Genomic DNA, 57,671 nt, shown 5'->3' with positions numbered 1-57,671 from the left:
TAATTCCAATTATCAAATAAATGATGAGCGATCGCTGCCTGCGGTACAGCTGGGTTTAGTTCTAAACCAATGACTTCTACATAACAACGAGGATTTATTGCCCAAATTGTCTGTAAAGCTGCTGCGGTGTTGTATCCTAGACCATAGCAAACATCTAATAGCCTAACAATCGGTTTTTCCGCAGCTTGAGCCAATTGTGTTGGTTCGACAAATTTAAAATAACTTTCCTGTTTAGCACCAAAATGACTGTGAAATGACTCGCCAAATTCTTGTGAGAAAAAAGTCAAAGAACCATCGGCTGTTAATTGTGGTATAAAATCTTCAAGTTCTGGCATGGAATTTTTCTACTAATTTATTAGCGAATAAATGTAATTGCAAATTTAAGTTTGTATGACAGAGACTCAAGTTTTTGTGACACCAACATGGCTGTTTGAGCATCTGAACGATCCGCAAGTAGTGATTGTAGATTGTCGCTTTTCTCTAGCCGATCCACAACTAGGACAAAAACAATATCACACTAGTCATATCCCAGGGTCATATTATCTAGATTTAAATCAAGACCTTTCCAGCCCTGTAGGTAAACATGGTGGCAGACATCCTTTGCCTGACATTAACCATCTAGCTCAGAAATTATCAGCAATTGGAGTCAATTCTCCCGCAACTTTGGTTGTCGCCTATGATGATTCCCGCTTGGCCTTTGCATCTCGTTTGTGGTGGTTACTGCGTTATTTAGGACATAAGCGAGTTGTAGTGATGAATGGTAGCTTTAGCACATGGCAACAAGCCGGCTATCCGGTTACAGATGTTCTACCACAACCCCAAGTTGGTAATTTTATTCCTCAAATTAACAGCGAACTTGTAGTAGATATTGAAGCGGTAAAAAGTCGTAAAGATTTACCACAAGTAGCGTTAGTAGATTCTCGAGAAAGCGATCGCTATCGAGGTGAGCGCGAATCAATTGATAAAATAGCTGGTCATATTCCCGGCGCAGTTAACTATCCTTGGTCAGAAGTCACAGATTCATCCGGGAATTTGCTTTCTCCACAAGCACAGCGTCAAAGATGGGAAAATATCGCCACAGCCGAAGAAATCTTGGTTTATTGTGGTTCTGGCGTAACGGCTTGTGTGAATTTACTTTCTTTAGAATTAGCTGACATTCATACAGGTAAACTTTATGTTGGTAGCTGGAGTGATTGGATTAGTTATCTTTGACCAAGCCCGGTTAGGGCGGGGTATGGGGTGTAGGGGAAAATAGCGCATCGAACAACCACCTTTGTTACAAGCCCCGCATGAGTCAAGACGATTGCAGCATCTTGGCCATCCTCGCCGTCTTCACACTCATAGGACTTACGCAAAATATCTCTCAAACTCTCATTTCTCCGTGAACTCTGCGCCTCTGTGGTTCGATTTTCCGTAGCTTGTGCGTAAGTCCTGACTCAGCTACACCCTATCCCCTACACCCTGTTGCTGACTTAAAACTGAGCTTCCTTAAAAGCGAACAGGGAACAGTTTGATACCCCCCGACTTTTAAGTAGGAGATTTGGAGTAGGAAGCGTTGAATTCGTGCTGGTAATCTCGTGGCAAATTACCTCATATTCGTCCTTAATTTTCCCCCTGTTCCCAAGCGGGACAACTAAGGACGAATAACCAATTGCAGAATGCTAAAATTCTCCTAATTTTAAATTGTAATAAACAGTCAAAAACCAACCATCAAAATCAATATTTCTGTCAGTAGAGTCACCAAAACTGATTCCACTCTGTAAATTTAAATTACTAGCCTCAGAAGTACGGTAAATAATTTGCCCAAACACTCGATGATATTGATCGTCTCTTTTTCTTTCGGTAAAATCTGACAAATTCAATTGATAATTGATGCCAACTTGCAGAGGTTCTTGGAAAGCATAATTTAACGAAACCCAGAAGGAATTGACTAGACGACTACGGCTACTTGGTTCCGAAAAGTTAGCACTAAATTCGTAAAAGCTATCCAAGGATAACTTAGCATTAAGCGGGTCTCTTCGTCCTAATGACAGCCGCAATGAGTTTTCATGTAAAAAGCGATCGCCTGCGGCAAAGCGAACGCTATTCCTAGCATAAAAATATTGTTGGTTACTCCAAGACAGTTCTCCATACATTCTTGGTGATAATTGTTGATAAATACCAACATTAAAACTAACTTTGTTATAGTTATATTTTGATTGGTCTATATAACGAATCAAATTGCCATCAATAGAACCATTGATATATGTTTTAGATGTCAAGGGAAAATATTCCGAAGCTAGTCTTAACCCATAAAACATTAAGCCATCTTCTCTAGGAAAAAATTCAGATGAAAAAATATTACTTGTATGAAAATAGCCTATACTCGCTTGTAACGAACCTATAGGTTGAGGCTGTCTAATAGGTGAAATTTCTCTTTGTGGTAAAGCTCTTGGCCGTACCCGCAATTCTAGTTCGGGAGAACCATTTATCTCAGGTTTTGACTGTGTTTGTGGCACAGTTATAGGCCGCACTTGTAACTCTAATTCTGGAAGTTGATTATCAGAATTTGGTTTTGGCTGTTGTAATAATTGTCTGAGTCTTTCTAGCCTTTGCAATCTATCAGTTGCAGTTTTATTGATCAATTCTTCGATGATCATCGGCGAAGATTGCGGAAAATCTCTTGGTTCTACTTCTACCTGTGGTAATTCATTGGGTGGTTCAGTATCATTGGGATTTTGAGGTAATGGTTCATTAGTAGGAGTAGTTGTGGAAGGTGGATTAGCTTGAGCAGTTAGTGTTTTTGTTTGTGACAACTTGTTTACAATTGCCACATCTTGTCCATCAGCGCGATTTAATTGAATACCCCAAGCCGCATCTCCTCCGATCAAACATTTATTTACTCCACTCAAAATTAAAAAAATTGCAGACAAACAATTTTTCCAGCCTTTGGATTGCATCAACATTTATGCTTGGTATACAAAAATATCATCTTCATTTTTATGATTCACAACGAAGATGGTATATTTTTTTGAAATAAATTAGGTAGTTTTAATATTATCTTATAAAATTTATTAATGCTTATAAAAAAAATAAATTTATTAAAATATCTAATAAAAATTACTTAAATTCAAGTGTTAAAATTAACCAACTAAAAAGTATAATATTTCAGCATCTATGGTTCTTGATCTGAATATTCAATAAGTTACTATCCCAGCCTTCATGCTATGTACTTAAAACATTTGTCCTGTGTGTTTGTTAGTTTATGGGGAGTGATAGCCATATCTTCAAATCAGGTAAGTGCTGCTACTCCCTTAACTCGCGCTGAGATTCAAAATCTACAAAATTTAGTACAACTGCTACCAAAAAACAATAAAAAACGTCCAGCACGCAAATTAGATCCGATGATTCCTGGTGATGGATTAGCTACTGGTAGATTATCTTTAGCAGATTTGCGTTTCAACGATGGTTCTTTGGCACGGGTTGGGGAAAGGGCATTATTTAAATTCCTGCCTAAAACTCGAAATTTCATGTTGTCCAACGGCACATTGTTGCTGCTGATTCCACCAGGAAAAGGGCAAACGCGTATACAAACACCAAGTGCTGCGGCGGCAATCAGAGGATCGGCCTTATTTGTCCGCTATGACCAGCAAACAGATACAACAGTTGTGGGCGCACTGACAAATAGTGGTATAGAAGTATTTAATCAAGAAGCATCTCAAAATCAAGTTTTAGCAGCAGGACAACTGATAGTCATTGTCAAAGGTAAATTTCAAGGCTTATATGATTTTGATTTGAGAAGTTTTTATGAAACTAGCGAATTAGTTAAAGGATTAAATTTAACTAAGAAAAATATTACACCTAATCCCGATCCAGCGATCGCTAGCGTTCAAGCCGAAATTGACGCAGCTTTAGCATTTCAGTTACCCATAGTTGGTCAAGGCGTAATTAAAAATCCATCTTTTTTAGAGTTATCCGCTAGTTCTCCAAGTTCATCCCAGCAAAGCATTGCCTCAGATAATCCTCCTGTAGAATCTTTGGTAGAAACAGGACAATTCCTTTTAAATAATGTTCAACAATCTACTCCTACAAATAGTGGAAGTAGCAGTAATATCCCTTCACAACCATCAACTCCTATATCACCAGTTATTAAACCGCCAGATAATACGCCCAAACCACCTGACAATACGCCCAAACCGCCAGATAATACGCCCAAACCACCGGATGATACACCCAAGCCACCTGATAATACGCCCAAGCCACCTGATAATACGCCCAAACCACCTGACAATACACCCAAGCCACCTGATGATACACCTAAACTACCCGATGATACACCCAAGCCACCTGATGATACACCTAAACCGCCTGATGATACGCCCAAGCCACCACCAGAATATCCAGCCCCATAGATTCTAAGAATTAAGTAAGGATTCAGAACACAGAACACAGAAGTCAGAATTAATCAGTGATAATTCTGACTTCTGACTGCTAACTCCTGAATTCTGCTATGAGTTTGCTTATAGTTCCAAACAACCAAGAAGTATATCAAGCTCATTTTTTTGCTTTCTACTAGCGGCTGGTTACATAACTATTCCAAATTGGCGTTGAATCACTTTGCAATACATATATCTTCACGGTTTTGCTTCCGGGACTAAATCTGCCAAAGCCCAAGCTATAGGCGATCGCTTTGCTAAAATTCAAACACAGCTAAAAATTCCTGACCTGAATGCAGGTAACTTTACCCAGTTAACAATTACGCGGCAAATCAATCAAGTCGCCGCAGAATTTATCAATCATTCTGCACCAGTCACCTTAATTGGCTCAAGTTTAGGTGGTTTAGTAGCTGCACATTTAGGACAGCAATACCCACAGGTGCAACGTTTAATTTTATTAGCACCAGCTTTTGGTTTTTTATCTCATTGGTTGCCAAAATTAGGAGATGACACAGTTAAGCGTTGGCAAAACGAAAAATATCTCACGGTATACCATTATGGAGAAGCGCGATCGCTACCACTAAGCTACGATTTTGTCATAGATGCACAGAAATACCAAGAAAATTTGTTGCAACGTCCGATTCCAACGCTGATTTTACACGGCATAGAAGATGATGTTATCCCAATTACTGCTAGCCGAGATTTTGCGAAAACGCGTCCTTTGGTAAAATTAATCACGCTTGAAAGCGATCATGCTTTAGCAAATGTCACCACCGAAATTTGGCAAGAAATTTGCCTCTTTTGTCAGTTACCGTAACGCGGTAAAATATGAAACTCTCCCATAATTAAATAATATAGTCAGCAAAATCAAAGGAATAAAGAACAGTCTTTCTCCAAATTCTGTGATATTTTCCTGGCTTAATCTTCATTTTGACTATTAACTATTGCTAACAATTATGCTTCCTTTTATCCGGTCAGATTTAGCCCAATTTACTGCATACAAACCCCACCCCAGCAGTAATACATCTGAACCAGTCGCTACCCAATTTGATCGGCTGGATACAAATGAAAGTCCCTATGACTTACCACCTGAATTAAAAGAAAAGCTAGCCTGGACATATCAGCAAGTTATTGAAAGCAATCGCTATCCTGATGGCGGACACCAGCAACTTAAAGAAACCATTGCTGAATACGTCAACGATTCAGCTAATTTATCTCAACCATTGTTTACTGCTGCTAATATTTCGGTTGGTAATGGTTCTGATGAACTAATTCGCTCTTTATTAATCGCCACCTGTCTGGGAGGAGAAGGTTCAATCTTAGTCGCTAATCCCACTTTTTCTATGTACGGGATTTTAGCTCAAACCTTGGGCATTCCAGTTGTAACTGTAGGTAGAGACAAAACAAATTTTGCCATTGACTTACAAGCTGCACAATCAGCCATAGCAAATACTCAAAACCCCCCAATCAGGGTAGTTTTTGTTGTTCATCCCAACTCGCCAACAGCAAATAAACTAACTGCTGCTGAGTTGACATGGCTAAGAAGTTTATCAGAACAGATTTTAGTAGTAATTGATGAAGCTTACTTTGAATTTAGCCAAGATACCTTAGTTGCTGAATTGGCACAACGCCCCAATTGGATTATCTTACGCACCTTTTCTAAAGCTTTTCGTTTAGCCGCTTTGCGCGTAGGTTATGCTGTTGCTCATCCAGAAGCGATCGCAATTTTAGAAAAAGTTCGCTTACCCTACAATCTGCCTAGCTTTTCCCTAGCAGCCGCTCAGATAGCTTTGCAAAATCGTCAACTTTTACTCAGCACAATTGAACTTACACTTAACGAACGAGATCAACTCATCACCGCTTTATCTCAACATCCAGCACTACAAATTACCCAAAGTGCGGCTAATTTTCTTTATTTACGCCTTCAACCAAATACCTTTGATTCTCCAGATACTATTTTAAAAATCTTACACCAAAAACTGACAAGTTCTGGCACACTTGTACGACTGCTCAAAGAAGGATTACGAATTACAGTTGGCACACCAGCAGAAAATCTTCGTACCTTGGAGCGACTAAAAGCTGCTATAGCCAGCCTGAAATCTTAACTATTAAACCTAGTAATTAAATCTACTATCTGCTTCGCCACCCAAACGGCGTACTATACTTACAGTTTGTGGTAGTACGCCTACTAACAAAGCAAAAGCTGTGTCAGGCAGATTAGCTACCACCTCTTGCGGAAAATACTGCTCAAACTGATCTAAAATTTTTTGTACACGTTGCTGTGCAATTGCGTTTTCAGTAATTTGCTTAATTAACCGAATCCATTGTCGCCTAATTAAATAAGCTTTTTGGCGCTCTTCATAGGATTCAGGAGTTAATAAAGATAAATTACCAATTGGTAAAGCTATTTGACAATCACTATCGTAATCTCCACCAACAGCAGCCCCAGGCCCAGCAAATTCTGCATGGTACTGCTTAAAAAGAATTAATCCATTTCGCTTTCGACTATTGACAACAAAAACCTTACCACTGTGCAGAAGTTTCAGGATATCCGAGCCGCACGATTGCTCAGTTCCATCTAGCATTGCAAAATGGTCAAGAAAACTAGTGTCTGAGTAATAAGTTGATACCATAGCAGTTTGATAGCGCAGTCGCTTTTCGCTATCCATGTTTTCTACAAATTTTGAATAATTTAGTATTTGTCTGCACTTCCAGCGGTAACTTTGGGTTGAATTAAATCAGATTATGGGAACTTTTTATTATTAATATTGTTTGTTAATTGATTTGTGCAAAAGAATTGTTCAGATACTAATTAGAAATTATGTGATCATATTTTATGAGATTTAGTTACTTTTGTCTGTAAACTCTGAAAGAAAAAATTAAAGTTTTTATAAAGATGAATAAAATGAATACAAAGTTATTATGAGGTCATTTTTTGTCATTCAACGTAATTTCACTGATGACTTGATCCTAAGCTATATTTTATATTTGAAAATTTTTGCATTTTAAATTTTAAATAAAGTAAATGTGAATTATCTTTCTTTAAAAACAAAATATATTTGAATATATTGATATCTTGGGCTACTTTTCTGCTTAAAATGTCTGTATATGGAAAAATATATCTCACAGATGAGCTAAACTCGAAGCTTCCTATCTACCTGGCAACATCTCCTCCACAATGCTTATGCCTATAGTTGCTACTGTGTTAGATAGTTAGATATTTTGATGTTTACCACACAATCAGTTGATAGAAATTGAAAATCTAGCTGAGTTGAGCATCCAAAAATTATATTCAACCTGTTTAATATTGTAAGTCAAGAACTATCTTTCAATCTGATTTGATTTTAGGACTGACTCTAAAAGGCAAAGACTAAGGAACAGAAAGGGGACTCAGTTTTTTTCAGAAATACCAGAGGAATTTTATCTTCAAGTTTACACTTAAACAATTAAGTGCTGATCAGAAATCAAAGTCAACTTGTCTAAAAAACTAATTATTTTTATAGTTATGAAATAATATTTCAATTTTCTGATAGTCGCAAAGTTGCTGGTAGCTTGTCAAAATAGCACAGACAAAGATTTAGCTGATTGACTCAACACTTAAGTGCTTGTGCAAGAATAGCTGACGAGGGCTTTTAATAAAAAATAAGTTCCAATTGTAATCTACCTTGTGCATTCGATAGCCTAATTTACAATAAAGCTGTCTTGCCTGATGATTATCTTCCAAAACATGGAGATATAAGTCTTGATAACCCCATTCCCGGCAGATATCTTCGCAACTAGTCAGTAATTTTGAAGCCACGCCATGCCGTCGATATTTATGAGCAACCGCTAAATTAGACAGATATGGAAAGCTTTTACCGCTTTGTTTCCAAGAATCATGGAAACGCAAACCCAATTCGACAGTTCCCACAACATTATTCACGCCAGGCGTAGAAGTATCAACTGCCACTAAACAAATATGATGCGGTGCAGACGATGACAAACGCTGCCGAAAATCTTCATAAATGCCCAAACGTAACAACGGAAAAGCCCAACCCCAAAAACCTGTTTGAGAGTGGAAGCTTTCAGCAATAATTTGAGAAATACCAGTCAAATCAGCAGGTGTCGCTGCACGAATATGAAATTGTTTGGCAGCTTGATTCGTGGCAGATGTGATTGGTTGTTGGTGATATGAGTCAAAAAACCAGGATGTCAAGGTGAGTTTAGTATTGATTGCATTTAACAAAAATCTTCTCAAATATCCTAAAACACCGTTTGCTACTGTCAATACAATTATTTTTATATACTTTAAGTTTCCAGAATCATTTAGGTGTTTTAGTCTCTATCTGTAAGTAAATAACACACTCAGCACCGTTTTGCAGAAGAAGTCATATCAATCGTCACAACTAACTATATTTGATAGATTGACATAGAAAGCTAACACAGATGGGGATAAGTTGACAGTAAAATTGAGTCCACAACAATGATATTAGCAGCTTGAGTAATCACGAGAACAAGTATATCAAAACACTTAACTAAGTATTTTCCCTATGGTTACTCAGCAAAATAACTTTTAGCTTGAGGTTGATCGGTTTGTAGTTAGCAAATGACCTGAGCTAAGTACATACGGAGTCTGCCAAAAACAAAAAAATGCAATTTTAACCATACTACTTGTACAAGTGATGGTTATGATTGCTAAATTGGAGAGAAATGATGGTCTAATAGTATACTTTGCTTTTAAAGCCCGTTGTTGTGACATGGCTCACTCCACTCAGACAAAGATAAATAAAATTTACTGGCAAATGTTAGTACAACGCTTACGAGGGGCAAACTTAATATGCAGCTTCAGCAGGTTTTTTCAACTCTTGGGGAATGCTGTGTATAGTATTGTAAAAACTTCACTGGAGGTGAGAAAGTACTTGGCAAGCATCAGCTATGTCACTAACGAACTAACTGTACAACTGATTGTGCTGTATCAGAGCAAGCAATCAACATTCCCAAAAATTGAGGCTAATTACTTTGAGTAACATCTCTTACACTCAGCAGTCATATAGCCAAACAGCCCCATTGGTGAAAATGCTCTGCTCTTACCTGACTCAGAAAACTTTCTCTTTGATCGGATTATTCTTTATCCAACTGCCGTTGCAGCAGGAAAGCGGTGCATGAAATCTCAAGTAAACAGTAAGCCTAAAATTTTGGTTGTTGACGACGAGCCAGACAACCTTGATTTGCTTTACCGCACCTTCTATCGAGATTACAAGGTGCTGAGGGCAACCTCTGGGCCTGCGGCGCTGGATCTGCTGGCACAAGAAGGAGAAATCGCAGTTATCATCTCCGATCAGCGAATGCCAATCATGAGTGGTACCGAATTTTTAAGTTTGACCGCCACTCAATATCCTGATATTATCCGGATCATTTTAACTGGCTACACTGATGTCGAAGATTTAGTAGAAGCAATTAACGCTGGTAAAGTATTTAAATATGTAACTAAACCCTGGGAAGCAGAGGAACTCAAAGCAGTTGTCCGTCAAGCTTTAGATACCCACAACGTTCTTAAAGCTCGTACCCGCGAACTCACTCGCACACTTCGCCAGGAATCGCTGCTGAATACTGTTACAAATACGATTCGCAGTGCTTTAGACTATCGGCAAATTCTCCAGGCAATTGTCGATACAGTTGGTCATATGTTGGAGGTGGATGTATGCTTATTACGTCCATTTCAAGATGGACAATTAAATAATGAAGGATTTATTTATCAAAAAGCTGTTGTTGCCAGTGATGAGAGTAATGACGTAGTTTTTCCCATACCAGCATCATCGCTCTTATCCCATACAGTCTGGGAAACCCATGAAGTTCAAGTAATTTATGATGTTGCTAGTGATGAACGAATTCAAGGGGATAATCCAGAATTAGAGCAGCGAATTGCCGCTTTTGTGACGGCAAATATTTGCTCTAGTTTGGTTGTGCCGTTGATCTGTCAACAAGAATTGTTGGCGGTGTTAGCATTACATCAGTGTTCTCAACCCCGCTTTTGGGCGACAGAAGAAGTACAACTAGTGTCGATGGTAGCTGATCAAGCAGCTTTAGCTTTGTCTCAAGCTTATGCTTATGAGCAAGTACGTGCTTTAGCTAAACGAGAAGCTTTAATTAATACAATTACTACGGCAATTCGCTCTAGCTTAGATCCACAAGATATTTTTGCTGCTATTACTCACAAATTAGGTCAAGCACTGCAAGTTGATGGCTGTGTACTGTCTTTATGGACAGAAGAAGATGAGTTTGTCCATTGTGTGGGTTTATATGATAGTTCTCAACATTCTGAGTCTGCACTCAAGCAAACAAAAAGTCATATATTAAATAATAATTCTCAACAATTATCTCAATCTCAAGCCCCTATCCAAGAAAACCCCCTTCTCCAAGAAATTTTGCGAACACAGGAACCTGTTTTAGTTTCTAAGTCCAATATTTCGACTTTGGAATTGCGGGGGTTTGATTTACCGGGGAAACAGCCAGCACGATCGCTGATGGTTGTACCTTTGTTGGCTGATGGTAAATGTATTGGTAGTATTACGCTGCGCGAAGGTTCCAAAGTTCGCCAGTGGTTATCATCTGATATTGAACTAGCTAAAGCAGTAGCAGCACAAGCAGCGATCGCAGTACAGCAATCCCGTTTGTACCAAAAAACCCGCGAACAAGCCGAACGCTTATTAGAACTAGATAAACAAAAAACTGAATTTTTCCAGAATATTTCTCACGAATTCCGTACTCCTATTACCTTAATTCAAGGGCCACTAGAATCAGCAGTGGCGACGGGTGAAGGTTTATCCTACGAACAAAGTGCGATCGCTTTACGCAATTCTCGCCGTTTGTTGCGCTTAGTCAACCAATTGCTAGATTTACAACGCCTAGATGCGGGACGAATGCAACCGAGTTTTCGTCCTTGTGATGTGTTGGAATTTGTCAGCCAAATTGTGGAGTCATTTCGTCCCTACTGTGAGAAAAAACGACTACATTTAGTTACTAACTTTAGTGAGTGTCCCAAAATTTATTTGGATATGGAAAAATTTGACAAGGTGGTTTACAACCTCCTGTCAAATGCTATGAAGTTTACACCAGAAGATGGCACAATTAGTGTCACCTTGGAAGCTCAAGGCGATCGCTGTATTCTCCAAGTCACAGATACTGGAATTGGCATTGTTCAAGAACAAATTCCCCTGTTATTTGAGCGTTTTCGCCAAGCTGAAGGTTCAGAAAACCGTTCTTATGAAGGTAGCGGACTTGGGTTAGCCTTAGTCAAAGAATTGGTAGAATTACATGGCGGTCAAGTAACTGTAGATTCAGTATACGGTCAAGGAACTACCTTTACTTTGGCTTTGGTGACAGGCAATGCTCACCTCCCAGTAAACCAAGTTTTAGAAACCCCTGCTGAACTAAACACTAGTCGCGCTAGTGTAGAATTAGCTGATTTAGAATTGATCGAAGCGGCTACAGACAAGCTTGAACATATGACAAGCAACTCATTACCCGTTTCTGAAGTTCACAACTCAGCAAATCACAACGGCAAAAGTTTACTTTCGGCAGAGTCGCCTAACTCGCAGACTTCTCATCACTCCATATTAGTCGTAGACGATAATCCAGATTTACGGACTTACGTATCAGATATTCTGCGCCGCAACGGCTATCAAGTTCATACAGCGCGTAATGGTTATGAAGGGTTTGGTGTCGCCCAAGAAATTTCCCCTAGCTTGATAGTTACTGATTTAATGATGCCTTTGGTGACTGGATTAGAGATGATTCGGATGATTCGCTCTGAACAAAAGCTCAAAGGAATTCCCATCATCCTACTTACAGCGAAAGTTGACGAAGAAACCCGCATCGAAAGTACAGAATATGGTGCAGATGCTTATTTAGCTAAACCATTTAACGACCGGGAACTTCTGGCAGAGGTGAGAAATCTTTTAGCCTTGAAGGAAAATGAACGACGGGTTTTGGAACTCAATACTTATTTGACAGAATCAGTTCTCAAACGCTTTTTACCAAATGTTTTGGTGCAGAAAGCCGCAACAGGTGATTTAACCCTGGATTTACGCCCAGAACCGCGCTTGATTACGGTTTTGTTTAGTGACATCGTGGGTTTTACTCAGTTAGCCAACACTTTAAGATCCCGACGAGTGGCAGAGTTGCTGAATGAGTATTTAGAGTGCATGACCAAGGTTGTGTTTGACAATGGCGGTACAGTTGATAAGTTTATGGGAGATGCCATCTTAGCTTTATATGGAGCGCCAGAAGAACTGACTCCGAACGAACAGGTGCGTCGCGCTGTGAATACAGCCAGAGGAATGCATCGCGCACTGTCGGATTTAAACCAGCGTTGGCGAGACCAAGGTATATTTGAAAACGATGGGCGTTCCGGCGTACAGTTCCGTTGCGGTATTCACCAAGGAACGGCAGTTGTGGGAATGTTTGGTAGTTCAGAACGGGCTGATTATACTGCGATCGGGCCGAGCGTGAATATTGCTGCTAGATTACAAGCTGCGGCTGTGCCTGGTACAATCCTGGTTTCTGCGGCTGTGGCAGATTATTTGCAAGATGAAGAAATTACAAAAGGCAGTCCGCTAAAACTCAAAGGCGTGGATGAAACAGTTTTAACTTTTGCGGTTTCGTCAGAAGTAGTGGTTAATCGCTAAGATCCAAAAAGAGTCTTAAGAATTGCTAAAGACTCTGAATAATATTTGGCTTTGCTGATATGACATCCCCTGTTGCAGAAAAAACTCATATTCCATCCAAAGCTTGGAGGCGACATACTGATCCTCCAAGTTTATGGATTTTTGTAGCAGTGAGTTCTGTTTCTCTGCATCTATTGGTGTTTTGGCTGATGCGATCTTCTAATGTATTTGGATTGTGGTTTCCCCAAGAAAGTCAATCTGTAGTTCCCATTGATTTAATTGAAATTGCTCCCTCAGTAAAATCTACAAGCGAACCAAAATTATCTCCAACAACAGCCGTACCAAAAGTAAAACAGTCTGAATCAGCAAATACAGCAACAAAACTACAAACCACACCCAAAAATCAAGATGCTGATACTACCAGCATCCTGAAGAAACAAGAAATTTTTGCTCAAGCACAAACCAAAGCAGTTGTCAAAAAAACAGCCCCACAACCTAAACCCACTGCAAGCACCCAACCAAAACCTAGTTTTACCCCTAAATTTACTCAGTCCACGCCGACACCAACAGCAACACCAAAAATACCAGTAGGTAATTTACCTTGGAATCGGCGCCAAGAAATTGTTTTAGGAAAAGGCAAGCCACTACCAAGTGGTATTCCTTCAGCACAATCCACGAATAACAGTTCGCCTGATTCAATCAAAAATGAACCTAAAAGTCCTGGAAGGATAGCCTCAAGTACACCTGCATCAAAAAACCCGAATACTTCAGCTAGCAATAACTCAAACTTGCCAAGGGAAAAGATTCCTCAAAATCCTACCAGCAAAGCTTCACCTACTCCAACAGAAAATAGTCCTCAACCACCAACTGATAATAATTCCAATACTTCTGAGCAAACTGGCTCAATAGCAACTATCATACCTTTATCTGCAATTGAAGCGCAAAAATACAGCCAAGATTTATCTGCTGTGTCAGCCCAATACCAGGGAAGCAAAACTAAGGAATTGGCATCATCTTTTATTCCTGGGGATGGTGGTATTGTCCCTGCAAAACTCATAGCTAGCTTAGTAATTGATGACAAGGGTAATTTTCAAAAGGCTGTAGTCATCCAAATAGAACCGAAGGAATTAAAAAGCGAAAAAATGAATTACGAGCAAGTAATCAATGATATGTTCAAAAATGAGCAGTTTACCGCCGCCTATAATCAAGATGGTAGCAAGCCAGAATTCAGCAATTTATTTGTCAGGATTGTTATTAACCCTAAAATTTAATTAGGTACTTGAATTTTATGAAAAATAGTGTTAAATTTGTATAATCAAATTTTTGCGGGCGTAGTTTAGTGGTAAAACTATAGCCTTCCAAGCTATTAATGCGGGTTCGATTCCCGCCGCCCGCTTAACATCAAAAACCCTTGTGAGTTAAGACTTACAAGGGTTTTTGTATTTACAGGATAGCTTGTTTATAGTATTTTTATACTAAAAGTCTAAGATGATTTGGGGTAGTTTAGGGTAAATTGGGTGTAAAGTTAGCATACAAGAGTACTACTGATTGCGCAACCTTTGGTGATCGCAATTATAAATACTTGTGTTAGCCAATAAATTCACTGGCTTGGTTCTGGAATTCATTCATGGCAAGGGAATGCGATCGCAAAGCAGCTTTGAACTATCTTTGTCTGAAAATTCGCGGACAATATCTCGGTTTTGAGCTTATTGAGAATATGGGAGAATTGACAAGAAGGCAAAAGATACTCAAACAAGCCACGTTGTATTGATGCGATCGCTTATCATTTTCCAAATAGATATGAGTAATGTAGAGATTTTTATCAGCCCTACACTCTTAAAATCTTGTACTGTAAATAATTATCTGCGATTACGACATTGTAACGGATAGCGATTACCTCGCCATGTTGTCCAACCATCGGCAATTCTGGTACGACTGTTATATCTGAGATACCAATTATCTGGCTCTGCACCTAAATAACGAATACCTAAATCTTGTCTGCGGCTGCTAGAAAAACGTTTTTCTAAAGGAACCCACGGACTACCATTATCACTAAATCGCCCGACAAGTTTCACACCAGAACTAGTAGAGCATACATTCCCATCACAACTAGTTTGGGGGTCATCTACTACTTTCCACTGCATTTTGGCAGGTCTACCGTCGATATTACAATCCCACAAACCAAAGAACCACTCACCAGCAATTTGACTTGCTTTAGCATGATGAGATACTAATACTAAACTGGCAGGAACAATTGCCAAACCCAAAAGCCATTTTGTGACGTTTTTCATAATCTTTATCAATACCTATGTGTATTTCTATTGACTCATAGGTATGACCTTTGAGATTTATGCAACTAATTAAGACATGGTTAATATTTTTGAGAGTAGGTTATGGGGGACAGAGTTAAATACTATTAGCGAAATCATACGCACCTCCACGTTCTAAGGCGCGTTTATAAGCAGGACGTGTATGAATGCGTTCAACAAATTGCTGAATTTTTGGTCGGCTGGCAATTAATTCGGCTTGCATCGCCACTAGTTCTAGGGGAAAGCTCATTTGAATATCAGCTGCTGTGAATTCTTCCCCGACAAACCATGTACTTTTAGCAAGTTCGGTTTCTATATAATCAAAATGCAGCTTAATTTGCGGCGCGATAAATGCGTCGTTGGCGCGGTTCTCTGCTGTACTAAAACTGTTGAAAATGAGATTCATCACCAAAGGTGGCATTGCTGAACCTTCCGCATAATGCAGCCAATAGGTGTAGCGCAAACGCTCTGGTGTACCAGCTGGTGGAATTAATCTACCATTACCGTAACGTTCGACTATGTATTCGATAATTGCGCCTGACTCAGCAATAGTTTCTCCGTCATCTGTAATTACGGGTGATTTGCCGAGTGGATGAACTGCTCGTAATGATTCTGGGGCGAGCATTGTGTTTTGGTCGCGTTCATAGAACTTGATATCATATCCGAGGTCTAGTTCTTCCAATAGCCACAATACTCGCTGCGATCGCGAGTTGTTAAGATGATGAACAACAATCATAATAAGTAATTTGCCTAAATAGAGCGTTCAATAATGGGTGTGGGGTGTGGGGTGTAGGGGAAGACATAGACCCCAACACCCTGTTTTTGACAAATGACAATTGACCAATACCCAACTTCAAGCTTGCTTCACTTCTTCATACCAAATGCCAACTTTTTCAAAAGCCGCGTAAGCTAGTTTCAAAAAATGCACTATTCTCTGTTTACTGAGGATGCCAAATTCTTTATATTCTCGTGCTTCTGAGAAGGTCATACGAGTTTGGTCAATGATATTTCTTTCTCTATAGGCCAACTTCGGAAAATCTACAACCTGAACGTTATATTTCTGCACTAACTGTTGCATATTGGGGTCAGAATCAACGTGTTCCCAATCGTCGCACAGTCCACAATTTCTCACTAAAACATGGGGTACTCTGTCGCCGTAGCTGTTAATTGATTGCACAAATAAATTTAAGCTATCGTAGCCGCCTGTTGTCACAAACCACTTACAAAAACTCACACCTTCAGCTGTTCCTAGTTCAATTAACTGGTTTTTTTCAATCCAGTTTTTCACAGCACGATGACTTTGGGCGGCAAGATTGACAATTACTGGCTTAGACATTGCCATTTCAAAGATTCTATCGGCTTTATCGGCTTGGCGTTCATCTTCTGTAAACACAGCATACTGACACATACCTTTATACACACCAGCCACATCAGGATTAGACCTATCTGTTTCTATGGGGACAAAGGGAATTTTTTTATCTAGACAATATTGAATCATTGTCCGGGTGACTAAAGATTTTCCGACTCCACCCTTTTCACCATCTATTAAATGAATCGTTGGCATAATAGCTACCCCTAATATTTAAAATATCGTTATGTCCTTGAAGACGCTCAAAATTGAAATCATCCTATCATCACAGGTTGATACTTAGTGACGTTTAAGCATATTAGTTTTGGTTGGTAGAGGGCGTAATACTGAAGCAATCATAATTTGTTTTCTCAACTACTTAGGGCGGGGAATGGGGAGTAGGGAGTGGGAAAGAGATTTTTTTAGTAGCAGTTTCAGTTTTTCGGTGCTATCGTAAGAATCCTAGCTGAGTTCACAATCAATTTAGTAGTTTGTAGCATTTGGGAATTATCGCTCAATAGCGTGATAAATTGCGCGCTCTCCCGGGAATTTTTGCCTATGACTTACGTCTAAAAAATCTTACTGTAACTAATTTAACTTGGACAAAATCTACATAAAAATACAGAGAATTATTGTATCTATTAATATCGTTTTAATTGCAAAATTGTAATATTAAGCAACCAATTCTGAGGGATAAGTCTACAATTTTGATGGTAGCTTCTATAACTAAACTGTGTAAAAATAAGCAGCTACCTCAAGCTATTTTAAAAACGGGGGTCAGGCAATGGCTATCGCCACCATCAATCCCGCCACTGGGGAGACGCTCAAAACCTTTGAGCCACTCAACGATACAGAAATTGCCACTAAACTAGATTTGGCAGATCAAGCTTTTGCACAATACCGCAAGACCAGTTTCGCCCAGAGAGCGCAATGGTTACACAAAGCAGCACAAATTTTAGAGGAAGAAAAGGCTGACTTCGCTAAAATCATGACGCTGGAAATGGGTAAACCATATAAAGCGGCTATCTCTGAAGTAGAAAAATGTGCGGCTGTTTGCCACTATTATGCAGAACACGCCGCCGAATTTTTGGCTGATGTGGAAGTAAAAACTGATGCTAGCCATAGTTTTGTCCGCTATCAGCCATTGGGTATCATTTTGGCAGTAATGCCGTGGAATTTCCCTTTTTGGCAAGTGTTTCGCTTTGCTGCACCTGCACTCATGGCGGGTAATGTAGGTTTACTTAAACACGCCTCTAATGTGCCACAATCTGCTTTAGCAATTGAAGCGATTATCAGCCGGGCGGGTTTTCCTGAAGGTGTATTTCAAACATTATTAATAGGTGCGGCGAAAGTAGCCGATTTAATCGCTGATGACCGGGTAAAAGCCGCTACCTTAACAGGAAGCGAACCAGCCGGTGCATCTTTAGCCGCCGCCGCCGGGAAACATATTAAAAAAACTGTGCTGGAATTGGGGGGAAGTGACCCGTTTATTGTGTTAGCCAGTGCGGATATAGAAGTTGCCGCCGCAACAGCAACCGCCGCCAGAATGCTGAATAACGGACAATCTTGTATTGCCGCCAAACGGTTTATTGTGGAAGAAGCGATCGCTGATAAATTCGAGAAGTTGCTATTAGATAAATTCAATGCACTGAAAATCGGTGACCCTATGCAGCTAGACACCGATTTAGGGCCACTAGCAACCCCAGATATTCTGCAAGATTTAGATCAACAAGTGCAAGTTGCTCAAAAAAGTGGTGGTAAAGTCTTGACCGGTGGGTATCCTATATCAGACCGGATAGGGAACTACTATCCAGCAACCATCATCACTGATATTCCTCCTGACGCGCCCATTGCCCAGGAAGAATTTTTTGGCCCGGTAGCCTTATTATTCCGAGTGCCAAATATTGATGCTGCAATTAAACTGGCAAACGCCATACCCTTTGGTTTAGGTGCTAGTGCTTGGACAAATAACGACCAAGAACGCACACGCTTAATTGCAGAAATTGAAGCAGGCGCAGTATTTATCAACGGTTTAGTTAAATCTGACCCCCGCCTACCTTTTGGCGGCATTAAACGTTCTGGGTATGGCCGTGAATTAAGCATTCAAGGCATACAAGAGTTTGTCAATGTTAAAACTGTTTGGGTGAAGTGATTGGGAAAGTATGAAATCTGAAGTCTGAAGTCTGAAGTCTGAAATCAGACTTCGTACTTCAGGAAAAGTTCATTCCCTACTTTGTGCATCGCTATTGAGGAAATTAAAATGAATACAGCAGAATTATTAGTAAAGTGTTTAGAAAATGAAGGTGTAGAGTATGTTTTTGGCCTTCCTGGTGAAGAAAATTTACATGTTTTAGAAGCATTAAAACATTCTTCAATTAAATTTATTACGACTCGGCACGAACAAGGCGCGGCTTTTATGGCTGATGTCTATGGACGTTTGACAGGTAAAGCGGGGGTTTGTCTTTCCACCCTTGGCCCTGGGGCAACAAATCTGATGACTGGTGTAGCGGATGCCAATTTAGATGGCGCGCCCTTGGTCGCAATTACTGGGCAAGTGGGAACCGATAGAATGCACATTGAATCCCATCAATATTTAGATTTGGTGGCGATGTTTGCGCCTGTAACTAAGTGGAATAAGCAGATTGTTAGACCTAGTATTACACCAGAAGTAGTGAGAAAAGCATTCAAGCGATCGCAAACCGAAAAACCCGGCGCAGTGCATATAGATTTACCGGAAAATATCGCTGCGATGCCTGTGGAAGGTAAGCCTTTGCAGCGCGATAAAATTGAAAAAACTTATGCTTCTTTTGCTAGTATTCGGGCAGCCGCAGCCATGATTTCTCAAGCGGTGAATCCCTTAATATTAGTTGGGAATGGTGCAATTCGCGGTCAAGCTAGTGATGCGGTGACGCAATTTGCTACCCAAATGAATATACCTGTTGCTAATACATTCATGGGTAAAGGTGTTATTCCTTATACTCATCCCTTAGCTTTATGGTCAGTGGGATTACAGCAAAGAGACTTTATTACTTGCGGTTTTGATAATACAGATTTAGTAATTGCGATCGGCTATGATTTAATTGAATTTTCGCCCAAAAAATGGAATCCTGACGGTAAAATTCCCATTGTACATATTAGTACATCGGCAGCAGAAATTGATAGTAGTTATGTTTGTAATGTAGAAGTCATCGGCGATATTTCCGACTCTTTGTTTGAAATATTAAAAGTAGCAGACCGCCAAGGTAAACCTAATCCTTATGCTATTAGTTTACGTGGTGAAATTCGCGCCGATTACGAACAATATTCTAACGATGATGGCTATCCGATTAAACCGCAAAAATTAATTTATGACTTGCGGCAAGTCATGGGGCCAGATGATGTTGTGATTTCCGATGTTGGCGCACATAAAATGTGGATGGCGCGTCATTATCATTGCCACAGTCCCAATACTTGCATCATTTCTAACGGCTTTGCTGCAATGGGTATTGCTATTCCTGGTGCTTTAGCCGCCAAACTTGTTTATCCCAACCGCAAAATTGTCGCCGTAACGGGTGATGGTGGTTTTATGATGAATTGCCAAGAATTAGAAACCGCCTTGCGTGTGGGTACTCCCTTTGTCACCTTAATCTTTAATGATGGTGGCTATGGCTTAATTGAATGGAAACAAGAAAATCAATTTGGTAAAGGTAATTCCGCCTTCGTCCATTTTGGTAATCCTGATTTTGTGAAGTTAGCCGAAAGCATGGGTTTAAAAGGTTATCGAGTCGAATCTAGTCTTGATTTAATCCCCATACTCAAAGAAGCCTTAGCCCAAGATGTCCCCGCAGTCATCGATTGCCCTGTAGACTACAGAGAAAATCGCCGCTTTACCCTCAAAGCTGGCGAGTTAAATTGTGCTTTGTAGGTAGTTGAAAGTGCTGAGTGCTGAGTGCTGAGTGCTGAGTGCTGAGTGCTGAGTGCTGAGTACTGAGTGCTGAGTGCTGAGTGCTGAGTGCTGAGTACTGAGTGCTGAGTGCTGAGTGCTGAGTGCTGAGTACTGAGTGCTGAGTGCTGAGTAATAATACTCTCTAGTCCCTGGTGTCTCAGGGTTTAAGGTGTAGGGTTAATGTTTTTTCAACACCTACACCCCTACACCCCTGAACCCTTTTTTAAGGTGTGGGGTTAATGGTTTTTCAACACCTACACCCCTACACCCATATACACCTGAACCCTTCCTCATGACTTCCTGTCTTGATAATCTTCAGAAGACATGGGATCTAATTCCCAACGACTATCGTCACGTTCTTCTAGAATATCGTTGGTACGGAGGAAAGAGCGATCGTCCATTTCTAAACCGACAGATGCTTCCATTTCTTCTGTAACATCTTGCTCAGGTATGGCTACAGTACCGCCGACAGCTTCATCACCTACGGTATCTTGCCAGTAAGTATCAACATCACCACTCCTGAGTGCAGGACTATCAGGAAACTCTGGGGTTGTGGTGTCTAGCGATCGCTCACCAATATTATACCCTGGCAAGTCTTTGACACCTGTGCCGTAAGATTCGGTAATTTCCTGCGGCAAATCTTCAGGATTAATTTCTTGATGATGATTTTTTTCTGCCATATAGTCTCAGCCTTTTCTGCATTCTCACAATAACGTTTTTATGGCTTAAGTTTGTCTGACTTAGGATGTATAGCTGTTGCAAAATAGGTTAGATCCTATTAACAGCTAAATGATAAAAATAATCATACGTTTAACCTTTTGCTTCCTGCATCCTGCCTTTTGTCTTTTGCCATACAACTTTAGAAATAAAAAAATATATCCCCTAAGAACGAAGTTATAAAAAATATTCCAGCCTAACCTTGTAAGTGTAAATTCAAGGTCAAGCCACTTGTAGTTGAACCATACTAATTATGAGTAGGAAGAACTCAACCCACACAACAAAGCTGTTTAATCTTCAAGCTTCTTACTCATAATTTTTTTTATAAGCTGCACAAGTTATACATTGCTTATTAATCTACAAATTAAATTTACTTAGTCACATTATCGAAATAGGTAAATCCATGTCATATCAAAACAATCATTCGACCAAGAAAAAAGTTGCTATTCTCATTGAAAACGACGTAGAAGATGCAGAATTTACAATACCTTGTAATGGGTTAAAACAAGCGGGAATGGAGGTAGTTATCCTCGGCTCGCGGATGAATGAAAAATACAAAGGTAAACGCGGTAGAGTTTCTGTTCAAGCCGATGCTACAACCACAGAAGCACTTGCATCAGAATTTGATGCAGTGGTCATTCCTGGTGGTATGGCTCCTGATAAAATGCGCCGCAACCCCAATACAGTGCGCTTTGTCCAAGAAGCTATGCAACAAGGAAAACTCGTTGCCGCAGTTTGTCATGGGCCACAATTATTAATTGAAGGCGATTTGCTCAGAGACAGACGCGCCACTGGTTTTGTGGCTATCCGCCGCGACATGATCAATGCAGGTGCAAACTATCAAGATGAAGCATTGGTAGTTGATGGTAATTTAATTACATCCCGCGAACCTGGAGACTTAGCAATTTTCACTACCGCTATTCTCAATCGCTTAGGTTATGGCGGAAAAGATGTAGCACTTCCCGAAGAGACAGACACTAGTGCTGAATGGTGGAAAATTGCTGATGCTTGGGGTGGTTCTACAAAAGGCGAAATTGCTAGAGGTTTAAATACTGCTTTAAGTGGAGAGCGTTATTCTTTAGAAGCTCTAGAAAAGTATTACGAAAAAGAGTCTAATACCGAAGCACAAACAATCTTTCAACAGATAATCGCAAATAAACGGCGACACATTGAAATATTAGAAACTTGCCTCTCTAGATTAGGTGAAAAGCCTTCTTTTGCAGCCAATATTGCTAATCAATATGCCAAAGTTAAAACTGCTATGTCTGGTAGTGATGACATCTATCAAATCCGTTGCGCTTTAGGTGATTTGCAAACAGGTATTGGTGATATTGGTAATTTATCGGCAATGTTTACAGACCCAGTTGCAACCGCAGTTTTTAAAGAAATCTACCGCAATTTGTTGAGAGATGAACAACGCTTAGTAGAGCTATATCGCAAACAGTTAAGTGGTGAAGTGCAATCTCCTAAGCCCACAACAGGTGCGGCTGTATCTCAGTAATTCGTAGTTCGTAATTCGTAATTCATAAATGTAGAGCATCTAATTACGAATTACGAATTTAAAATCCAAAATTTAAAATCTAAAATAGTATGACTTCAACAGGCGATCGCGTCAATAAAAATCAGGGAGAAGCAAGTGATTTAGAGCGTTGGGCTTCTCTTATCGGCGGTGGAGCTATGGTACTCACGGGTTTAAGACAAGGTTCTTTGCGGGGTGCGTTAACTGCTTTAGCAGGTGGTGGTTTGATTTATCAAGGTGTCACTAAACAAAGCACAATCCAGCAAGCACAAGAAGCAGTGAACATGAATAAACCAATCAAAGTTGAAAAGACGGTAACAATTAATAAACCAGCCGAGGAACTTTACTGTTTTTGGCACAACTTTGAGCAGTTACCCACTTTTATGAAGCATCTCCAATCTGTCAAAGTGTACGACGCAAAACGTTCTCATTGGATTGCAAATGCTCCCTTGGGTAACAATGTCGAATGGGATGCAGAGATACTCGAAGATAGAGAAAACGAGTTTATCTCTTGGGCTTCTGTAGAAGGTGCAGATATTGATAACTCCGGCTTTGTCAGATTTAAAAAAGCCCCAGGCGAGCGAGGTACAGAAGTCAAAGTAGTTTTAGAATACAACATCCCCGGCGGCGGATTAACTGCGGCTCTCGCCAAGCTTTTCGGCGAAGAACCAGAACAGCAAATTGGTGATGACCTACGCCGCTTCAAAATGCTCATGGAAGCCGGAGAAATCGCCACTACTGAGGGTCAGCCAACAGGCCAAAGATGAAGAAGCAAATTCATAATTCACATTTCATACTTCATACTTCACACTTCATACTTTTATGAAAGCAGTCTGTTGGCAAGGTGCGAATCAAGTGCGGGTGGAATCAGTACCAGACCCGACGATTCTTAATCCCCGTGATGCAATTATTAAAATTACTTCCACAGCCATCTGTGGTTCGGATTTGCATATATATGGCGGCTATATCCCGACAGTCCAAAAAGGTGACATTATTGGTCACGAATTTATGGGGGAAGTCGTCGAAGTTGGTAGGGGAGTTAATAATTTAAAAATAGGCGATCGCGTTGTTGTTCCCTCTACAATTGGTTGTGGTAACTGTGCTTATTGCCAGCGTGATATGTGGTCGTTGTGCGATAATTCTAACCCTAACAGTTGGTTAGAAGAAAAGTTATTTGGCAATGTCACCTCAGCAATTTATGGCTACTCTCATTTATTAGGTGGCTATGCAGGCGCACAAGCTGAATATATCCGCGTCCCGTTTGCTGATGTGGGTGTTGTGAAAGTTCCGTCAGATATACCTGATGAAAAACTATTATTTATTTCCGACGCTATCCCGACTGGCTATATGGGAGCAGAACTCTGTGATATTCAGCCAGGGGATACAGTAGCGGTTTGGGGAAGCGGTGCAGTTGGACTGTTCGCCATGATTAGTGCCTATATGATGGGTGCAGAAAAAGTAATTGCGATAGACCGTTTCCTGGAACGCTTAGAAATGGCAAGAAAATATGCCAAAGCCGAAGTAATTAACTACGAAGAAGTTAATACTGGTGAAGCATTAAAAGAAATGACTGGCGGACGCGGCCCTGATGCTTGCATTGATGCAGTCGGTTTAGAAGCGCATGGTGTTGGTTTAGAGGACTTCTACGACCAAACAAAACAAAAGCTCAGATTAGAAACCGACCGTCCCCACGTATTAAGAGAAATGATGGTAGCCTGTCGTAAAGGCGGCACTCTGGCAATTATGGGTGTTTATGGTGGATTTGTAGACAAAATACCCTTGGGTGCTGCTTTTAATAAAGGTCTAACTTTCAGAATGGGACAAATGCACGGACAGAAATATATGCATTTGTTACTCCAGCAAATCTTGGATGGCAAACTAGATCCTTCCTTTGTGGTAACTCATCAACTACCACTAACAGAAGCGGCTCACGGTTATCACATTTTTCAACAGAAAAAAGATAACTGTGTCAAAGTCGTCCTCAAACCATGAATTGGCGAATAGCCATTCAGTTGGACACACAAATAAATAAAGCAAATGAGGTTATTTATGAAGCAAGTCATTTCTAACTTACGCAAAATTATGGTTGTTTTCTTAGTAGGATTTATGTTCTTACTAGGTCAAGCTTTTAGCTTTGTGAACGTAGCTCAAGCTGATGTCACAACCCCAGAAGGTATTTATTACAAAGGCGTACCAGAAGGACAAAACAACGGCATTCAAAACGATAACCAAGTGAGAAATGCTCAGTCTAAGTTGAAGGGTGCTGCTGATAGTATCCGCGAAAAGCTCAACTTAAATGAAGATACTCCCAAAGCTACAAAAGAGTTTCTTAACGATGCAAAAAGCAGAGTAGGCGATGCAGTTAGTGGGAATCAATCTTCTCAAGGTAGCAGAGAAGGTTATTACCACAATCCTCCTACCAAACAACTCAGAGATAGAGTTTAAGCAGAAGCAAAAGTAAAAAGGTAAAGGTAAAAAGATAGCCATTAGGGTGTGTTAGGTGAGTCTTTTCAATGTTTCACGAAAAAGATCATTAAAACCTAACACACCATTTTATATAAATGACAAAGGACTAAAAATTATGAAAGCAGTTTGCTGGCACGGAGCAAACGACGTGCGGGTAGAAACAGTTCCCGACCCAAAAATTCTTAACCCGCGTGATGCCATTATTAAAATTACTTCCACAGCAATTTGTGGTTCAGATTTGCATATTTATGATGGTTACATTCCTACCATGCAAAAAGGTGATATCCTTGGGCATGAATTCATGGGGGAAGTGGTAGAATTAGGTAGTGAAGTTAAGAATGTAAAAATAGGAGATCGCGTCGTCGTTCCCTTCACAATATCCTGCGGAAACTGTTTTTTCTGCCAGCGCGATTTATGGTCACTTTGTGATAACTCCAACCCAAATGCTTGGATGGTAGAACTGCAAATGGGTCACTCACCAGCAGGCTTATTTGGCTACTCACACTTATTTGGTGGTTACGCTGGTGGTCAAGCCGAGTATGCACGCGTACCCTTTGCAGATGTGGGTTTATTCAAAATTCCTGACCATCTGACAGACGAGCAAGTTCTATTTTTAACTGACATCTTCCCCACTGGTTACATGGCAGCAGAAAACTGCAACATCAAACCCGGCGATGTTGTGGCTATTTGGGGCTGCGGCCCAGTCGGACAATTTGCTATCAAAAGTGCTTATCTCCTGGGTGCAGAAAGGGTCATTGCCATAGACCGCATTCCCGAACGCCTGCAAATGGCCAAAGAACAAGGCAAAGCCGAAATCCTCAACTATGAAGAAGTAGATGTCGGCGAAGCACTCAAAGAAATGACAGGCGGAAGAGGCCCCGATGCTTGTATTGATGCAGTCGGTATGGAAGCACACGGCACAGATGCAATGGCTTTTTACGACAAAGTAAAACAAGCAGTCCGTCTAGAAACAGACCGTCCCACAGCATTACGCCAAGTAATTTTATCGGCGGGAAAAGGTGGTCACGTCTCTCTTGCAGGGGTTTATGGTGGCTTCCTCGACAAGATACCGATGGGTTCAGCAATGAACAAAGGTTTAACCTTCAAAATGGGACAAACCCACGTTCATAGATACTTAAAACCCTTACTCAATCATATTGAAAACGGCGACCTTGACCCTTCTTTTGTAATTACACACCAACTACCTTTAGAACAAGCACCCCACGGCTACGAAATTTTTAAACATAAAAAAGATAACTGTATCAAAGTTGTTCTCAAACCATAAAGTGGTGCATTAACTTATGACTGACACCAGCGTTAAAAAAGTCGATTCTAGCCATTCACCCAAAGGTCAAGATGGTCAGAAATATCTAGCTTCTGGCAAAAATGTTTCGATGCGCCTTTGGGAAAATGAACAACCAGGAAAAGATAAACAACCAACTGCACGCGATTATGAAACTGTTGGTTATGTAATTAATGGTCGTGCAGAGTTACATATCGAAGGGCAAATGATTTTGCTAGAACCTGGTAGTTCTTGGGTTGTTCCCAAAGGTTCAAATCACACCTACAAAATACTCGAATCATTTACGGCTGTGGAAGCAACCAGCCCACCAGCCCAAGTTCAAGGACGCGATGAAAATTAACTTTTCATAGTCCACCTAACTTCAATGATACAAATTTATGGGCTTTTGATTCTTTCCCCCTGTGGCCTATTTGTATCAAAATTAAAATAAAACGGTATCAGGTGGCGAGGCTTGCCTGGGTCTAGATTGTGGCTTTCCAGTTAGATAAATCAGCCAAAGAGCGATCGCGGTAACGTCCGTAACGCTCTTGTTTATTTTTAATTTTTATACCTAAATCTGGTAAAATCCCGAAGTTAGGTGGCATTGGTTGAAAATGTTTCGGGGATGCAGAACTAATAAACTCTAACAATGCCCCCAACATCGTAGTTGGCGGAACAATTACAGGTTCTTTACCCAAAGCCAAGCGGGCGGCGTTGGTTCCTGCTAGCCAACCACCAGCAGCAGCGGCGGTATAGCCTTCAGTCCCAATTAACTGTCCAGCAGCTAATAAAGTGGGACGTTGTTTAAATTGCAATGTCGGCTGCATCAGTTGAGGCGCATTGATAAAAGTATTGCGGTGCATCACCCCCAGCCGCACAAACTCTGCCTTTTCCAACCCGGGAATCATTTGAAATACACGTTTTTGTTCGCCCCAACGCAGATTAGTTTGAAAACCGACCATATTCCACAGTTGCCCAGCTTTGTCTTCTTGGCGTAATTGCACCACAGCATAGGGACGCTCCCCGCTACGGCTATCAGATAACCCCACTGGCTTGAGGGGGCCGTAACGCATCGTATCTTCTCCCCGCCTTGCCAGTTCTTCAATAGGTAAACAAGCTTCAAAAAATTTTGCTGTTTCCCGTTCAAAGTCCTTCAGTTCTGTTTGTTCTGCTGCGCACAGTGCCTGCCAAAACCTGAGATACTGCTCTTTATTCATTGGGCAGTTAAGATAAGCGGCTTCACCCTTGTCATAGCGCGATGCCATAAAGGCAAAGTCACGGTTAATCGATTCGCCCACAATAATTGGGCTAGCCGCATCAAAAAAGCTCATGTACTCCATCCCGGTGAAGCGGTGCAAGTCTGCGGCTAAGTCGGGGCTAGTTAACGGCCCAGTTGCCAATACGACAATGCCTTCGGGGAGAGAACTTACCTCACCACGGCGAAAATCCACTAAAGGATGCTGAGATACAGCTTGGGTTAAGTCTTGGCTAAATTGACCTCTATCTACTGCCAACGCCCCGCCAGCCGGAACCGCGTGTTCATCAGCTTTGGAGATCACCACAGAACCTAATTGTCGCAGTTCTTCGTGCAGTAATCCAGCCGCGCGATCGCTTGCCATTGCCCCAAAGGAATTACTACAGACTAACTCTGCTAAATGTTCTGTATGATGGGCAGGGCTGAAGCGTAAGGGACGCATTTCATGAAAAATTACAGGTACTCCAGCCTGGGCAATTTGCCATGCTGCTTCTGTCCCAGCTAGTCCACCTCCAATTACTTGTATTGGTTGTTGTTCTTTATTCATCTGCGTCCGTCTGCGGTTATTTATTCTTTCTGTATCTTACTCACACTGTAAGTAGGTCGGTGCAATTAAAGATAACTAGTATTCGCGTAGCGTCTCCGACAGGAGAAGGCTGTCATTTGTCATTGATGTTTTTCCCTACACCCTACCCCCTACACCCCATTATTGACGCAGCAACCAATACCATCCTGAACCTGTGCGAGTCAACCAGGAATCATCTAAGTTGGGATGATGTTCATCTAAATAAGGATTGTAAACTGGGTAATCATCAAAACTTGTGTCATTTTGTAGGCGAATTTTGACATTGCGACAACTGCCTGCGATTTCAATGGTAACAGTATCGGAAGCAGGATTGTCGGAATTGGACTGTAAAAGATGATTCCTAATATCAGCCCTTTCTCTCTCTTGCTTATGCTTGGGCCAACAACGCACTCTGACTGTCGGATTCTCATGAGGATTATCTAACAGATAAGGTAAGATTTGCGAATCATGAATGCTGCGCCTTGGCGTGTCGGCATTTGCCAAAGATGGCAATAATATCAACATACTTGCACCTATCGCAATTATTATCCGATGCATATTTCCTGCTCCGAAAAACTTACTTAAACTTACTCAAAGAAAGTTGATTGGGTTAACGTTTTCTTCTTGCTTCGTCCAAGGTAGACGGCTACTTCTTGTCCACAAGCGTTTCAGGTCGAGCCGACCTTACCCAACGGAAGAGCCAGTTACCTGCGACAGGAAACCTGTCTACAGCACTGGACTCACTTTATCGTTAGGGGCATTTTCAAGATTAATAGATGCGTTCTCATCCCGGTCTTGAATATGTCCACAGCTTTGACAGTTGAAAATTCTGTCAGACAAACTCATTGGTTGAACGTGATGGCATTTGCAGCACATTTTAGAGCTTGGAAACCATCTATCAACCAATTCAACTTTTGTACCGTAAAACGGTTGTTTATACGTTAGCTGACGACGAATTTCGTATAAACAGTTATTGCTAATAGCATTGGCTAGCTTATGATTAGCAATCATGCCTTGAATATTTAAGTCCTCAATGCGAATAACATACGCTTTGCGACTTAAATCCGTCGTCATTTTCTGCGTTGTATCTTGTCTGATGTTAGCAATTCGAGCATAAATCTTAGCTGTTTTCGCCAAGAATTTACGAGCATTATTAGATGCTTTAATCTTCAACTTCTTGTTCCCCAGCACCTTATTTCGATTGCGCCATTGCAATTTACCTAGCTTGGTTTTCGCCTTTTTTGTAGTAACTGGCATGGTATAAGTTGTGCCATCAGAACAAGTGGCTAAAGTTTTCACGCCTAAGTCCACACCAATTCTTTCTATTGGATGAATGATTGGTGGGATTTTCTCGACATCTAAGATGAAAGATACAAACCATTTGTCAGCAGTTCTAGAAACAGTGAATGTTTGTGAACTACAGATAAAATCAATCTTCTCCTTTAAACGAAATTCCTTGATTCCTGGTAAATTAATTCTCTTGCTCTGATTAATCACAACTCTATTGGTAAAAGGTAGGGCTGGTTTACCTTTTTCAATGTAGATTCCCGATGTTTTGTACACCGTAAAAGAATCACCTTTTTTCTTTGACTTCTTTACAGGAAACTGGGCTAAACCTTTGCGCCATCTACTAAAAGCGTTTTTCAAGTCAATGAAAGCTGATTGATATACTGTTGATGGATATTTTTTTATCCACGCATATTCTGGCTTGTTCATTGTGTGTGAAGTAAACACTTTTTTGATAGCATCTAAGCGTTTTGAATCCCCTGTTTTGATATCATCGAAATTCCAACTTGCTGTGATTAAATCTAAAGCGTAATTGTAAACAAATCTCTTGAATCCCGCAATGCCACGCATTAAAGAGCGTTCTTTTTTATTTAGTTTTAGCTCTCTTTTTAATGCGTACATGATATGACAATAGGGTTTGTTTTCTCAAGAATATTTTACTATTAATTGATCCACCTGAACCTACTTACAATAACTAAGTTTAAATATATTTAAGTAGGTTTTTGGTGATTTAGTCATGCTCCAACATAAAAGCAAGTGCCAGGGTATTAACCCCGGCGTTTATCAATTAAAAATCAACTTTTGTATATGTAGGGTGGGTCAGCAAACCCGCCCGTAACTTTAGAATTATTTATTGTCAAGTAGTTGGTTAACTTGTTGTCCACGACGACCAGTTTTAATTTCATAGCGGCGAGTAAGGTTGTCTTGGTAGTTCATATCTCTGGCTGCGGCAGCATTCACGAAAGCATCACAATTCTTACCTTGGACTACAGTTGAGGAACTGCTGCTAGCTTCTTCGGAACGGTTGGTGCGGCTATCACGAGATTCACTATTATTTTTGCTACCTTGGCTGGCTCCACTACCACTGACACCAATACCAAGGAAGCTAACACCACCGCCACCGCCATCATTATGGCTGCTAGATGAACTAGAACGGCTGCTGGTAGAGGTTGCTAAAGCAATTTTAGTGGAACTAGTGCGGGTGTTGTTACCTAAGCCGACATCACTACACAAAGCGCGGGGGTCGTTTGCCAAAGTTTTGGGATCAACCCAAGATTGATGGTCGCCCAAACCTTGAATTTCACTATTGCCAACAGGGTTACTAGATGTGCTAGGTGTAGGATTGCTGGGAGTAGCGTTTCCTACAGCCGCCGGGATAACATCAGTAGGTTTGAAGATACCTGTAGGCTGCTTAACATCAAAGGGGCCGGCAAAGGCGGGAAGTGTGGTGGTTAAAAGTGCAGTGGCGGTAAGTAAAGAACTGGTGATATTGCGGAATTTCATGGTCAGTCTCCTAAAGTTTTAACGTGAGTTCGACGGGTTGAACTCCCTACACTTACTCAATAGGTTGACCTTGATTTTTTTATGCAGCGTCTTGTGTAATTTTGGATTTTAGATTTTAGATTTTGGATTCATTGTCTATATAGCAATACGGTTCAGTTAAGAGAATAGTAGGTTGGGTGTAGCGATAGCGTAACCCAACAAAGTATGCGTGAATGTTGGGTTCCGTTCCTCCACCCAACCTACACCAGTCTAAGTTGTTGCCTTAACTGAACTGTATTGATCTATATAGCAGGAGGTAGGAGGTAAAAGTCTTACTATGTCTGGCATTCATGCTTTTTAAATTTTCTCACCTATACTTCGACTGCTATAACTAAAGAAACCCGACTTTTTCCAAAAAGTCGGGTTTGTGATACTAAGTGGCTTTTAGAAATAGTATTCTTACTCCCCACTCCCTACTCCCACCCTAGGTTACTATCTTTGACTGCAACTTAGTATGTGGGTATTTTTACGCTAAATGCTGTTGAACGGTTGCGACTAACTCATTTGTCCAGTGTTGGGCAAGTTGGGCATCGGCGGCTTCAACCATGACTCTAATGACTGGTTCTGTACCGGAGGCGCGGACTAAGATTCTACCTGTGTCACCCATTGCGGCTTCGGCAAAAGAAATTGCTTGTTGTACGGGTTGGCAGTCTTTCCAGCCTAAACGGCGATCGCGGTCTACTACCCGGACGTTCTTTAATAATTGTGGATAGGTCTGGAAGCTTTGGTCTACTAATTCCCCGAGTGTCACACCTGCTTGCTTAACTAAGCTGGCTATGTGCAGGGCTGTTAACAAGCCATCTCCGGTAATACCGTAGTGTCTACACAAAATATGCCCAGATTGTTCGCCGCCTAGCATTCCCCCTGTTTTTAACATTTCGGCTTGAACGTATTGGTCGCCCACAGCAGTACGAATCAATTTACCACCTTGTTGTTTCCATGCTCTTTCAAAGCCTAAGTTGGCCATGACGGTGGAAACGATTAAATTGTCTGGTAGTTGTTGCTGTTGTTGCAGGTGATGACCCCAGAGGTAAAGAATATAGTCGCCGTTAACTTGTCTGCCTGTATTATCTACAGCTAACACGCGATCGGCATCACCATCAAAGGCAAAGCCGACATCAGCTTGATGTTCTTTAACGGCGGTTTGCAGCATTTCTAGGTGGGTGGAACCGCAATTGACGTTGATGCGATCGCCATCTGCGGCATTATGTAAGCAGATAACTTCTGCCCCCATTTCCATAAATACTTGGGGTGCTAACCCAACAGCAGCGCCCCACGCTAAATCTAAAATAATCTTCATCCCTTGCAGATTTGCGCCACTGTGCAAAGGTTGTTGCAATGCTTGGCTGTAATTACTGACTAACTGCGGACGGGCGTAATGTCTGCCGTTATTACCGACACCGCCGACATTTACTAATTTACCGCGCAATCCGGCTTCAATTTCGGCTTGTAAGGCTTGCGGCAACTTTGCTCCATCAGCACCAAAAACTTTAATTCCGTTGTCTTCGGGGGGGTTGTGGCTAGCAGAAATCATCACGCCACCAATCGCTTCAGTTACACTCGTTAAGTAGGCGACGCAGGGCGTTGGACATAAACCCAAATACCAAACTTCTATGCCTGCGGCTGTTAAACCCGCACTTAAAGCCATCGCTAGCATATCGCTGGAATTTCTGGAATCTTGTCCGAGAATGACTGGCCCGACTTGTGGGGCATGATGACGTAAAACTACCCCTGCCCAAAAACCAATTTGTAAAGCTAAGGGCGCATTCAGTAATTCTCCTACTTTTCCCCGAATGCCATCAGTCCCAAACAAAGGTGTAGCAGGTAGTGATATCAAGCTAAATGCTAAACTGTCTGCCAAATTTTGTTCGCCATGATCTGCTGTTACCGAAATGCCTTTAATATCGCCTTGAGTACGAGTTATTGATGAAACCATAATCTTAAACACCCCACACCATAATGCTGGAAAATATCACTTTACTCTTTATTCCCTAAATTCCAGGAAATCTGCATTTGTTTATCTGTACTATATAATCGTTTTTCTTTATAGAAATCTATTACCAACAGACTTAGTTAAGTGAAAATCTTTAAAAATTTCCTGAAGTTTGTAAAATTTTTATACAGAAATTACCATTTTTTATCTTAATACCCTTGAGATTTTTTCTAATTTGTCACGGCAGATGCTCTTTTTGCAGGCTGGCACAGCTTAATAAAACTACAAGCTTTTTTTGCTTAAAAAATTTTAATATAAATTCTCATCAAATGGTTCTAATGTAACTTTTTAATGACCTTTTTTAGCCGTTCGTAAAATAGACCTGATGTATGAAAAAAATCAAGGGCTGAGAAAAGGGTGTAGGGGTGTAGATGTTCAAAACCCATTAACCCTTATATCCTTACACCCAATTCACAACTAACCTTTGTGCGTCAGTCTTAGTAAATTAGAACCCCGGTATACCCTTTTAAAGGTGAGAAATTTAGTATGAGCAGTAATTTAGCCAGCAAGTTGCGTGTAGGTACAAAAAAAGCCCACACAATGGCAGAAAACGTAGGTTTTGTCAAGTGCTTTTTAAAGGGAGTTGTCGAAAAAAGCTCCTACCGGAAGCTGGTGGCTAACTTTTATTTCGTCTACTCGGCAATGGAAGAGGAGATGGAAAAGCACCGTCAGCACCCAATTGTTTCTAAAATTAATTTTTCCCAACTCAACCGTAAGCATAGCCTAGAGCAAGACTTAAGCTACTATTACGGTGTTAACTGGCGCGAGCAAATCAAATTATCGCCTGCTGGTGAAGCTTACGTGCAACGCATCCGCGAAGTTTCGGCAACTCAACCAGAATTGTTAATTGCTCATTCCTACACCCGTTATTTGGGTGACTTATCAGGGGGACAAATTCTCAAAAACATTGCGGTAACAGCGATGAATTTGGGCGATGGGCAAGGTACTGCCTTTTATGAATTTGATGAAATTTCAGACGAGAAGGCATTTAAAGCTAAGTATCGTCAAGCTTTAGATGAAATGCCTATTGATGAAGCTACCGCAGATGGCATCGTTGATGAAGCTAACTCTGCCTTCGGGATGAACATGAAGATGTTCCAAGAACTCGAAGGTAACTTAATCAAAGCTATCGGGATGATGTTATACAACAGCCTCACCCGTCGTCGGACACGCGGCAGCACCGAACTAGCGACAGCTGAGTAAATTTTTGTAAACTAAATATTTGTCAATTCTGGGGCAGTTTCCCTGGGGTCATCTTATCAAGGTAAGGCGATCGCAAGGAAGTTGCCCCTATTGAAGTATGAAGTGTGAAATTTATTATAGTTAGGGCTTAAGCAAAAAAAACTCCCATTCCTCTGCGTTCTCTGTGCCTCTGCGGTTCGTTTTTCCGCATTTATTCAGTAATTAAAGCGTATGGTGATACTCTAGCCTCTAAACTCAACAAGACAAATAGAGCAAGAAACGCTATATACTTCATACTTCAGACTTCACACTTCATACTTCTCAAAATGGCTACAAAAATTCCCGTAACGGTCATTACAGGCTTCTTAGGTAGTGGTAAAACTAGCCTCATTCGCCACCTGCTGCAAAACAACCAAGGTCGGCGCATCGCAGTTTTAGTCAATGAATTTGGCGAACTGGGTATTGATGGCGAATTATTGAAATCTTGTCAAATTTGCCCCGAAGATGAAGCGGGCGATAGTAATATTTTTGAGTTAACTAACGGCTGTCTTTGCTGCACGGTGCAGGAAGAATTTTATCCAACGATGCAAGAGTTAATTAAACGCCGGGACAGCATTGACTGTATTGTGATTGAAACTTCGGGTTTAGCTTTGCCGAAACCCTTAGTTAAAGCTTTTCGTTGGCAAGAAATTCGCAACGCGGCCACAGTAGATGCCGTAATTACTGTAGTAGATTGTGCAGCTGTCGCAGCTGGGACATTCGCCAGTGATTTAGAGGCGATCGCCGCCCAACGCCAAGCAGATGATAGCCTAGAACATGAAACACCTTTACAAGAATTATTTGAAGACCAACTCGCTTGTGCAGACTTAGTGGTGTTGAGTAAAACTGACTTAGTAGATGCAGCTACTAAAACCCAAGTTGAGGAATTAGTCAAACAAGAATTGCCCAGAGTGGTCAAAATGGTAGAGAGCGATCGCGGGCAACTCGACCCAGCAGTATTATTAGGATTGCAAGCTGCCGTTGAAGATGATTTAGATAGCCGTCCCAGCCATCACGACACCGAAGAAGACCATGACCATGACGACGAAATCACATCAACCCATGTCATTTTCGAGCGCGCCTTTGACCCAGAAAAACTCCAACAACAGTTGCAAAACTTAGTCAACCAACAAGAAATATACCGGATTAAAGGCTTTGTTGCTGTTCCCAATAAACCCATGCGCTTAGTCATGCAAGGCGTAGGCAACCGCTTTGAAAAATTTTATGACCGTCCTTGGCAAGCCGCAGAAGCTAGACAAACCCGCTTAGTTTTTATCGGTCGTGATTTGAACTTACAACAAATCGAATCGCAACTAGTGACTTTGTAGGCACGAGATAAGAGGATGTTTTAAAAGTTTTGGGCGAATATAATTCGCTACTACACAAACAAAGTCCGCACTTCGACAAGCTCAGTGACCACCTGCGCGGACTCATGAAAAATCAATGGTTTTGAACCCACGAAGGTGGGTTTTGTCTGTCAAAACTAATCAGGTTCATGATGCGTATTTTACTTGATATAGTGTGAGTTCTGAGTTTTCACGTAAGTCAAGCAGATATTGTGTCAGCTATATTGCAAATTGAACAAGCTAATACATATCTATGGCTTTTAATCAAGAGCGTTTTGAGCGGCTAATTCAGAAATTAGAAATACTTGCGCAGGAACAACCTTCTATTTATAGATTGCACGTTGGACTTTTAGCGGTATTGGGCTATGCCTACATATTTCTAATTTTAGCTGTGACTGTGGCATTAGTGGCAGGTATTCTCTTGTTGATGGTCAATGCTCAGTTATTTAATGTTGCCGGGTTGAAGTTAGTATTTTTTTTACTAGCAATAGCATTTATGTTACTGCGATCGCTGTGGGTTTCCTTTCCTGCGCCTACAGGTTTAGTCCTACGTCGCCAAGATGCACCTGAGTTATTTGCGTTAGTTGACGAAATTGCTACTCAACTAAATGCTCCACGTTTCCATCACATTTTACTCACCGAAGAGTTTAATGCTAGCGTTTCCCAAAGACCTCGTTTAGGTTTATTTGGTTGGCAGCAAAACTATCTCAAGGTGGGTTTACCTTTGATGTTAGCATTGCCACCAGAACAATTTCGTGCTGTGCTTGGCCATGAATTAGGACATTTATCAGGAAATCATAGCCGTTTTCAGGGGTGGATTTACCGCCAACGCATAGCTTGGTATCGCATTGAGTATGGGTTAGGACATGGTGGTAATGAATCATCATGGTTTATTTTTCATCGATTTTTGCAATGGTATATTCCCTTTTTTGATGCCTATTCTTTTGTGTTAGCCCGGTTAAATGAATACGATGCTGATAGATGTGCTGTAGAAATAGCAGGCAGGGAAAATTCGGCTAAAACTTTGATGAATGTCGCCGTCAAAGCTAGATTTATTGAGGATATATTTTGGTCGAAAATTTATCGGCAAGTCCAGACAGAAATTGAACCGCCAAAAACCAGTTATACAGTCATGCAAATAGCTTTAGCGCAAGGCATATCCTTAAAAGAAGCTAGTACATATTTAGCTGAAGCTCTAACAGAAAAAACGAGTAACGCCGATACTCACCCTTGTCTAACTGATAGACTTAAAGCTTTAGAATATCATCCAGATGTGGATGAAGAATTATCTGTATCTGTCCCAATGAAAATTAGTGCGGCTCAAGCATATTTAGGTGATTCATTAGAAAAATTTAGAGATAATTTTAGTCAAGCTTGGCGTGAGAAAATAGCAACACCTTGGCGACAAAAATATGCGGAAGTGCAACAATCGTTAACGACATTACAAAAATTGAATGAGCAAGCACAAAAACACCCGCTAAGTTTAGAAGATGCAGCGACAAGAGCCTTATTAACTTTTGAATTAGAAGGTGAAGCAGCCGCAGTTTCTTTATTACGAGAAGTCATCAAGTTAGACACTCACCATGCCTCAGCCAACTATTTATTAGGACAAATATTATTAAGACAAAAAGATGCTAGCGGTATCGAGTATATTGAAAATGCGATCGCTCAAGATCCAGAGATAATGCTGGAAGGGTATCAAATAATTTTTGCCTTTCTTAAACAACAAGAAAAACATGAGCAAGCCAAATTATATCAAGAGCGGGCCGAGCAACATTATGATTTACTTTTAAAAGGTAAACAAGAACGTTCTAGCTTAAGAACAACTGATGAATTTCAACATCATCATCTGTCAAATGTAGAGCTAAATAAACTGCGTCAACAGTTATCTCGTTATCCCAATATCACAACGGCTTACTTAGTGCAGAAAGTAGTGCAGTATTTCCCAGATAAACCACTGTATGTCCTAGCAGTCATGCGAAAATTTAGTTTTTGGGAAGATAACCGGGAAGTGGAGAACTCGAAACTTGTCAACTCGATAGTACAAGAAATTGAATTACCTGGTGCAGTATTTTGCTTTGTTTTGAATAGCAACTTAAATTTTGAGAAAAAATTCAAACAAATACCAGGCACAACAATTTATCAACATAAAACTAAAAAATAAAATCCGCCAAGATGAATATCGGAATCAGCAAGAATTTACCAAATCAAATATGATTGCTATATAGATGTTTCTGCAAGTATAATGAATCCCGATTCTTCTTCATTGCTAGCTATTGATGAACCGACATTTTCCCATTTACCTGTATTACCTCAAGAAGTAATTGCAGGTTTAGCAGTGTCTTCGGGAGGTCATTATCTAGATACAACCGTAGGCGGTGGTGGTCATAGTCGCTTGATTTTACAAGCCGCGCCGGATGTGCAGTTAACAGCAATTGACCAAGATGAGGATGCTTTAGCCGCCGCAAAAAAAGAATTGTCAGAATTTGGAGAACGTGTCCAGTTTATTCAAAGTAACTTTGCGGCCTATGAGTTTAAGAGAGCAACTTTTAACGGTATTCTGGCTGATTTAGGTGTGAGTTCTTATCAGCTAGATACGCCAGAACGGGGTTTTAGCTTTCGTCATACTGCAAGTTTAGATATGCGGATGAATAAGCAAGGTTCACTCACTGCGGCTGATGTGATTAATGAATGGGATGAGGCGGAAATTGCAGATATTTTCTTTAAATATGGGGAAGAAAGGCTATCGCGGCGTATTGCGAGGCGAATTGTTGAACGACGTCCGTTTTCGACAACAACTCAGTTAGCAGAAGCGATCGCTTCTGCTGTTCCGCCCAAATACCGTTATGGTAGAATTCATCCGGCAACCCGCGCCTTTCAAGCTTTAAGAATTGTCGTCAACGATGAATTAAATTCTCTGGAAACTTTTTTAGCAAAAGCACCAAACGCACTTTTTCCTGGGGGAAGAATTGCCATTATTAGTTTTCATAGTTTAGAAGACCGCTTAGTTAAGCATAGTTTACGCAATTCTCCGCTTTTGCGCGTATTAACAAAAAAGCCAATTACCGCCCAAGAGTCAGAAATTGCCAATAATCCGCGATCGCGTTCTGCTAAACTGAGAATAGCCCAGAGAATTGAGGAAGATCAAAAGTAAACAGAGATTTACTGTTTTTACTTCAGATTTCTCTAGGTAATTCAATATAAAATGTGGAACCTTCACCAAGTTTACTGGTGAAGCTAATTTTGCCTTGCATCAATTCGACAAATGATTTAGCAATGGCTAATCCTAATCCTGCACCTTCGTATTTGCGAGTTATACTTTGATCGACTTGGCGCAATGGTTCAAAAATCGCTTCTCGATGAACTTCTGCAATGCCAATCCCACTATCTTGAATAGCGATCGCAATCTTCTGACTACCAATTTCCCACAATTTCACCACAATTTCACCAGTGTCAGTAAATTTAATGGCATTTGATAGTAATTTCACTAAAATTTGGTGCATCAATCTACTATCATTAACTACTATGGGATGATTTAGATTTATGTCTGCGCGGAGGTTTAAGTCCTTTTCTAGTGCTTGAAAATAATGGTCAGCAACGGTGGCCATTACTAAACTCGATAAGTTGAATTCTTCGGGATATATGGCTAAATGACCTGTTCTCACTTTAGCAAAATTGAACATATCTTCAATAATGTCTCTCAGATAATTACCATTACTGATAATGCGTTCTATCATATCCATCTGTTCTTCGCTCAAAGAAGAAGAACGTTGTCTTAATAGCACTTGCGATAAACCTAAAATTACATTCAACGGAGTACGCAGTTCGTGGGAAGTCGTAGCAAAAAATTCTGATTTATGATTAGCTGCTTGAATGAGTTGATGGTTTTGTTGTTGAATTTTATGTTGCTGTTTTTCTAGTTGATGTTGTTGTTCTAAGATAATGGCTGTTTGTGTAGCGCAAGTCGCTGCTTGCTGGTCTAATTGTTGCCTAAGTTGGGTATGATGAATAGCGATCGCCATGAGGTTTGTCACTCCCAGGAATATTTCTGGCGATGTTGTATCAAAGGCGTGAGTATTATCCCAGTTACCAACTGCTAGGACACCTAACCTACCTAAATGTGGTGAATTTATAGGTATAGCATACATAGAACTCGGTGTATAGCCAGCGAATGGCGAAACCGGATAATCCAAAGAACCTGCACTTTTTTGAAATAATTTAGCGGCCCCTGTATTCAAGACATGATCTAATAAAGTTCGATAAAAATCACAATTTTCTTGGATATTATCTATTTTTGATACAAATAATTTATCAACATCTATACCTATTTTAGCGACTAATTCCAAGTTTTGTTTTTGTTGATCGTACAACAAAACAGTTGCAAAATGTACAAATTCAATGCCGTCACAAACTTCTTGGATAATCTGCTTGAGTGCTTCTGGTAAATGTATGATATATTGATTAGTAATTTTGATAATTTTTGGTAAAATTGCTGAAAATTTACCCTTGGAAGTGAGATTTTCTGATTGTCCATCTGTTGACTGCGGCCTACTGAGAATCATATCCGTTGGGCGACACTGAATTTCAATTTCTGCCTCTTGGGTAATATCTAAAAAGTTATCATTAAACTCTTCAGAAAGATAAGTTTTATTAACTGAGGTAAAGTCCTGGGTTTGAATATATTTTCGGTTATTTTTAGGCATCATGATTCTGCACTTTCTAGCTGATAAGACTTGAGAGTTATTCGCCAGCCTTGGAGAATTCCTGATGTATTTTTATTGTTACCTATATCATCAGTGTTCACTAACAGCTTGTTGAAATTTTATTTTTATAGCTGTATTTATTTTATCAACTTATTTGCAAGTGTCATCTTATTTGCTAACCGTAATTCCACTGAATATTTTGTTGTAAAAAAAATAATTTGTCCAGTATATATCTCTAAAAATTAATTCTTTATTAACAAATAAATTGAACTGATTTGAAAGTTACTTTTTCGCAGATAACTTTAAGTTTAGTGACTATAAGTTCACTTTTAATAATCAGGCTTGATACAATCAAAAATTTAAAATGCTCTGAGTTATATCTAAAAATTAATCTTGTTAAGAAAAGTTACAAAAATCCATATATTGCGTAAAGCCTAGAATCGGCGTTGATAACAAAAAATATGGCTGAATTTAGCAACTCAAAAAGCCAAAATTGGTCATTGAGTCAAAACTAAATGCTGCCTTAACTGCATCAAAGGAATTTTCTGATATCTATTGGACAGAGAAAATTTCTCCAAAAACCTTCATTATCAACACGACATTATGACTAATCAAATAATTCGTGAAGCAGCTACACCTACTCCCTTAGCAGGTCAGGAAGAAAGCGCGCTGTTTATTCCTGCACTTGGTGAACCAGTTCTGCGCGTAAACAATATTCAAGGCAACATCCTAGGAGGGTTTCATAAAGATTATCAAACATTAATCTTTCTCGAGATTGAAAATCCAAGTGCCTTTAAACAGTGGCTGAAGACACAAATCAAATTTATTGCTACAGCTTCAGAAGTAATTGCCTTCAACCGCATATTTAAGTCTGCTAGAGAACGGCGCGGACGTGAAGGTACAGTAAAAGCCACCTGGGTGAACATTGCTTTTTCCTTTGAAGGCTTGAAAAAACTGACCGCAAGTGCTGATAATTTTACAGATGAAGCATTTAAAGCAGGCTTGGCAGCACGGGCGGCTGAACTTAACGACCCTGTAGACAGCCAAGGCAAGCCGATAGGCTGGGTTGTCGGTGGGCCGGATAATGGTAAAACCGATGTAGTTTTCATCGTTGCTAGTGACGATCGCACAGATTTATTAGCAGAAGTCGCACGAATTTTAGAAAGTATCGTACTCTTTCAAGACGAGAACGGCAACCTGATAAATAGTGGTGCAAAAATCACGTTTTTGGAAGAAGGTGCGAACCTACCACAGCCACTGTCAGGACATGAACATTTTGGTAATTTAGATGGAATTTCCCAACCAGGAATTCGCGGTAGGGTTTCCGACAATTCCAAAGATTTGTTAACTCCTCGACAAGATCCCAAAAACCCCAATCAAGGTAAGCCAGGACAAGATGTTTTGTGGCCAGGAGAATTTGTTTTTGGCTACCCAGGGCAAAATCCCGATGCGAAGAAGTTAGAAGATAGTAAAGGTGCGATCGCATCAGCTGGGCCAAAATGGGCGGATGATGGCTCATACTTAGTGTTCCGACGCTTGCGCCAGGATGTGTTCAAGTTCCACAAATTTTTGAAAGATACTGCTAGTGAGTTGAACACTATCCCCACAAAAGTTAGTGCAAAGTTAATTGGTCGCTGGCCTAGTGGCGCTCCCACCGTTCGCACCCCAGAAGCAGATGCCCCGAGTTTGGGTAATGATGACAATGCTAATAACGATTTTGAATTCAATGGTGATGATGAACCAGAAAATGGATTCTTTAAAAATGATGTAGTTCCACCTTCTCAAGATGCGACGGGTTTACGCTGTCCGTTTATTGCCCATACTCGGAAAACTTATCCCCGAGACGACAAAACGCCCGGTGGTGGCGGCCCCGGCCCCGAAGAAATCGATCGCAGCGAAGTAACTACTCAAACCCACCGTTTATTGCGGCGTGGCATTCCTTATGGGCCTGTGTCGGCTTCGACCCCTGACCAACCGCTACAAGACTCAACCTTTGTCGATCGCGGTTTACACTTTTTGGCTTATCAAACCTCGATTGTAGATCAGTTTGAATTTGTCACTAAGTTCTGGTCTAACAATCCTAACTTTAGCGAAGAAGCGGCGAAGGGCCATGAGTTTGAAGGTAAACCTACTTTAGGTCACGACCCGATTATTGGTCAAAGTAACGGCGAAAATGGCGATCGCACTCGTAAATTCTTCGTTCACCTTGAGGATAAAAATTCTCAACCTGTGACTAAAGAATTAACCGCACCGGAAGACTGGGTAATTCCCACTGGTGGCGGCTACTTCTTCGCGCCATCTATTTCGGCGTTAAAGAATGTTTTGACCTAAGCTAATACGCTTTAAACTATGAAGGGCAGAGAAGAGGGAATTAGGCAATCTATTCCTGCTTCCCTGCCTTTAGAGTAGTTCCTATGATCTAAAACCCATTAACCCCACACCCGACACCCTGACACCCATTCTCCACAGATAATCTTTGTGCGTAAGTCCATCTATATTGTCCTGGCTTGCCGAGTACGAATACGTTCTGGGCTACCTGTAGGAATCGAAGCAATGAGTTTTTGCGTATAAGCTTCTTTGGGTTCGCGGTAGATACTTTCGGCTGTGCCTTGTTCAACAATTTGACCACGATTCATGACTAAAATGCGATCGCTCATAAATTTCACCACACTTAAATCGTGAGAAATAAAAATATAAGTGAGTTGAAATTCCTCTTGTAGTTCTTTCAACAAATTCAATACTTGTGCTTGTACCGATACATCTAAAGCCGAAACCGATTCATCGCAAATAATAAATTTCGGATTTAATGCCAAAGACCGGGCAATACAAATTCTTTGACGCTGACCACCCGAAAACTGATGCGGATAGCGGTTCATAGCATCGGGATTTAAACCCACCCGTTCTAAAAGTTCCGCAACTCTTTCGCGCCGTTGTTGAACTGTTTTACCCACAGAGTGAATTACCAACGGTTCCATAATGGCATCACCAACTTTCATCCGGGGGTCAAGGGCGCTAAAGGGATTTTGAAAAACAATTTGCATTTCTCGGCGCAATTTCTGTAAAGCTTCGCCCTTGAGAGTGGTGATATTTTGCCCATCAAAAATAATTTGCCCACCCATCGGTTCAATTAACCGCAGCAAAGTCCGACCTAAAGTTGTTTTACCGCAACCAGATTCACCAACTAAGCCTAATGTTTCCCCTGGTTTAACATCAAAAGAAACATCATTCACTGCAAAGTTATAGCGTTTAGTACCACCAAAAACACCCCGCACCGGAAAACCAACTTTCAAATGACGCACTTGCAATAAAGGTGGCTGTGTTTCTAACTTTGCCAGCCTCGCCAGAATTTCTTCAGGAGAAACTTCTATAGGTGCTAAAGGTTCTTTGGCTTTAATTAAATCGCCGTTGGCGGTTTCCTCAACACTCATGTAATCAGAAACTGTGAGGAGTTTTTGCGGGCGACGGTTCAGTGTGGGGCGACAAGCTACCAATCCTTTAGTATATGGATGTTGTGGGTTACTAAAAATATCGGCTGCCGTACCATACTCGACAATTTTACCTTTGTACATCACCGCTACTTGGTCAGCAATTTCTGATATTAGCCCCAAGTCGTGGGTGATAAAAATCAACCCCATCTCCCGAGATTGTTGCAATTCTCTTAACAAATCAATAATTGTGGCTTGCACAGTCACATCTAAGGCGGTGGTTGGTTCATCGGCAATTAATAGCAATGGGTTACAAGAAATGGCCATTGCAATCATTACCCGTTGTAACTGTCCACCCGAAAGTTCATGGGGGTAACGTTCTAAAATAGCTGCTTTATGTTGTTTGACTAACTGTGCCAGTCTATAACTATCTGGTTTCGGCGAATGGGTAGTAGTATGCGGCCATGTTTCCAGATACTGTTGTTGAATTTGCTCGTCACTGGGTAACAGTTTAACTTCTTGTAGCCCGGCGATCGCAATTTGCCTCGCCTCAGCCGATGACACATTCTGATGGCGCATAATCGCTTCCGTTAGCTGAAACCCAATCGTATAAACTGGATTGAGCGAAGTCATCGGTTCTTGGAAAATCATAGCGATGTCGCAACCCCGATGCAGTTGCAATTGTTCTGGTGGTAATTCCAGCAAATTTATCGGCTGGGCTTGGGGTTGTTGCCGAAACAAAATTTCTCCGCCAGTGACTCTACCAGGAGTCTGTATCAAACCCATAACTGCCAGGGAAGTTACAGATTTGCCACTGCCTGATTCTCCTACTATGCCTAGGGTTTCACCTCTGTGTAACTCAAAAGAAATCCCATCTACAGCTTTGAGGCTGTTGTCATCACTGGAAAATTCTACTTGGAGATTGTGAACCTCTAGTACAGTGTCTCTCATAGGAGTTGGGTATGAATATTCACATAAAATTATTTAGGATTTTAGCAGTAGTTTCCTTGCATCTACTGTAAATCCCTCTGATAAATTTACATACTGAGCAGAGGCGAGAGTTTTAATTTGTTGGTGGCTCGTAGTAAGCTTGATGGTTGGCCACTTTTTCGGCAACAATCATCCTATACAACTCAATTGAACGGTAAACCATATCTACACTAGGTTTTCCATGAGCAAACATGGCACAGTAAAAGTTGTGAATTTCTTGATGAGTGATTTCGCCATCTCTGACAGACTGCTCAATCATCGTTTTTAATTTTTCCAGTAAGATAGCTTCTTCTGGTGTCGGTTCTTGAGATAATGGTCGCTCAATTTTCATAACATATTCCCACAATTTGATAATTTTTGCTTTCTAAAATGCCAATGTCAGTATCAGCTGACCTAGAAAAGTTCTCTTGAGATTTTGGCTATTTCTTTTGGCTGATGAAATCAATTTGGTAAGATGTTATGCAAAAAATTTGAGGAATTTGTGAAGATGTCTATGGTTTTTTAGGTTCTTCGTTGCTGTTGCTGATAGTTTATGAATGATTTAGCAATTTATTGAAGATTGCCATATACCCTTTAATTTCAGTTAGGATAGACAGCGATCGCCCTAACTGAATTATTACTGGAAAAATATAAATAAAATATAAACAAGCAAAGCAAAATAATAATAATTTTCTATCTGATAAATTTACCAAATTTGCGGACTTTCGTTAGAAATCGCGCGGAGTTTGGATGTAAATGACTCAGTGCGATCGCATCTTTCGGGAGTAAATCGCCCAATTGGGGGATGATTAACTGTAGATGTCAACAATTTTGTAGATTTGTCAGGGTTTGTTGATGGCAGACTACTAGGTAACATCGGTTGGGAGTTTCCCCGCGATTTTACACTTGAGCCTGTTCCACTCAATGTAGAGGATGCCAAAATATTTCTCACTCGCTGGCTATCTTCTGGGTTAGATGCTACTTCTGTTTGTCTGTTGATTACTTGCACAGCAGTATTTTGCTGTTGTTCATATTGATTCTCAACAGCAGGTAAGGCAGCTGTCGTTGCTGCCAAATTGGCAACATTCGCTACATTTTCTGCGGTACTATGCTCATCAGCCGGGGGCAAGGCTGGTGTTGTCAATGCCGTTAAAATTTCTGGGAATTTGCTACAAATCAAGCGTTCAAATTCCATGTTGAAATGATAAATTGCCTGACCTCGCCGTTGCCAAAATGCCAAAATTTGCTGCACAGAAATGGCTTTGTAGCGACCTTGATAAAGTGCTTCAATTACTGCCAGATGCAGCCAATCTAAAGGATATTGATTTTGCCAACGATTGACTAACTCAATGGCAGTGTAGCCACTGAGGTCAAAACTGTAATGAACAAGTAAAGCAGCTGCCAATTCGGCAGAGGTTTCTGGTGCTTTGGTGAACATGGGACTATTGGCATGAGGCAATGGGTATAAATTTTCGACCCATCGCCTATAGACTAGCGTGTTTTTAGCTATAGGGTTAGTAACCAAGATTTCCAAGTTGATCAGCAGTGTTTCTCATTTTACTTGGTCAAATGTTGGCTGTCGAAACTATATAGGGTGAATTAATATTTTGTGTACGCTTAATTGCTACTAAAGCTTGATAAACCATTGCCGCTACCTCTGCCCTGGTGGCTTCCCGCGTCGGGGCGAGAAGATTAGGCTGGGGGTAGTTGACAACGATACTTTGCTGTGTAGCAGTGGCTACTGCCTTTTGGGCATATTCAGGTATGATGTTACTATCCGTATACGGCAGTAAACCATTGTTTTGAACAGCAGGTAAACCTAGTCCGTTAACGAGAGAAACAATCACCTGTAATCTTTGCACATTTTGATCGGGGCGGAAGGTGCGATCGCTAAATCCACTCACAAAGCCACCACTCGCGGCAATTTGCAAAGCTTTGTAAGCCCAGAAATTTTCTGGGACATCGCTAAATGCTAGTGCTGGGCGTTTGGGAGTTGGGTTAAACGCGACTGCTACTAAAGCTGCATATTGGGCGCGCGTCATTGGTTTATCTGGCTGATAGCTCCCATCAGCAAAACCGTGGGTTAAACCCATACTAGCCAAACCGCGAATAAAGGGTTCGGCCCAGTGTCTGGTAATGTCGGTGAAGGTAGAAATTTCGACTTCAGGAGTGACAATATAAGGCGAAATGAGTGCTTTTTCTTTGCTATTGGCGACTAACGCCTGATAAAGCAAAGCGGCGATTTCTCCGCGAGTAATTTCCCGCAGTGGTTCTAACAAATCAGATTGAGGATAGCTGACTACCAACAGTTTTTGGGTAGCCACAGCCACAGCATTAGTCGCATAGCTGGGAATTTGGGCGCGATCGCGGTATACACTTAACACATTCGGATTACCCCCTGTCAAATTCAAACCATTGACAATTGATACGATAGCTTGCACCCGCGTTAGGTTCTGCCCTGGGCGAAATGTGCCATCAGGAAACCCACTAATAAAGCCTTGTTCCGCCGCGCTGAAGATAGCTGGGGCTGCCCAAAAGTCTGGTTTAACATCCTTAAATCTACTGGTTGTTGTGCTAGATGGCAACCCAAAAGTTTTAGTAATTACAGATGCATATTGAGCGCGAGTAATAGGTGCATTCGGGCCAAAAGTCCCATCAGGAAAACCGCTAATTGCCCCTCTACTAACTAAGGCTTCCACAAAAACTGCTGCCCAATGCCCAGCCAAATCAGGAAAACTACTACTGCCGGTAACAGGTTTGGGCGAGTCTTGGGTTGAGGCAATCAAGTTTACCTGTCCTTTGACCAAACTAGGATTTAACTGATTACCAGCAGAAATCAAAAGCTGTGAGGTAGCATTTTGTAAATCAAACTCGCCATTACCTTGAAAGATATTACCGCCTGCATCTTGGCTATTGCCTAAATCTGGTAGGGCGTTAGCATTAACTAACAAACCACCTTGCGGATTTTTAGTCAGAGAATTTTGTCGTAATACCGGACGCGCATCACGCGAAAGGGCGATCGCCGTCCGATTCTCTGATAATTTATTATTGGCAATCAAAGGAGCCGCCGCATCCGTCAGGGCTATCCCCAAAGGATTTTTACTAAACGTATTCCGTAAAACTTCGCCCTTACTATTGCGCGCCATAAATAAACCACTGGCTGCATTCTGCACAAACACATTATCGACAATGGCAGGTTTAGCATTACCAGTAGTAAAAATTCCTTCCCGACCACAGTTAGTAAAAGTATTGTTAGCTAGATAGGGAGTTGATGACTCTATCCACACACCACTGCCCTTGGCAATGGGGTTAGTCACAGTTACACCCATGAGACTGGCATCGCCTAGCAACAACAGCGTAATACTCTGCACGCTAAAACTAGGACTTTGATACTCACCACTCCCAGAAATGACAACGCCTGTACCTTTATTTGATTCATTCCCAATTACTATTACCCCCGCAGTCAGTACCAAGGGGAATTGTTCACCGTTAGCCGCATTGTAAGTTCCTGGTGCTAACTGAATAATTATAGGTGTTGTGGTTCTTAAGGCACGGGTGAGACTTTTAAACGGACTCAACCGCGAACCGTCATTAGTATCTTTCCCTGTTCCAGGGTTGACATAGAGTGTGGCCACGGGGGTAGAGTTTACCATTGGTATCAAGATGCAACTATTCAAATGGTCACGGCATGAATCATAACTTACTTGTAGCCGTACTTTTAAGCATCATACCCATCTGTGGCAAATCTACTCATTAGTCTGAAAAATTTAGGGTTGGCAGCAACAGACAGTAAATCACAAAGTTATCGGTTGAGTCAGGGTGTAGGGGAAGAAAAGTTAATTAGCGTGAGTCAATTCAATTTCTCATCATTAAAAAGCCATGATTGACCTAATTAGCCTTTGTATAGGAGGAGACAGATGCAGCCGACTCGCTCTAACTCTCAGTCTTTCATGCAGCGTTTTCTTCGTTGTTCAACAAGTCTAACCATTGAACAATATTTTGACGTTGAGCTTCTTTGACCTGAATACTCGCACAGCGTAGCGCCTGGCGTGGAAAGATAGCTCGTAAATCAGCCAGCATTTCCGACGATATACAAGCCTCTAAGCATTCGACGATGTAATCTATTGATTCGATGGTGAGCCATTCGGGAGTTGCTGTCAACTCGCAGATGTGATACTTCATAAACAGTGCGATCGCTCTTTGTCAATCAAAGGCTTATATATAGATTAAGCGATCTCTTGAACTGACGTTTTCTACACACTTACTTTTCTATAGCGACAGCCTCCACTCCATCCCTAATCAAATGTCCATCTTCCATGTAAATAATTCGGTCAGCAATATCTAAAATGCGGTTATCGTGGGTGACTAGCAAAATTGTACAGCCTTGCTCTTTGGCAAGTTTTTGCATTAACTCCACGACATCGCGCCCAGATTGTTTATCGAGAGCGGCTGTTGGTTCATCTGCCAAGACTATTTTAGGCTGATTTACTAAGGCACGCGCGATCGCTACTCGTTGTTTTTGTCCACCCGATAAACTATCAGGATAGTAATTCAGGCGATGTTCTAACCCAACTGCGGCTAACATTGCTTGAGAACGTGTCAGCATTTCTTGGGGTGCAATTCCACGATGCACTTCTAAACCCATACGCACATTCTGAATTGCTGTTAAACTACCGTGTAAGTTATGAGCTTGGAAAATATATCCGTTGCTGCGTCTGGCTTGGGTTAATTCTTCACTACTAGCATGACAAAGTTCTCGACCTAATACTTGTAAACTACCAGATTGGGCAGAACGCAAGCCACCTACCAAGGTTAATAAGGTAGTTTTACCTGAACCAGAAGGGCCAGTCATAATGATAATTTCGCCAGCGTTAATGGTGAGGTTAATATTAAATAATACTTGTTTACGCAGTTGCCCTTGACCAAAGTAATGGTCAAGATTTTGAATGGATATAACGGGTTTAGAAGAGTAATTAGTTTCCATATCGAGTTTTTTATTTTCGCGCATAGACGCGGTAGCGGCTTCTCGAAGAGTAGGCGCAAAGGCGCAAAGATTTATATTTCTAAAACATATCGGCGGGGTCGGCAGATTGGAGTTTGCGAGTAGCGATCGCTCCAGAGATACTACACATCATTATTGTTAAAATCAATACGAATAATGCCCGACTTATTGTCATATATATGGGTAAGTTTGTCGCTGTGGCAGCTAATTGATAAAGTCCTAATGGGAAGATAAAGCCAGGAATAAACCCCAAGACGGCTAATATAATTGCTTCTTCAAAAATGACTCCGAGTAAGTAGGCATTGCGATAGCCCATTGCTTTGAATGTGGCATATTCTTTAATATGGGCATTCACATCAGTTGATAAGACTTGATAAACAATAATCACACCTACAATCACACCCATTGATACACCTAAACTGAAGATAAAACCAATGGGGCTTTCGGTTTTCCAATAATCTTCTTCAAATTTGATGTATTCGGCGCGGGTTAATACTTTGACATCTTCACTTTCGAGATGTAATTTTAATGCTGCTGCAACTTGTTGGGCATCATAACCTGGTTGAATATTAATTAAACCGAGATTAATACTGCCTACTTGTCGTTTCGGAAATAAGCGTAGAAAGTTTTCATCACTAGAAACTAATGTACCATCAGCGCCAAATGATGCACCTAATGTAAATCCACCACTCAAATTAATCGTGTGTTTATCTACTTCTGTGGTTACAACTTTACCTGCATCAAGTTGCTGAACAACTTTTTGATATTCACCTCTGGATGCCCGATCAAAAATGAAGCTATCTGGTAGTTTAATTTTGTCTAATTGGCTTTGAACTCCGGGAATGTTTAAGGCTGATTGTTCCGGGTTAAAACCAATGGCTTGCATGGAAGTTTTGCTGCGGGTTTGGGGATTTTTCCAAGTCAATAAACCGATATACATGGCTGTAGCTGATTTCACACCTGGTACATCTGCGGCTTGCAACAGTCGCCGCCGAGAGAATGTCGCTAAATTCTGCATATTCCGGCTTTGGGGACTGAGCAAGATAATGTCTGCAACCAGGGCGCGATTCAGGCGGGTGTTGCTGTCATACAGTGCATTCTGAAAACCTAGCTGCATAAAAATCAGCACATCAGCAAAGGCAATACCAGCTAAAGCAACTAACAAGCGGCTTTTATGATGACTCAGTTGTAGCCATCCCAAAGGTGTGCGGCGTTGCAGTTCTGGGATAATTCCTGTCATAGTTCAATCACCGCTTTGACTTGTAAATTGGTAAATTTGGCGGCTTTGCTGCTGGAAGCGTCATCTAGTTGCACATGAACTTCCACCACTCTAGAGTCAATATTTTCGCTGGGATCTGTGTTGATCACATTTTGGCGTTGGACTTTCCAGCCAATCCAATCTACTGTTCCAGACAATTCGCCAGGGAGAGAGTTGCTGGATATTCGCACTTTTTGTTGTGGACGAATTTTGTTGACATCGCTTTGATAAACTTCTACGACTGCATACATCTGGTTAGTTTGTCCAATTTCCACAATGCCATCGCTAGATACTAGTTCACCAGAACGTGTATGAATATCAAAGACTACACCATCTTGGGGCGATCGCACATAAGCTTGATCTAAGTTGGCCTTGGCTTGGCTGGCGGCGGCAACTGCCCGCTCAATTTCTGCCTTCGCGGCTTGCACATCCACGGGGCGGACTTCGGCAATACTATTTAAACTGGCTGCGGCTGACTGGACTTGTTTGCTACCTGTTGCTGTAATTCGTCCTAAAGCTGCCTTGGCTTCACTAATTTGTTTGCTGCCAGTACTATCTATGCGGTTCAGATTGGCTTTGGCTTCGCTCAACTGCTGGGTAATTGTATCTACACTCAAGCGTTTACTGTCAAAGGTGGAAAGGGAAATTGCACCTTCGGAATACAGTTGCTGATAACGACCAAATTCGGCTTCAGCATTTTTTAATTCGGCGGCTAATCTTTTAATTGTTGCCTGTTGAGCAGTCGTGTCACCTTGCCATTGTGCTTCTAACCGCGCAATAGTTTGCCTTTGTTCGGTTTCTTGACCTAAACTTTGGGCTTGTAAACGGGCAACTTCGGCTGTTTGGGCAGTAATTTCGCCTTGTTTCGCACCCGCTTGCACTTTCGCTAAATTTATCCTCGCTACTTTTACAGCTTCTTGAGCTTCTTGCCAAGCTGCCTGGAGGCGATCGCGGTTATCTAAAATGGCAATTAATTGCCCAGCTTTGACTGTATCACCTTCTTTTACCAGCAGTTTCTCAACTCGACTAGTTTGACTAGCCGCAGGAGCCGACAGTTTAATGATCTCTCCCTTGGGTTCTAGTCTCCCTAACGCTGTCACCGTCTTAATTTGCGGTAAACTCACCTCAGTTGTGGCTGTGTTCTGAGTGGGTGTTGATTGCACTTGCCAAAATTTATAACCTGCGATCGCAATACCTAAAGCAGCTGCCAAAATGATCAGTTGGCGAGAGTTAGGCTTAAAGTATGCGGAATCTTTTGCTGCGGCATTACTCACCGTAAGCTCCCTTTTGTTTTAAATTCTTACTAAACTAGAATGTTTAGTTTTGATATTACTAAACTAAACTGTTCATTACAGCAATGTCAAGAGTCACTCGAAAATTTTTAGGCGAAATGACCAATGAGCAATGAAAAAATTGATGCTATTCTCGCTGGAGGAATGCAAGAGTTTCTCAAAAACGGCTATGCAGCAACAACAATGGATAAAGTTGCAGCCGCAGCAGGAGTATCAAAAACAACTATCTACAGCTACTTTCAAGATAAAGAAACCTTATTTGCCGCCATTGTAGAGCAACTAGCACGTAAAAAAATTCTGCCACTATTTGACTATCAAGACCCGCAATTTCATCAATGCCAGCCACAAGTTCTGCTCAGGCTATTGGCTAACAATATCTTAGATAAAGCGACTAGTGAGCAAGAAGCTCTCAGCTTTATTAGATTAATTATTGGGGAATCTGGGCGATTTCCTGCCTTAGCGCAAATTTTCCTCAAACATATCGAAAAACCCGGGTTCGATTCGCTGAGTGAATACTTTACCGCCCATCCAGAACTGCAATTACCTGATTCTTTAGTAGCTGCACGTATATTTATTGGTGCATTAGTACATTTTATGATTCTTCAGTATATGCTACATGGTCAAGAAATTGTGCCAATGGAAAGCGATCGCCTCATTGATAACTTAGTTAAATTAATCACCATTAACCTAACTCCTCAAACTGAACTTGCAGATAAATATACTGGTACAAGACAGAAAACACCAAGACGCAAACGTACATCCTCCGGCAAATTTCAAACAGATTACAAATCAGAACCCAAACAGTTAAGGTCAATTAGACTCACAGATACAGCCTGGGAAAAACTCGCAGAACTAGCGGCGGAAAATAACCTTACCCGCAGCGAAATGATAGAAATCTTCGCCCGTCAAGGCTTCTTGGAGGCAGGAGGGAATTAATTTTTGTATATACATGGTTAGTTGCAATTAATGTATATACATGGAAGTGGCAATCAAAAACCCATCTCCCCTGCCCCTGGTTGGTGAGCTTGTCCTGAGCGTAGCCGTTCGCGCAGCGTCTCCGATAGGAGAAGGGCGCAGTCGAACCAACACCTCCGGCATTTTGGTAAATTTGCTAGAGTTAACACACTAGGATTTTTCAGTTAAATCCCTGAAATTCTGCCAGCAGACGAGGCTACCCATGCTTACAAGTACCCTACTTCTCTCGAACCAACTACCAACTTTAAAATACTCCTCCACAACAGAACGATTCGATGAAACATGGGAAGCCCCCCTGGCAACCCTTTTGGGACTAGGACGCGCCGCAGGTGCTGACTTCATCGAATTTTTTCTAGAGCGTCGTAACTACATTAGCTGTTTAGCAGAAGACGATGCCATCACCAGCATTTCGCCTAATTTGGCCACAGGTGCAGGCGTGAGAGTATTTCGTGGCAAAGCTGACTGTTATGTTAGTACCAACGACCTTTCCTTTTCTGGCTTGAAAGCAGCTTTAGAAAAAGGTCTTTCAATTTTGGGGCTACAGCTACCCGCACCTTATTCCTTCATTCCAGAAATCAACCTGGAATTATTGCGAGACTACGCTACAAAACGAGGTAAAGATAGCTGGTTGGGACTCTGTAGCTCTATCCGTGAAATGGGCGAAGTCCTTTTGGATGGTACTGCGGCTTTGACACAAAAAGCCAGTCATGTGCAGTCACGCCGCGCCACTTATTTCCGCGACTGGCAAGAAGTGTTAATTGCATCTAGCGATGGAACCTTTGCCCGTGACATCCGCCTGACTCAATCAGTAGGATTTAACTTGTTGTGTGCTGATGGTGCAAATAGGACTTCCATTGGCGAACGTGCCGGAAATACCAGTGATGCTAACTTCCTGAGAACTTGGGATTATAATCAGGCTGCCGAACAAATATCTGAGTCTGCTGGCAAGATGCTGTATGCAGATTATGTTGAATCTGGTACTTACCCCATCATCATGGCCAATCACTTTGGCGGCGTAATTTTCCACGAAGCCTGCGGACACCTACTAGAAACCACCCAAATTGAGCGCAACACCACACCCTTTGCTGATAAAAAAGGCGAAAAAATCGCCCACGAAAGTTTAACAGCTTGGGATGAAGGACGTTCTGACAATGCCTTCGGGACAATCGATATGGATGATGAAGGTATGCCAGCCCAAAGAACACTACTCATAGAAAAAGGCGTTCTCAAAAACTTCTTAGCAGATAGAGCAGGTTCTTGGCGCACCGGACACCCCAGAACAGGTAGCGGCCGCCGCCAAAACTATACCTTTGCTGCTGCCAGCCGGATGCGTAACACATATATTGCCACTGGTGAATACACCAACGAAGATTTATTTGCCTCGGTTGATAAAGGTATTTACTGTAAAAAAATGGGCGGTGGTAGTGTTGGTGCGACAGGCCAATTTAACTTTAGTGTTGATGAAGCTTACTTAATTGAAAATGGCAAAATTACCAAGCCATTAAAAGGCGCAATTCTTATTGGTGAAGCCAAGGAAATCATGAATAAAATTTCCATGTGTTCCCAAGATTTAGAATTAGCACCTGGTTTTTGTGGTTCCGTTAGTGGCAGCATTTACACCACAGTTGGACAACCACATATTAAAGTTGATTCCATTACAGTTGGTGGACGTTAATTAGAGACTTCCACATAAAAAATATCCTAAATTCTTGTGGGATGGAGAGAAGTTGCGTGCGCGGGTTCCCCGCGTTGAGCAAAGTTCGGGAGTTCCCCCCGTCCTTGCAAACTTCGGAGTGTCATCACCAGTCCCACTTCAAAAGATATCAAAAATCAAAAATTGACTATGGCCAACATCACTGAAATTGCAAATTACGCCAAGGAAAATGCTGATAAACTTGGCATCAAAAAATTTGACATTTATGGTTCAACTATAGACGAAACTAGCGTCCAAGTAGATCAAGGTGAACCCAAACAAGTTAAAGCCTCAAATCGCTCTGGTATAACTGTGCGTGTCTGGAATGAACAAAACACAATTGGCATTACCAGCACTACAGATGTAGACCCCAAAGGATTAGAATTAGCCCTAAAAACAGCCTACGATGCTAGTTTTTTTGGTGTCAAAGAAAATGTACCTGATTTTAGTCCAGAGGCGACAGTTCCTATTGCGAATACGCCTCATGATAAAGCACCTCAAGCTCCAGTTTCCGAACTAATAGACAAATTATTAGTAGCAGAAAAAGAATTATTATCTGCTCATCCAGCAATTAATGGAGTACCTTATAACGGCTTGGCGCAAAGAGATATAGATAGATTTTATCTCAACAGCGAAGGTGCAGTCCGAACTGAATCTCATTCCATTGCATCAGTTTATCTTTACAGCAAAACAGAACAAGAGGGTAAAAAGCCTCGTAGCGGAATGGGGTTTAGAATTAGCCGTAGTGTTGATGATCTGGATATTAATGGCTGCATCAAAGAAGCTGCTGACAAAACTATCAGCCATTTAAACTACGAAAAAATTCAATCTGGTAAATATTTAGTTGTCTTTTCTCCAGATGCTTTTTTAAGTTTACTGGGTGCTTTTTCTAACTTGTTTAATGCACAAAACATTTTAGATAAGCAAAGTTTGTCTACGCCTGATGATTTGGGTAAACAAATAGCTTCTCCTTTACTTTCTGTTTATGATGATGCTTTGCATCCAGCTAATATTGGTGCAGAGACTTTTGATGGTGAAGGAACACCAACTCGTCAAGTAAAATTGATTGAGAATGGTATTTTAACAGGCTTTTTACACAGTGCTGGTACTGCAAAAAGACTGAATGCTCAACCTACAGGTAATGCCAGTATTGGTGCTAAAGTTAGTGTCAGCCCAAATTTTTATCATATATTTGCTGCTGCACATCCTGAGCAGGAATTCAGCTTAGAAACTGCGGAAAATGTGATTTTAATTGATGACTTACAAGCTTTACACGCTGGTGTAAAAGCGTTGCAAGGTTCGTTTTCTTTACCTTTTGATGGTTGGCTAATTAACAAAGGCGAGAAGACAAGTGTTGAGTCAGCAACAGTAGCTGGTGATTTTTTACAAGTTTTGAAGTCAATTGTTTATGTAGAACAAAAAGTTGAATTAACACCAGGTGGGATTTCTCCTAGAGTTTGGGTGGATGGTCTTTCAATTACTGGTGAGTAATTCGATTTGTCAAAATTAACTAGCTTGAGATAACCGACGTTGCAAAAAAGTCGGTTATTTTGTTTTTGCAGGACTTATATCATGTACACCTAGTCTCCACAGACAACCTTTGTGCGTATGTCCTATTTTGATTAAACTTTCCAACTTATAAATAAAGCATAAAAATATGCGATCGCTTCACTCATGATAACTCTTACTCCTTCACTAGAACTCCACCATTTATGAGAATTATAATTAGGAGGATTAGTCGCAATCACTCCTACAGGAATTTTAGGAGCTAAGGTATTTTTAAATATTAGCCAGCTTCTACGCGCATGAGCATCGCTGGTAAATAAGTTAATTGATCTGACTGGTAAATCTTTATCTTCAATATACTGCTGTACAGCGATCGCTGCGGCAATTGTCCTATTTCTTGTAACTTCGGGTACAGGAATAGCAATTAATTTTTCTTTCGGGATACCCATTTTTTGTAATGTAGCGGCGGAAATTTCGGCAAAATTTTTATATTCGGCTAGATAAAATCCTTGGTCTACGTTTGTTCCTACCGTTAATATTTGGCTATAAGCACCATGCTTAAATTCCTCGGCTGCTTTTTTGAGCGAATAATCAGATATCCATCCTTCTACAACTAAGACATCTGCTGATTTGAGGGGTGCATTAACAGCAAGAAATGGATATAATTTACTAATAATAAAAAATATAGAGATAGTCAATACTGTAATCAGTATTAACCATCCCTGTATTGTCAACATCCATATTTCTTGGTACTTAATTAGCCTGAATTTGAGCAATTTTCTGTCCTGATGTTTTCTTCTTTGCATTACATTTTGGCTGAACGTTGAGCTTTTAAATATGCAAATACAGATTTATCACCAATATCTGCGGGAATTGCTTGGAATGTTTTCCGCAAAGCAAATACTAAAAATAAAGTTGCCCAAATTCCTAAAAGAATCTGTTCTACTTGAATAGGTAATATTCCGACAAGATGTCCAAGTAACAGCGAGGGAACTATGAAAGTTAAAGCTTTA

The 57,671-nt window shown here is 41.0% G+C and carries 46 protein-coding genes and 1 tRNA gene (2 of these 47 running past the window's edge); 23 read left to right on the top strand and 24 right to left on the bottom strand.

Going from position 1 to position 57,671, the window contains the following annotated elements:
* On the bottom strand, positions 1–335 hold the 5' end (the start) of the coding sequence (locus H6G69_RS12665; RefSeq protein WP_190686855.1) for a tRNA (5-methylaminomethyl-2-thiouridine)(34)-methyltransferase MnmD. Its footprint begins 568 nt before the window's first position; 335 of the gene's 903 nt are visible here — the first part of the coding sequence; the start codon lies at positions 333–335; the stop codon falls past the left edge of the window.
* 55 nt (positions 336–390) lie between these two features.
* Here H6G69_RS12665 and H6G69_RS12660 point away from each other — a divergent pair, with 55 nt between their 5' ends.
* Entirely contained in the window at positions 391–1,212 is an 822-nt protein-coding gene (locus H6G69_RS12660) for a sulfurtransferase (RefSeq protein WP_190686852.1), read from the top strand.
* A gap of 449 nt (positions 1,213–1,661) precedes the next feature.
* Here the strand turns inward: H6G69_RS12660 and H6G69_RS12655 are convergent, their stop codons facing one another.
* Positions 1,662–2,912, bottom strand: a complete 1,251-nt coding sequence (locus H6G69_RS12655; RefSeq protein ID WP_242072049.1) for a hypothetical protein — start codon at positions 2,910–2,912, stop codon at positions 1,662–1,664.
* 294 nt (positions 2,913–3,206) lie between these two features.
* On the opposite strand from H6G69_RS12655, the gene H6G69_RS12650 reads away from it, so the two are divergent.
* The 3 genes from H6G69_RS12650 to H6G69_RS12640 all read left to right on the top strand — a co-directional run bounded on the left by H6G69_RS12650 (position 3,207) and on the right by H6G69_RS12640 (position 6,520).
* Positions 3,207–4,391: a FecR family protein gene (locus tag H6G69_RS12650; protein ID WP_190686846.1), complete on the top strand. Its 1,185-nt coding sequence runs from the start codon at positions 3,207–3,209 to the stop codon at positions 4,389–4,391.
* A gap of 199 nt (positions 4,392–4,590) precedes the next feature.
* Complete coding sequence (locus H6G69_RS12645; RefSeq protein ID WP_190686959.1) at positions 4,591–5,232, top strand: YqiA/YcfP family alpha/beta fold hydrolase; 642 nt, start codon at positions 4,591–4,593, stop codon at positions 5,230–5,232.
* A gap of 139 nt (positions 5,233–5,371) precedes the next feature.
* On the top strand, positions 5,372–6,520 hold the full coding sequence (locus H6G69_RS12640; RefSeq protein ID WP_190686843.1) for a histidinol-phosphate transaminase: 1,149 nt from the start codon (positions 5,372–5,374) through the stop codon (positions 6,518–6,520).
* A 9-nt stretch (positions 6,521–6,529) separates the two neighbouring features.
* Here the strand turns inward: H6G69_RS12640 and H6G69_RS12635 are convergent, their stop codons facing one another.
* Together H6G69_RS12635 and H6G69_RS12630 are read right to left on the bottom strand one after the other, a co-directional pair.
* Positions 6,530–7,084: a hypothetical protein gene (locus H6G69_RS12635; protein WP_190686840.1), complete on the bottom strand. Its 555-nt coding sequence runs from the start codon at positions 7,082–7,084 to the stop codon at positions 6,530–6,532.
* 908 nt (positions 7,085–7,992) lie between these two features.
* The gene (locus H6G69_RS12630; protein ID WP_242072054.1) at positions 7,993–8,640 is read right to left on the bottom strand and encodes a GNAT family N-acetyltransferase; all 648 of its coding nucleotides are present in this window, start codon (positions 8,638–8,640) and stop codon (positions 7,993–7,995) included.
* 916 nt (positions 8,641–9,556) lie between these two features.
* Between H6G69_RS12630 and H6G69_RS12625 the strand changes: the two genes are divergently transcribed.
* From H6G69_RS12625 to H6G69_RS12615, 3 genes are all read left to right on the top strand, one after another.
* The gene (locus tag H6G69_RS12625; RefSeq protein WP_190686838.1) at positions 9,557–13,081 is read left to right on the top strand and encodes a response regulator; all 3,525 of its coding nucleotides are present in this window, start codon (positions 9,557–9,559) and stop codon (positions 13,079–13,081) included.
* A gap of 59 nt (positions 13,082–13,140) precedes the next feature.
* On the top strand, positions 13,141–14,331 hold the full coding sequence (locus H6G69_RS12620; protein WP_190686835.1) for a hypothetical protein: 1,191 nt from the start codon (positions 13,141–13,143) through the stop codon (positions 14,329–14,331).
* A gap of 54 nt (positions 14,332–14,385) precedes the next feature.
* Positions 14,386–14,456: transfer RNA gene (locus H6G69_RS12615), tRNA-Gly, on the top strand.
* A 463-nt stretch (positions 14,457–14,919) separates the two neighbouring features.
* On the opposite strand, the gene H6G69_RS12610 is transcribed toward H6G69_RS12615, so the two are convergent.
* From H6G69_RS12610 to H6G69_RS12600, 3 genes are all read right to left on the bottom strand, one after another.
* Positions 14,920–15,351: a DUF6006 family protein gene (locus H6G69_RS12610; RefSeq protein ID WP_190686832.1), complete on the bottom strand. Its 432-nt coding sequence runs from the start codon at positions 15,349–15,351 to the stop codon at positions 14,920–14,922.
* Between the two features lie 115 nt (positions 15,352–15,466).
* Positions 15,467–16,105 carry a glutathione S-transferase family protein gene (locus tag H6G69_RS12605; RefSeq protein ID WP_190686829.1) on the bottom strand — a complete coding sequence of 213 codons (639 nt, stop codon included), beginning with the start codon at positions 16,103–16,105 and terminating at the stop codon, positions 15,467–15,469.
* Positions 16,106–16,222: 117 nt separating this feature from the next.
* Complete coding sequence (locus H6G69_RS12600; protein ID WP_190686826.1) at positions 16,223–16,933, bottom strand: mobilization protein; 711 nt, start codon at positions 16,931–16,933, stop codon at positions 16,223–16,225.
* A 568-nt stretch (positions 16,934–17,501) separates the two neighbouring features.
* Between H6G69_RS12600 and H6G69_RS12595 the strand changes: the two genes are divergently transcribed.
* On the top strand, positions 17,502–18,869 hold the full coding sequence (locus tag H6G69_RS12595) for an NAD-dependent succinate-semialdehyde dehydrogenase (protein WP_190686824.1): 1,368 nt from the start codon (positions 17,502–17,504) through the stop codon (positions 18,867–18,869).
* Positions 18,870–18,977: 108 nt separating this feature from the next.
* Positions 18,978–20,621 (top strand): acetolactate synthase large subunit, encoded by a 1,644-nt coding sequence (locus H6G69_RS12590; protein ID WP_190686822.1) that lies wholly within the window; start codon positions 18,978–18,980, stop codon positions 20,619–20,621.
* A gap of 311 nt (positions 20,622–20,932) precedes the next feature.
* Here H6G69_RS12590 and H6G69_RS12585 read toward each other — a convergent pair whose 3' ends face one another.
* Positions 20,933–21,322 carry a DUF6335 family protein gene (locus tag H6G69_RS12585; RefSeq protein WP_190686818.1) on the bottom strand — a complete coding sequence of 130 codons (390 nt, stop codon included), beginning with the start codon at positions 21,320–21,322 and terminating at the stop codon, positions 20,933–20,935.
* Between the two features lie 440 nt (positions 21,323–21,762).
* On the opposite strand from H6G69_RS12585, the gene H6G69_RS12580 reads away from it, so the two are divergent.
* The 6 genes from H6G69_RS12580 to H6G69_RS12555 all read left to right on the top strand — a co-directional run bounded on the left by H6G69_RS12580 (position 21,763) and on the right by H6G69_RS12555 (position 26,987).
* On the top strand, positions 21,763–22,860 hold the full coding sequence (locus H6G69_RS12580; protein WP_190686815.1) for a DJ-1/PfpI/YhbO family deglycase/protease: 1,098 nt from the start codon (positions 21,763–21,765) through the stop codon (positions 22,858–22,860).
* Positions 22,861–22,949: 89 nt separating this feature from the next.
* Complete coding sequence (locus H6G69_RS12575; protein WP_190686812.1) at positions 22,950–23,645, top strand: SRPBCC family protein; 696 nt, start codon at positions 22,950–22,952, stop codon at positions 23,643–23,645.
* Between the two features lie 55 nt (positions 23,646–23,700).
* Entirely contained in the window at positions 23,701–24,870 is a 1,170-nt protein-coding gene (locus H6G69_RS12570; RefSeq protein ID WP_190686809.1) for a zinc-dependent alcohol dehydrogenase, read from the top strand.
* Between the two features lie 57 nt (positions 24,871–24,927).
* A complete protein-coding gene (locus H6G69_RS12565; RefSeq protein WP_190686806.1) occupies positions 24,928–25,323 on the top strand; it encodes a hypothetical protein in 396 nt (131 codons plus the stop codon).
* 136 nt (positions 25,324–25,459) lie between these two features.
* Positions 25,460–26,629, top strand: a complete 1,170-nt coding sequence (locus tag H6G69_RS12560) for a zinc-dependent alcohol dehydrogenase (protein ID WP_190686803.1) — start codon at positions 25,460–25,462, stop codon at positions 26,627–26,629.
* Positions 26,630–26,645: 16 nt separating this feature from the next.
* Positions 26,646–26,987, top strand: a complete 342-nt coding sequence (locus H6G69_RS12555; RefSeq protein ID WP_190686801.1) for a cupin domain-containing protein — start codon at positions 26,646–26,648, stop codon at positions 26,985–26,987.
* 121 nt (positions 26,988–27,108) lie between these two features.
* On the opposite strand, the gene trmFO is transcribed toward H6G69_RS12555, so the two are convergent.
* The 5 genes from trmFO to glmM form a co-directional block, all read right to left on the bottom strand.
* The gene (gene trmFO / locus H6G69_RS12550) at positions 27,109–28,428 is read right to left on the bottom strand and encodes an FADH(2)-oxidizing methylenetetrahydrofolate--tRNA-(uracil(54)-C(5))-methyltransferase TrmFO (protein WP_190686798.1); all 1,320 of its coding nucleotides are present in this window, start codon (positions 28,426–28,428) and stop codon (positions 27,109–27,111) included.
* Positions 28,429–28,587: 159 nt separating this feature from the next.
* Positions 28,588–29,004 (bottom strand): hypothetical protein, encoded by a 417-nt coding sequence (locus tag H6G69_RS12545; protein ID WP_190686794.1) that lies wholly within the window; start codon positions 29,002–29,004, stop codon positions 28,588–28,590.
* Positions 29,005–29,172: 168 nt separating this feature from the next.
* Complete coding sequence (locus H6G69_RS12540) at positions 29,173–30,354, bottom strand: RNA-guided endonuclease TnpB family protein (RefSeq protein WP_190686791.1); 1,182 nt, start codon at positions 30,352–30,354, stop codon at positions 29,173–29,175.
* Positions 30,355–30,579: 225 nt separating this feature from the next.
* A complete protein-coding gene (locus H6G69_RS12535) occupies positions 30,580–31,236 on the bottom strand; it encodes a hypothetical protein (protein WP_190686788.1) in 657 nt (218 codons plus the stop codon).
* A gap of 505 nt (positions 31,237–31,741) precedes the next feature.
* The gene (glmM, locus tag H6G69_RS12530) at positions 31,742–33,211 is read right to left on the bottom strand and encodes a phosphoglucosamine mutase (RefSeq protein ID WP_190686787.1); all 1,470 of its coding nucleotides are present in this window, start codon (positions 33,209–33,211) and stop codon (positions 31,742–31,744) included.
* Positions 33,212–33,754: 543 nt separating this feature from the next.
* Between glmM and H6G69_RS12525 the strand changes: the two genes are divergently transcribed.
* The 4 genes from H6G69_RS12525 (at position 33,755) to rsmH (ending at position 38,989) form a co-directional block, all read left to right on the top strand.
* On the top strand, positions 33,755–34,471 hold the full coding sequence (locus H6G69_RS12525; RefSeq protein WP_190686784.1) for a heme oxygenase (biliverdin-producing): 717 nt from the start codon (positions 33,755–33,757) through the stop codon (positions 34,469–34,471).
* A gap of 305 nt (positions 34,472–34,776) precedes the next feature.
* Positions 34,777–35,817, top strand: a complete 1,041-nt coding sequence (cobW, locus tag H6G69_RS12520; protein WP_190686782.1) for a cobalamin biosynthesis protein CobW — start codon at positions 34,777–34,779, stop codon at positions 35,815–35,817.
* Between the two features lie 271 nt (positions 35,818–36,088).
* On the top strand, positions 36,089–37,999 hold the full coding sequence (locus tag H6G69_RS12515; protein WP_190686779.1) for a M48 family metallopeptidase: 1,911 nt from the start codon (positions 36,089–36,091) through the stop codon (positions 37,997–37,999).
* An 81-nt stretch (positions 38,000–38,080) separates the two neighbouring features.
* Complete coding sequence (rsmH, locus tag H6G69_RS12510) at positions 38,081–38,989, top strand: 16S rRNA (cytosine(1402)-N(4))-methyltransferase RsmH (RefSeq protein WP_190686777.1); 909 nt, start codon at positions 38,081–38,083, stop codon at positions 38,987–38,989.
* 22 nt (positions 38,990–39,011) lie between these two features.
* Here the strand turns inward: rsmH and H6G69_RS12505 are convergent, their stop codons facing one another.
* Positions 39,012–40,541, bottom strand: coding sequence for an ATP-binding protein (locus H6G69_RS12505; RefSeq protein ID WP_190686775.1), 1,530 nt, complete (start codon positions 40,539–40,541; stop codon positions 39,012–39,014).
* A gap of 600 nt (positions 40,542–41,141) precedes the next feature.
* Here H6G69_RS12505 and H6G69_RS12500 point away from each other — a divergent pair.
* The gene (locus H6G69_RS12500; RefSeq protein WP_190686772.1) at positions 41,142–42,869 is read left to right on the top strand and encodes a Dyp-type peroxidase; all 1,728 of its coding nucleotides are present in this window, start codon (positions 41,142–41,144) and stop codon (positions 42,867–42,869) included.
* Between the two features lie 161 nt (positions 42,870–43,030).
* Here the strand turns inward: H6G69_RS12500 and H6G69_RS12495 are convergent, their stop codons facing one another.
* From H6G69_RS12495 to H6G69_RS12460, 8 genes are all read right to left on the bottom strand, one after another.
* The gene (locus H6G69_RS12495) at positions 43,031–44,914 is read right to left on the bottom strand and encodes an ABC transporter ATP-binding protein (protein ID WP_190686769.1); all 1,884 of its coding nucleotides are present in this window, start codon (positions 44,912–44,914) and stop codon (positions 43,031–43,033) included.
* 112 nt (positions 44,915–45,026) lie between these two features.
* Complete coding sequence (locus H6G69_RS12490; protein WP_190686766.1) at positions 45,027–45,284, bottom strand: hypothetical protein; 258 nt, start codon at positions 45,282–45,284, stop codon at positions 45,027–45,029.
* A gap of 354 nt (positions 45,285–45,638) precedes the next feature.
* The gene (locus H6G69_RS12485) at positions 45,639–46,370 is read right to left on the bottom strand and encodes a hypothetical protein (RefSeq protein ID WP_190686764.1); all 732 of its coding nucleotides are present in this window, start codon (positions 46,368–46,370) and stop codon (positions 45,639–45,641) included.
* Positions 46,371–46,497: 127 nt separating this feature from the next.
* A complete protein-coding gene (locus tag H6G69_RS12480) occupies positions 46,498–48,585 on the bottom strand; it encodes an S-layer homology domain-containing protein (protein WP_190686761.1) in 2,088 nt (695 codons plus the stop codon).
* 295 nt (positions 48,586–48,880) lie between these two features.
* Positions 48,881–49,114 (bottom strand): hypothetical protein, encoded by a 234-nt coding sequence (locus H6G69_RS12475; protein WP_190686758.1) that lies wholly within the window; start codon positions 49,112–49,114, stop codon positions 48,881–48,883.
* Between the two features lie 79 nt (positions 49,115–49,193).
* A complete protein-coding gene (locus H6G69_RS12470; protein WP_190686757.1) occupies positions 49,194–49,916 on the bottom strand; it encodes a DevA family ABC transporter ATP-binding protein in 723 nt (240 codons plus the stop codon).
* 79 nt (positions 49,917–49,995) lie between these two features.
* Positions 49,996–51,174 (bottom strand): ABC transporter permease DevC, encoded by a 1,179-nt coding sequence (devC, locus tag H6G69_RS12465; RefSeq protein ID WP_190686754.1) that lies wholly within the window; start codon positions 51,172–51,174, stop codon positions 49,996–49,998.
* The gene (locus H6G69_RS12460) at positions 51,171–52,466 is read right to left on the bottom strand and encodes an HlyD family efflux transporter periplasmic adaptor subunit (RefSeq protein ID WP_190686752.1); all 1,296 of its coding nucleotides are present in this window, start codon (positions 52,464–52,466) and stop codon (positions 51,171–51,173) included. The genes devC and H6G69_RS12460 overlap by 4 nt, the downstream gene beginning before the upstream one ends.
* Before the next feature lie 123 nt (positions 52,467–52,589).
* Between H6G69_RS12460 and H6G69_RS12455 the strand changes: the two genes are divergently transcribed.
* The 3 genes from H6G69_RS12455 (at position 52,590) to H6G69_RS12445 (ending at position 56,643) form a co-directional block, all read left to right on the top strand.
* Entirely contained in the window at positions 52,590–53,420 is an 831-nt protein-coding gene (locus tag H6G69_RS12455; protein WP_190686749.1) for a TetR/AcrR family transcriptional regulator, read from the top strand.
* Between the two features lie 241 nt (positions 53,421–53,661).
* Positions 53,662–55,134 (top strand): TldD/PmbA family protein, encoded by a 1,473-nt coding sequence (locus H6G69_RS12450; RefSeq protein ID WP_190686744.1) that lies wholly within the window; start codon positions 53,662–53,664, stop codon positions 55,132–55,134.
* Positions 55,135–55,302: 168 nt separating this feature from the next.
* Positions 55,303–56,643 carry a TldD/PmbA family protein gene (locus H6G69_RS12445; RefSeq protein ID WP_190686741.1) on the top strand — a complete coding sequence of 447 codons (1,341 nt, stop codon included), beginning with the start codon at positions 55,303–55,305 and terminating at the stop codon, positions 56,641–56,643.
* Positions 56,644–56,774: 131 nt separating this feature from the next.
* Here H6G69_RS12445 and H6G69_RS12440 read toward each other — a convergent pair whose 3' ends face one another.
* Positions 56,775–57,395 (bottom strand): YdcF family protein, encoded by a 621-nt coding sequence (locus H6G69_RS12440; RefSeq protein WP_242072048.1) that lies wholly within the window; start codon positions 57,393–57,395, stop codon positions 56,775–56,777.
* Between the two features lie 68 nt (positions 57,396–57,463).
* Positions 57,464–57,671: the final stretch of a DUF2301 domain-containing membrane protein gene (locus H6G69_RS12435; protein ID WP_190686736.1), read on the bottom strand. The gene runs 449 nt beyond the window's last position; only the last 208 of its 657 coding nucleotides appear in the window; the start codon falls outside the window, past its right edge; its stop codon occupies positions 57,464–57,466.

It is taken from the genome of Nostoc sp. FACHB-110 (assembly GCF_014697425.1).
GTDB lineage: Bacteria > Cyanobacteriota > Cyanobacteriia > Cyanobacteriales > Nostocaceae > Nostoc_B.
This window is presented reverse-complemented; position numbering and strand designations above follow the sequence as displayed.

Bases quoted from the DNA above. Each gene is read 5' to 3' on its own strand.
- H6G69_RS12635 (WP_190686840.1), bottom strand. From the start codon at position 7,084: ATGGATAGCGAAAAGCGACTGCGCTATCAAACTGCTATGGTATCAACT.
- H6G69_RS12485 (WP_190686764.1), bottom strand. From the start codon at position 46,370: ATGTTCACCAAAGCACCAGAAACCTCTGCCGAATTGGCAGCTGCTTTA.
- H6G69_RS12540 (WP_190686791.1), bottom strand. From the start codon at position 30,354: ATGTACGCATTAAAAAGAGAGCTAAAACTAAATAAAAAAGAACGCTCT.
- H6G69_RS12575 (WP_190686812.1), top strand. From the start codon at position 22,950: ATGACTTCAACAGGCGATCGCGTCAATAAAAATCAGGGAGAAGCAAGT.
- devC (WP_190686754.1), bottom strand. From the start codon at position 51,174: ATGACAGGAATTATCCCAGAACTGCAACGCCGCACACCTTTGGGATGG.
- H6G69_RS12555 (WP_190686801.1), top strand. From the start codon at position 26,646: ATGACTGACACCAGCGTTAAAAAAGTCGATTCTAGCCATTCACCCAAA.
- H6G69_RS12515 (WP_190686779.1), top strand. From the start codon at position 36,089: ATGGCTTTTAATCAAGAGCGTTTTGAGCGGCTAATTCAGAAATTAGAA.
- H6G69_RS12505 (WP_190686775.1), bottom strand. From the start codon at position 40,541: ATGATGCCTAAAAATAACCGAAAATATATTCAAACCCAGGACTTTACC.
- H6G69_RS12445 (WP_190686741.1), top strand. From the start codon at position 55,303: ATGGCCAACATCACTGAAATTGCAAATTACGCCAAGGAAAATGCTGAT.
- H6G69_RS12600 (WP_190686826.1), bottom strand. From the start codon at position 16,933: ATGCCAACGATTCATTTAATAGATGGTGAAAAGGGTGGAGTCGGAAAA.
- glmM (WP_190686787.1), bottom strand. From the start codon at position 33,211: ATGGTTTCATCAATAACTCGTACTCAAGGCGATATTAAAGGCATTTCG.
- H6G69_RS12490 (WP_190686766.1), bottom strand. From the start codon at position 45,284: ATGAAAATTGAGCGACCATTATCTCAAGAACCGACACCAGAAGAAGCT.
- H6G69_RS12590 (WP_190686822.1), top strand. From the start codon at position 18,978: ATGAATACAGCAGAATTATTAGTAAAGTGTTTAGAAAATGAAGGTGTA.
- H6G69_RS12525 (WP_190686784.1), top strand. From the start codon at position 33,755: ATGAGCAGTAATTTAGCCAGCAAGTTGCGTGTAGGTACAAAAAAAGCC.
- H6G69_RS12480 (WP_190686761.1), bottom strand. From the start codon at position 48,585: ATGGTAAACTCTACCCCCGTGGCCACACTCTATGTCAACCCTGGAACA.
- H6G69_RS12625 (WP_190686838.1), top strand. From the start codon at position 9,557: ATGAAATCTCAAGTAAACAGTAAGCCTAAAATTTTGGTTGTTGACGAC.
- trmFO (WP_190686798.1), bottom strand. From the start codon at position 28,428: ATGAATAAAGAACAACAACCAATACAAGTAATTGGAGGTGGACTAGCT.
- H6G69_RS12500 (WP_190686772.1), top strand. From the start codon at position 41,142: ATGACTAATCAAATAATTCGTGAAGCAGCTACACCTACTCCCTTAGCA.
- rsmH (WP_190686777.1), top strand. From the start codon at position 38,081: ATGAATCCCGATTCTTCTTCATTGCTAGCTATTGATGAACCGACATTT.
- H6G69_RS12650 (WP_190686846.1), top strand. From the start codon at position 3,207: ATGTACTTAAAACATTTGTCCTGTGTGTTTGTTAGTTTATGGGGAGTG.
- H6G69_RS12640 (WP_190686843.1), top strand. From the start codon at position 5,372: ATGCTTCCTTTTATCCGGTCAGATTTAGCCCAATTTACTGCATACAAA.
- H6G69_RS12585 (WP_190686818.1), bottom strand. From the start codon at position 21,322: ATGGCAGAAAAAAATCATCATCAAGAAATTAATCCTGAAGATTTGCCG.
- H6G69_RS12560 (WP_190686803.1), top strand. From the start codon at position 25,460: ATGAAAGCAGTTTGCTGGCACGGAGCAAACGACGTGCGGGTAGAAACA.
- H6G69_RS12660 (WP_190686852.1), top strand. From the start codon at position 391: ATGACAGAGACTCAAGTTTTTGTGACACCAACATGGCTGTTTGAGCAT.
- H6G69_RS12620 (WP_190686835.1), top strand. From the start codon at position 13,141: ATGACATCCCCTGTTGCAGAAAAAACTCATATTCCATCCAAAGCTTGG.
- H6G69_RS12455 (WP_190686749.1), top strand. From the start codon at position 52,590: ATGAGCAATGAAAAAATTGATGCTATTCTCGCTGGAGGAATGCAAGAG.
- H6G69_RS12565 (WP_190686806.1), top strand. From the start codon at position 24,928: ATGAAGCAAGTCATTTCTAACTTACGCAAAATTATGGTTGTTTTCTTA.
- H6G69_RS12475 (WP_190686758.1), bottom strand. From the start codon at position 49,114: ATGAAGTATCACATCTGCGAGTTGACAGCAACTCCCGAATGGCTCACC.
- H6G69_RS12470 (WP_190686757.1), bottom strand. From the start codon at position 49,916: ATGGAAACTAATTACTCTTCTAAACCCGTTATATCCATTCAAAATCTT.
- H6G69_RS12545 (WP_190686794.1), bottom strand. From the start codon at position 29,004: ATGCATCGGATAATAATTGCGATAGGTGCAAGTATGTTGATATTATTG.
- H6G69_RS12610 (WP_190686832.1), bottom strand. From the start codon at position 15,351: ATGAAAAACGTCACAAAATGGCTTTTGGGTTTGGCAATTGTTCCTGCC.
- H6G69_RS12535 (WP_190686788.1), bottom strand. From the start codon at position 31,236: ATGAAATTCCGCAATATCACCAGTTCTTTACTTACCGCCACTGCACTT.
- H6G69_RS12450 (WP_190686744.1), top strand. From the start codon at position 53,662: ATGCTTACAAGTACCCTACTTCTCTCGAACCAACTACCAACTTTAAAA.
- H6G69_RS12605 (WP_190686829.1), bottom strand. From the start codon at position 16,105: ATGATTGTTGTTCATCATCTTAACAACTCGCGATCGCAGCGAGTATTG.
- H6G69_RS12570 (WP_190686809.1), top strand. From the start codon at position 23,701: ATGAAAGCAGTCTGTTGGCAAGGTGCGAATCAAGTGCGGGTGGAATCA.
- H6G69_RS12495 (WP_190686769.1), bottom strand. From the start codon at position 44,914: ATGAGAGACACTGTACTAGAGGTTCACAATCTCCAAGTAGAATTTTCC.
- H6G69_RS12440 (WP_242072048.1), bottom strand. From the start codon at position 57,395: ATGTTGACAATACAGGGATGGTTAATACTGATTACAGTATTGACTATC.
- cobW (WP_190686782.1), top strand. From the start codon at position 34,777: ATGGCTACAAAAATTCCCGTAACGGTCATTACAGGCTTCTTAGGTAGT.
- H6G69_RS12595 (WP_190686824.1), top strand. From the start codon at position 17,502: ATGGCTATCGCCACCATCAATCCCGCCACTGGGGAGACGCTCAAAACC.
- H6G69_RS12580 (WP_190686815.1), top strand. From the start codon at position 21,763: ATGTCATATCAAAACAATCATTCGACCAAGAAAAAAGTTGCTATTCTC.